This is a genomic window from Planifilum fulgidum (assembly GCF_900113175.1).
Lineage (GTDB): Bacteria > Bacillota > Bacilli > Thermoactinomycetales > DSM-44946 > Planifilum > Planifilum fulgidum.
Genome location: NZ_FOOK01000025.1, coordinates 1 through 50,748, shown reverse-complemented (window position 1 = coordinate 50,748; position 50,748 = coordinate 1). Strand labels below are relative to the sequence as shown.

Genomic DNA, 50,748 nt, shown 5'->3' with positions numbered 1-50,748 from the left:
GAAGGTGTTGCGTCGCCGTTATCATCGGAGTGAGCGGTTGTACATTGTGCTGGACAACTTTTCCCCTCACCACCATAAGAAAGTCAAGACTTGGGCCCGTGAAAACAACGTGGAGTTGATCTATACGCCGACATATGCATCTTGGTTAAACCGGATTGAATGTCATTTTGGCCCGCTTCGCAAGTTCGTTTTCGAAGGAAGCAATTATTCATCTCATGATGAATTGGCTAAAGCCATCCAAGCATACATCCGTTGGCGCAACAAAAACAAACATCACGAAGCCATCTTAAAAGAACAAAACAAGATCAAGGTTGCCTGAAGGGGCACTAAATCCGCGGCATCCGGCAATGCTTCCGGCCATGCCGCTTCCGTCAACAATGCTGCTTCCGGCAACGGCGGACAGCTGCCGAAGACCGCCACGCCCTATCCGATGATGTTGCTTTTGGGCGGGCTGGTCATGGCGGCCGGTTTGGCGCTGTTGAGGGTTCGTCCTTCCCGGAGCTGATCCGTTTCCGGGATCGGCGGACCGGAGCCTTGGCAGGACTTCCGTTGGCTGTATCCCGGGAAAAGCGGGCAAAGGATCCGTTTGCGCTGTTTCCCGGCGACGCCGCGGGGGACCTCCCGAAACCCCATCGATGAAGCGGACCTTCGCTTGCCCGACGGATGGATTTGCCCGACCGTTTTCCGGGTGAGGCAGATCCCATCCGTCTCTTCATCCCATTTTCCGCGGATGGTTTCGAGGGCAGCCCATAAAGCGAGGAGGTAATCGAGCGGTTGAAACAGAAATCGCTGTTGGCTGCCTTTGCTCTGTTTTTCGGCACCGCCTTTATGGCCATTCCGACGGCTTTTGCCAATCCGGCGGAGTCGGAGGAACCGGCTGAGGAAGCCGGAGTGGAAGTGGACGTGGATTTGGGCTTGGCAGAGTTGGATATCAGGATCAACACCCCGTCCGACGGGGAGGACGAAGACTCGGACAATTCGGGGGGCGGGCTGAATCCGGACCCCATTGAAGATCCCGGTAACATTGATAATCCTGATGAAGGGGGTTCCGGCGGTCCCGGTGACGGCTCCGGCGATCCCGGTGACGGTCCCGGCGATCCCGGTGACGGTCCCGGCGATCCCGGTGACGGTCCCGGCGGTCCCGGTGACGGTCCCGGCGGTCCCGGTGACGGTCCCGGCGATCCCGGTGACGGTCCCGGCGGTCCCGGTGACGGTCCCGGCGATCCCGGTGACGGTCCCGGCGGTCCCGGTGACGGTCCCGGCGGTCCCGGTGACGGTCCCGGCGATCCCGGTGACGGTCCCGGCGATCCCGGTGACGGTCCCGGCGATCCCGGTGACGGTCCCGGCCATCCTCCTACTCCCGGACCGGAAGATCCTGAGGAGCCGGGGAATTCCGACGAGCAACCCGTGCAAGAGCCCGAACTTCCGGAATCTCCGGCCAAGGGGGGTTCCGAGTTGCCCAAGTCCGGACAGTCTGATCAGTCCGATTCCGAGGATGAAGGCGGAGAATTGCCGAAAACCGCCACTACCTATCCGCTGATGTCTTTGGTGGGCAGTCTGATCATGGCGGCGGGCATGGCCTTGTTGAAACTCCGCCCGTCCCGGGGTTGAAGACCCCCTCGGGGATTTCCCGTATCTAGTCGTTCTCGTCAGAATACAGTGACTGATTTCGATGCCCTCGGATGATCCGCGGAGCCCGTTGAGCACCCCATGCGGGTGCTCTTTTGTTTTCAACCGATGGGATTGCCGCTTTATCTTCCTGAAAGAAAAAGGTTTCGCCGTTGTTCGGATCATCGCCGAGCTTACGGGCGGAGCCTGTGAAACCTGTGGGGCAGAGGGGTTGAGCCGCCCCGTTTGTGCTATACTGTCATAGGAAGGCAGCGGGAGAAGACGCGCGTTTTCGCATGACATCGCGGAAGGAGGGACAGGTCCGTGTCGATTTCGAAGGAACAGGTGCAACATGTCGCCCGGTTGGCGCGGTTGTCGCTCAACCAGGAAGAAGTGGAACGCTTTACGGTTCAGCTGAATGATATTCTCCGCTTTGTGGAGAAATTGAACGAGCTGGACACGGAAGACGTGGAGCCGACCAGCCACGTCTTGCCGATGGCCAATGTGCTCCGGGAGGATGAGGTGCGGCCCTCTTGGCCGCGGGACAAGGTGCTGGTCAATGCGCCGGAGCAGAAGGACGGCTTGTTCCGGGTGCCTCCGGTATTTGAGGAATAAAAGGGGGGATACGATGTCGCTGCTCAAAAAGTCGCTCAAGGAGATACATAAGCGCCTGGCGGAAGGGGACTGCTCCGCCAGGGAACTGGTGGACCTTTCCCTGAGACGGATCGACGAAGTGGAAGACCGCGTGGGCGCCTTTATCACGGTGGACCGGGAAGGGGCGCGCGCCCGGGCGGAGGAGCTGGACAAACAGCTGGCGGAGGGCGGAGAGCGGGGACTTCTGGCCGCCATTCCGGCAGGCATCAAGGATAATATCTGCACCGAGGGATTGCTCACCACCTGCGCCAGCAAAATCCTGGCCAACTACATCCCGATTTACGACGCGACGGTCATGAAAAAACTGCGGGCCGCCCAGGCGATTCCCGTCGGAAAGACGAACATGGACGAGTTTGCCATGGGTTCCTCCACGGAAAACTCGGGATTTCATCTGACGCGCAACCCCTGGGATCTGGAACGGGTGCCGGGGGGATCCAGCGGAGGTTCCGCCGCCGCGGTGGCCGCGGGAGAAGTTTTCTTTGCCCTGGGATCGGACACGGGGGGCTCGATCCGGCAGCCGGCCGCCTTCTGCGGCGTGGTCGGCCTGAAGCCCACCTACGGGCGCGTTTCCCGCTTCGGTCTCGTCGCCTTTGCCTCTTCGCTGGATCAGATCGGACCGCTGACGAAGAGTGTGGAGGACGCCGCCTACGTGTTGCAGGTGATTTCCGGGCATGATCCCATGGATTCCACCTCCGCCGACGTGGAGGTTCCGGATTACCTGTCAGCCCTGACCGGGGAAGTGAAGGGGCTGAAAGTGGCCGTTCCCCGGGAATTGATGGGGGATGGAATCGAACCCGGCGTCCGGGAGAGGGTGCTTGAGGCGCTTCGGGTGCTGGAGGGGATGGGAGCGGTATGTGAAGAGGTTTCCCTGCCCCACATCCGCTATGCGGTGGAGACATACTACCTGCTGGCCCCCGCGGAGGCTTCCTCCAACCTGGCCCGTTACGACGGAATCCGGTACGGAGTCCGCGCGCCCGCGGACAACCTGACGGAGTTGTATTACAACACCCGCAGCGTCGGTTTCGGGCCGGAGGTGAAGCGGAGGATCATGCTGGGCACCTACGCCCTCAGCTCCGGCTATTACGACGCCTATTACCTGAAGGCCCAGAAGGTGCGGACCCTCATCAAGCGCGATTTCGACCAGATCTTTGAAAAGTACGACGTGGTGATCGGACCGACCACCCCGACCACCGCCTTCCGCATCGGTGAAAAGGTGGATGATCCGCTGACCATGTATCTGAACGACATCTGCACCATTCCGGTCAACCTGGCCGGGTTGCCCGCGATCAGCGTTCCCTGCGGCTTGAGCGGGGGGCTGCCCGTCGGTCTGCAGGTGATCGGCCGCCCCTTTGACGAGGAGACGGTTCTGCGGGTGGCCCATGCCTATGAGCAACAGGCCGGGCCCCTTCCCGAACCCCCGTTGGGAGGTGAGCGTTCGTGACCGCCTATGAAACGGTAATCGGATTGGAAGTGCACGTGGAACTCTCCACGAAAAGCAAAATCTTTTGCGGCTGTTCGACGGAGTTCGGCGCGCCGCCCAACACGCACACCTGTCCCATCTGTCTGGGGCATCCCGGCGTTTTGCCGGTGTTGAACCGGCAGGCGGTGGAATACGCCATGAAAGCGGCCATGGCTTTGAATTGCCGCATCGCCGAATACAGCAAATTTGACCGGAAAAATTACTTCTATCCGGATTTGCCCAAGGCGTATCAGATTTCCCAGTACGATCAGCCGATCGGAACCGGCGGCTGGATCGAAATCGACGTGGACGGGAAGCGGAAGAGAATCGGCATCACCCGCGTCCATCTGGAGGAGGATGCGGGGAAGCTGATCCACTCCGAAAACGGGGACGGTTCCCTGGTGGATTACAACCGGGTCGGCGTGCCCCTGATCGAGATTGTTTCCGAACCGGACCTCCGTTCCCCGGCGGAGGCCCGGGCTTATCTGGAAAAATTGAAGGCGATCATGCAGTACTGCGAAGTCTCCGATGTGAAAATGGAGGAAGGTTCTCTCCGCTGCGACGCCAACATCAGCCTGCGGCCCGTCGGAAGCAGTTCCTTCGGGACGAAGACGGAGCTGAAGAATCTCAACTCTTTCCGCAATGTGGAGCGGGCCTTGGAGTACGAGGAGCGGCGCCAGCGGGAAGTGCTCGATTCGGGGGGAAAGGTGGAACAGGCCACCCTGCGCTGGCTGGAGGACGAGGGCCGGACCAAGCAGATGCGCAGCAAGGAGGAGGCCCACGATTACCGCTATTTCCCGGAGCCGGATCTGGTTCGCCTGCACATCGACGAGGAGTGGAAAGAGCGGGTTAGGTCCTCCATTCCCGAACTTCCCGACGCCCGCCGGGATCGTTACATGCGGGAATACGGCCTTTCCGCCTACGATGCGGGATTGCTCACGGCCGTCAAGGCGATCGCCGACTTTTTTGACGGAGCGGTGCAGGCGGGCGCGGATCCGAAGGGAGCCGCCAACTGGATTACCGGCGAGCTCCTCGGTTACCTGAACGCCACCGGCAAGGAGCTCAAGGAGACCCGGATCACCCCCGCGGGCCTGGCGGGGATGCTCGGCCTGATCCAGAAGGGAACGATCAGCACCAAGATCGCCAAAAACGTGTTTAAGGAACTGGTGGAGAAGGGCGGCGATCCGGAAAGAATCGTGAAGGAAAAGGGCTGGGTGCAGATCAGCGACGAAGGGGAACTGGCAAAGATCGTCGCCCGGGTGATCGAAGAAAATCCTCAGTCGGTCACCGATTTCAAAAACGGAAAGGATCGCGCCCTCGGTTATCTCGTCGGCCAGGTGATGAAGGCCACCCGGGGAAAAGCCAATCCGCAGATCGTCAACCGGCTGATCCGGGAACAGATCGGGCAGTGAAACAGTTCCCCAATCTTCCCTCCCGCAACCCGCTTTACGCCACCTCCGACCGCATGCTCCCGCGGAGGTGGCCGTTTTTTTGGCTTCGCTTCCTTTTTTCATCGGGGGACAAACATGGTATGATAAATATCCGGGCATTTCTTTTTCTTTCGGGATCGAAAAGGCTGCCCAGGAGAAGGGCCGCTTCGTTCCGCCTTTCGGCGAGGGGCGGACGGTGCACCCGCCTCCCTCGCGTTGATGTGGGATGTCTGCCGCCGGTTCTTGCCGGACGGCGTTTGTCATGTTCAATTCGGTCAAATGGGGTGTAAGGTTTGCTGATCTTTTACCGCATTCTGATTATCCTCATGCTTGTTTGGGGAACCCTGTATCTCGCCGCGGAACCGGCTTATTCGGTCCACTTGTACTTGATCGCGCTCTATCTGTTTGTCACCTATTTCGAGCTGAGCGGAAACCCCTTCCATCGATGGGTGTACCATTTGCTCATCCTTCTTCTGTTGGCCAACGCGGGAATGCAGTTTTTTTTCATGGGGGAGCCCAACGTCCTCAGCGGTTTCGTCAGTCTCTTCTTCGCCTTTTTTGCCTGGCAGGCGGTTCGGCGGCTCTCGCGCTAGCGGAGGGAATGTCACAAAATCTTCCCAGGAAGAATTTTGTTCAGGTGATATAATGGGGAGAACAGCAGAGAACGAGGTGAGACGATGAGGAAACGGGGTGCGCTGGTCATAGCTCACGGTTCCAGCAAATCCGAATGGGTGGCGATGGTGGACGACGCCGTCGAACGGGTGGATGTGGAAATGCCGGTCGCTGTCGGTTTTTTGGAAATGGTGGAGGGACGGGCGATTCCCGACGCCATCCGATCTCTGGAGGCACAGGGAGTGGAGGAGATTGTGGCCGTTCCGCTCTTCGTTTCCTCCGGCAGCGCCCATATCGCTGAAATCGCCCGGATGCTGGGCGTGGAGCCGCCCTGGCCCGTCGAAGTGGATGTGACGCCCATCGAGTTTGATGCCCGGGTGCGGTTTTGCCGCCCGATGGACGACCACCCGTTTATCGCCCGGATTTTGACGGAACGGGCGAGGGAACTCAGCGCCGATCCGCAGGACGAATGGGTTTTGTTGGTCGGGCACGGCAATGAAACCCCCGTTTTGCGGAAAGAATGGGAACGGGCGATGGACCGCCTGGCTGTTCAGATTCAGCGGGAGGCGGGATTTGCCGGGGTTTCCAGCGCCACCTTTCACCCGGACAACCTGCGCGGGCGGGCGGAGGATCTCGCCCGGAAATACCGGTTGCTGGTGGTTCCCCTGTTTCTGAGCGAAGGCTATTTCACCCGGAAGGTGATTCCCTCCCGGCTGGAGGGGATTCCCTACGTCTATTCCGGGCGGACATATCTGCCCCATCCTCTCGTGTCCGAATGGATCACCTCTACCGTGCGGGAGGCACTGGAGGAGCAGCCGGTGATGTGAACCGGGCGGATAGATGCGAGCGGGCGGAGACCTCTGCGCACGGGCCCCCTTGCACCGGGAGCGGCCGGCGGGAGGACTCCGCCTGATTTTATGGGAAAAACCTGCGGCGGGTCGCCGCACGCAGGGAAAGATTCTGCCCGCCCGGGTTTTCTCTCAGATCGCGCACCAGATAGTGCATCAGGAAAAATCCTGCGATTCCCGGCAGACTGAGGAGAATCCACGGCCAGGCAGTTTCCCCCCAGCGCTCCATCCAAACGGCTCCCATATAGCTTCCCAGGGAGCCTCCCAGGGCGAAAGAGAGCTCAAAGACGCCGTAATGGGCTGCCGTGTCTCTGGATCGGCTGAATTCCGCCACGGCGATGTCCATCCCCGGCAGGGCGAAGGTTTCTCCGATAGTGAAGAGCAGCACACAGAGGATTACCCAAGGGGCCGATGCCTGAAGGGGAACCGCAGCCAGACCCGCGGCCGTGATCGCAAAGCCGATCCGGATCCGTTCGAGGGAGACGGTTTGCTCCAGCCGGCGGCGGACAAGAAACATGAAGAGGAGGGCGAAGAGCCCGTTGGTCAGGATGATCAGGCCGCTCCACCGGCTGTCCCGGGTGAGATGGAACATCTGAAGGGGAAATGCCACCGTCAGTTGGGCATACATCATCCAATACAGGCTCATGGTGAGCGAAAACCGAAGAAAGCGCCGATTGGAAAACACGTTGCGGATCGTTTGGCGGAGGCGCCCCGAAGGGGAACCGCCGGGAAGATGGGTTCCCAACATCAGGAATGATGCCGCGAGTGCCAAGCTCAACAGGGCCCCGATGATCAGGGGGCTTTTTTCATTGAACAGAGAGACGGCTCCGCCGCCCAGCCCCGCTCCCAGCACCGCACCGCCGTTCAGGGCCAGGTTCAGACCGGTGAAGGCCCTTTTTCTCAGGGCTTTAGGCAAGTGTCCCAGCGCCGCCCGGAGGGAGGGATCAAACAGGGCGCTCCCCAGCCCGACGAAAAAGGCGGCCAGCACCAGAAGCGGAAAGATCCCGGACAGGGCGAAGAGGGAATAGCCGGCGCCGATGAAACCGCACCCCAGGGCCATGGCAGTCCGGTATCCGATTCGGTCCGTCACCGCTCCCGAAAAGGCGGGCAGGGCGTAATTGACGATCAGGGCGGTGCTGAGGATCGTGCCTGTCTGCCAAGCGGGAAGCCGGAGGATTTGGGACAAATAGACCGCGAGGAACGCGGTGACGGAAAATTTGGCGGCACCAAGGACCAGGGCGGACCAGAGCAGCAGGCTGATGCTGCTTCGGAACAGGTGGAAAGGACCCACGATTCGCCTCCTTGTAACCGTCAATTTTATTTTGATGGTTAATCATCGACTGATCACATTTTACTGCAGATCCCTCCCAGGCGCAACCATCTATTTTATTTTAGTGGTTTACAACCTGCGGCGGCGTTTGGGGGGCGGAGGCGGAAGCGTCGCGCGCGGCAACGTCGCCGGAGACGAGGGGATGCCCGAGCCGACTGTGTTATAATATTCCTGCCGATGAAGCCTCTTCGAATGTGGGTGGAAACCATGAATTCCCGGGAAGGAGCCCGGAAACCCGCGCAAAAAAATCAGCAGGCCCCGGGCCGGCTCGAAGTTCTCCGCGCTTTTCTGAATACCTGGCGAATCCCCAACGACACGAGGGTGGCGACGGATCATCTTCGGGAAGACGAAGATGTCCGCTCGTTCCGGGATGCCCATTTCGGCCCCGATATCGCCGCGGAACCGAAAGAGGAAGTGGTGCGTCTCCGGGAAGACTTGCGCAACCATCTGGGAAAGGGCGATGCGACGTTTCTCAACCGGTGGCTGGAAAAATATCCTGTGACGGCTTGCATCCGGAACGGACGGGTGCATTACAGGGGGGGCGGGAGCCTCTGCGGAGAATTGCTGGCTTTGGCCGTGGAGGCCGTGTCCGAGGGCAAGTGGGAGCGGTTCAAGGCTTGTCCGGACTGTCGTTGGGTTTTTTATGACAACACCCGAAACAAAAGCAAGGTTTGGTGCAGCATGAATGCCGACGGACCCGAAGGCAGGGCATGCGGCACGATCGCCAAGGTGAACCGCTGGCGCCAAAGGCAAAAACAGCGGCGGTGAGCCGCGGGGCTTCGGAGCTTCGGAAACGTTTTCATCACCTCTTCCGGGCCCGGTCCACGGCGTCCAGCGACGAGGTGAACTTGAAGGGAAGCCTCGCTGCCGAGCAAGCGGGGCCTTTTTCGCCAAAAGAGGGAGTCGGATATGGAAAAACAGCCTGTGCAGACGGGACAGAAAGTTGAACTGACGATCACCGGTTACAGCCACTCCGGTGAAGGGGTGGGGAAATACGAAGGTTTTACCCTGTTTGTTCCCTTTGCCGTCCTCGGGGAACGGGTTTTGGCGCAAGTGGAGGCGGTGAAGAAAAACCATGGCCGCGCCCGGATGGTGGAAGTGATTCGGCCGTCTCCGGAGCGCTCCGCGCCTCCCTGCGGCGTTTTCGGCAAGTGCGGGGGATGTCAGCTGCAGCATGTGTCCTACGCCGAGCAGTTGCGGATGAAAGAAAGGCAGGTGCGCGACAGCTTTTTCCGGATCGGACGGATGGAGGAAGTGATGATCCATCCCGTGATCGGGATGGATCATCCCTGGGGTTATCGAAACAAAGCCCAGGTTCCCTTCGGGATGGAGGGCGGAAAGGTGGTCGCCGGTTTTTACGCCCCCAAGTCGCACCGGATTGTGGATACGGACGCCTGCCTGATCCAGCATCCGCTGAACGACCGGGTGATCCGTAAAGTGAAACAACTGGCGCGGCGCCTGAACACCCCCATCTATGACGAGCGGAATCACTGCGGGATTTTGCGCCACGTGATGGTGCGGACGGGCTTTCATACCGGGGAGTGCATGGTGGTGTTGGTGACGAACGGGGAGAATCTCCCCCGCCGGCAACAATGGGTGGAGGAATTGCGCAGGGAGATTCCCGGGCTGAAATCCGTCGTCCAAAATGTGAACCCAAGACGGACCAATGTGATCCTGGGTCCGGAGAATCGGTTGCTGTGGGGACGAAAAGTCATCTATGACCGGATCGGGGACGTGGTGTTCGCCATCTCCCCGAACTCCTTTTTTCAGGTCAATCCGGTCCAGACCAAGGTTTTGTACGATCAGGTGGCGAAATACGCCGCCCTGACCGGCGTCGAAACCGTGATCGATGCCTATTGCGGCATCGGAACCATCGCCCTTTATCTCGCCCGTCGCGCCAAGCGCGTCTACGGCGTGGACGTCGTCGGCGCGGCGATCCGGGACGCCAAACAAAACGCCGCCCTCAACGGCATGGGCCACGTCACCTTTGAAGAGGGGGCGGCCGAAGAGGTGATGCCCCGCTGGCACCGCGAGGGGATCAGACCGGACGTCATCGTGCTCGATCCGCCGCGGAAGGGATGCGATCCCGCGCTTTTGGAGACCGCGGCCTCCATGAAGCCCGGAAGAATCGTCTATGTGTCCTGCAATCCCGCCACCCTCGCCCGCGATGCGAAATATCTGTCCGAGCTGGGGTACAGGGTCCGGGAAGTGCAGCCGGTGGACATGTTCCCTCAGACGGGGCACGTGGAGTGCTGTGCGCTGTTGGAGCCGAAGTAGCCTGTCCGCCGATGGGGGGCGCCCCGTTGTCGCCCGCTTCCCCGCTTTCGGAGCCGGAAGGGGCTTCCTGCACCATGGCTGGGAATGCGGCCGCCTGGTGTTAGAGCGGTCATTGCTGTCCGCGATTGGCGCTGTCCAGCCGGACTTGTCAGCCACCGGCTTTCCTCCGGCCGTGTTTGCGGCTGATGATTTTGAGGATATCATGGGATTGAAATAAATCATCACAAAGATGTTTTATGGATAACCCCGAGGAGGGATTCCATGGCGAGGCCGAAGAACCCCCGCAAGAGGGAGGTTCAACGGATGATCATCGCGGTCCCCAAGGAAATGCACGAGGCCCTTCGGCGGATCGCGGAGAAAAAAACAAACGAAACCAACGGCGTCATCAACTACACCATTTCCATGGTCGGCAGAGAGGCTTTTGAACAAATCATCGAAAAGGAGCTCGGCAAGGGAGCCCTTGACGAGATCCGCAAAGAGCTGGTCCAAAAAGGGGAGATGTCCGATCCCCTCGCGGAGGGGGAGATTTCCAAAAACGATTGAAGCCCCGGGCAGGACATTTTTCCGTGTGAATCAGATTGATCGCCGCCCGCGACCTTTCGGGTCGCATTTTTTGGTTTTCCCGCTCGGGCAGGAAGGGTGATTTTTTCCCTCCGCTCAAACAACTTTTCCGAGCGCTTTGGCGAAGTTCACCTGAACGGGCCGACCGCTTTTCCTCAGCCGCTGTCTGTTGATCCGGTTCTTGAACGGAAAAATTCTCCCTTCGCTTCCGATTCTTTCTGCGAATCAGCATTACGACCGCCGTCTTGTCGATGTGGATCGCAATTTCTGTCCGCTTTCCGGAGGCGTTCGGCACATGGTGATCGGCCGCCCCTGTTTTCGTTGGATGGTCGTGCGTTCATGCTTCATCCCATTCCGCCTCCTGCCCTTTACACAGCCGGGCGAAGCCGGTCCATTTGTTATATATGAATATCGTTTTTAATTTGATCATTATATTTCTGTGATATATACTTAAACGGAACAAATACCGGGACAATCGGGAGGGAGGAAAATGGCACGGCCAAAAGCGAGGCACAAGAACGTCAAGCAGCTCTTCACATTGCCTCCGCTCATGAAGGCGCGGCTGGATGCGCAGGCGGCCTATGAGACCGAATCTCAAGATGAGGAGGTGCCCAGTGCCGTGATCATCCGGGCAGGTCTTGCAATGTACTTCCGCGAGCACCCCTTGCCCGACGGTTATTTCAAGAAGTACATCGAAAGCATCGAGGATGAAGAAGAGAGGAGAAAGCTCCTCGAACTCCTTGAAAAACAGGCCGGCAACGACATCTACAAACCCTGAGACCCTTTTTCTTCCCCGCCTTCCACAGAACCAAACAAACGGCCCGTCGGGGAGACTGACGGATCGCATCCGAATTCTGAGAGAAAGGAAAGTCGTCGGAAACGGTGGCTTACAAATTGGGAAGGGCCAATCAGTCCCCGTCAAATTGCGAGCGGGGATACGCGAACCGTCTGCGGGTGCTGAAGAAATGGCGGACTTCTTCGAGGTGCCGGTGGATTTTCTGCTCGGCCGGGAATCCTCCGCCTATGACAAGACTCCGGCGGAACCTGAAGGAGCCTCTTGAAAACAGTCCTTTTCAGCATGATGAGGTGGTGCTTGGCGGACAGGACGCAGGAAGCATCGACGGGTGGTCGATTATGAGAAAAAAGCGACGGAACCCGGGATGATGCGGCGAATTGAAGGGGATTCCCGCGGGACGCTTTTTTACTGATTCGTCGCAGCTGACGGCCCCTTTCTGATCGTCTGGAGGAAGCCGTTTCGGGAATTGCAGGATGTCCGTGGGAAAATCGGGATTCACAATCTTTCGTGAGTGATGTAATTTCCATGTTCACCCGATCGCGTCGCCGCGATGGCTGATCCTGAATAAAGCCGCCATGTCCCTTTCTCTTCGGAAGAAGCGGAAAAATCGGTCAGGCGGCAAAAGGCAGGGATCATCCCGGCCTTGTATATACTTGCAAACGGCATCCATAGATGATTTTTGTGGTCCAACGGGAAACGGCAAGCTAATAACCGGTTCAACGTCAATGATCAAAGGGTTGGTCCTGTGTGTCGCAAGCGATCCCGATGATTCGACCCCAAACGCAGGAGATAACCCGGCATTTTCGCCCTTCTCCGTATTGTGTGCGCTCTTCCCCCGGCGATGCACCGCCTGCGTTGACCGTTCCGCTTCGGGCGAACCCCCCGTGCCCTTTCCCCCGGGTGCGGGAAGATGTGAGCGCATTTTGGGATGGACTTCCAAAAATCCTCCTCCCCCGGGAAAACCCGGTAGGGAAAAGTGGTATAATAAGTCCGTGAAACGGATCGTCCGGGAACGCCGTTTTGCCGAAGTAGGGCGAAGTTCACGCTTTTTCAGGTCAAAGGGGAGATGGTAATGGCTCAAGTTGCGCGGCCAAGGGCTTCCCTCGCGGAAGACGGGTGGCCGGTCCACACCTTGGATTCCGCCGGAAAATGCGACATCCTGCTGGTATCGGAAAATTTCGGCACCGGTCACACCCGGGCGGCGGAGGCCATCCTGCGGGGGATACGGTCGGCCAACGCGGGTGTGGATGTTCGTCTGGTCGAGATCGGCCGGGTGCTTCGCCCCCGGATGAACCGTTTGTTGGTGGACTCCTACCTGGGGATTATACGGAAAACGCCCTTTATCTGGCGGGCCTTTTACGGTTGGCACCGGGAAAAGTCGTTTCCCCGTTCGCTGCAATCCTTTATCCGCTATGCCCTGTACACCCGGTTGGCGGAACTGATCACCCTTCATCGGCCGCGGCTGGTCGTTTCGACCCATCCCTTCGCCGCCTTCGGAGTGGCCCGGCTGAAAGAACAGGGGTGGGGATTCAAGCTGTGCACGGTCATCACGGATTTCTCCGCCCACGGATCCTGGGCGCATCCTCAAACGGACCGTTATTTGGTGCCGGCAGACCATGTGCGGAACCAATTGATCCGTCTCGGGGCGGATCCCGAACGGATCATCGTCACGGGCATTCCCACCGACCCGGTCTTCTGGGAAGAAGAAGATCAGGCCGAGGTTCGCCGGCGTCTGGGGCTGCGCCAGCTTCCCACAGTGCTGATCATGGGCGGCGGATTGGGGCTGGGCGGCATGGAACAATGGGTGAAGACGATGGTCAAGTGGCGGAATCACATGCAGATTTTGGTGGTCACCGGACGAAACCGTCAGCTGTACCGATCGCTTGTTTCGGATCCGATGCTCGATCACCCGAACATCCGGATCACCGGCTACATCCAGTCCCTGTCCGAATGGATGGAAGCGGCGGATCTGATTCTGACCAAGCCGGGAGCGATGACCTGCACCGAAGCGATTGCCAAGGTGAAGCCGCTCCTCCTGTACGGGACGATCCCCGGGCACGAGGAGAAAAACGGTCAGTTCCTGACGAGAAACGGCTTGGCGCTGCGGCTCGAGGGGGAGGATCACCTGGATGAGATTTTGGATCGGTTTTTGAGCAACCCCGAATGTTTTTCCCCGATCCGCCAGGCCATGCTCGAGTGGCGGAGGAAAATCCATCCGTCCCGCAGCGTGGAAGCGGTGCTTCAGATGATCGGCGAATCCCCTTCCAGACTTTCGGCTTCGGGCATCCACGTCGGCAGGCGTTGATGCGGATGCTGTCGGTTGCCAAATCAGGAAGCGCTGGTATATAATCCATTAGGTACTCAAATATGATTGAAAAAGGAGTTTGTGCCTTTGAGCAGGGATTTTCCTGACAACCTGGCAGCCCGGATGATTCAGGCTCTGATCCTGTCCATCATCATTTCCCCGTGGTTGCCTCCGGTTGTTCTGTTGATCATCGCTCTTCTCACTCCCTTTTTCGTCAAGAGGCCCTGGCCGATCCGGGGTTTTCCGGAGGGAATCTTCATCGGGTTCCTTCTTTTGAGCGCGATCAGTTGGTGTTTCAATCCTTCCTGGATTTACGGCATTCCCGTCGGTTTGATCCCGATGGCGGTGTTTTTGGCCTATTATCTGCTCGCGGTGTGGATCAAACGGGGATTGGACTGGTCGTGGTACGAAATTCAACGGCTGTACCTTTTGTTCTGGGTGGCCGGTTTGTATATCGCTGTCGTCGTCCTTCTGCAGGGGATTGGATGGATTTCCCAGGAGGCATCCTGGTGGGGGCGGCTGTTGGGGTATTCCGCCATTTACCAAAATGACCTGACGCGCAGTGTGGGAACGTCGACCAATTCCAATTTGGCGGCCGCATTGTTGATCTGTCTGGCTCTGATCAGCACCTACGCCTTTTCGGTTCTGAAGAAGCGTTGGCAGAAGGTTGCCGCCTTAGCCGCCTTTTTTTTATTTTGTGTTGCCATCTGGATGACCGGTTCCCGGGGAGCCTGGGTGGGATTGACCGTCGGGCTTTTGGTCCAGGTATGGATGACCGGCAACCGCCGCAGGACGGTTCTGCTGTTCGCCTTTCTCGTTCTTTTGGGATACGTGATTTACACCAACCAGACGCTGATTCCCCGGGAAGAGACGCTCTTTGCGACGATCACCGTGCGGATCTTTGTCTGGCAGAACGCTTTTCGCATCTTTCAGGATCACTGGCTGCTCGGGGTGCTTCCCCTTCATTTTAGTCAGGTCTTTGCCGAATTGACGGGCAAACATATTTATCACGCCCACAACATCTTTCTGGGCGTTGCGACGGAATTCGGCGTGGTGGGGCTTGTCCTCTTTTTGCTGATGATCGGATTGACCGTCTACCGGGCCCGGAAATGGCGCAAGATGGCCATCCGGCTCGAGGAAAAACGCCTGTCCGGCATGATGCTGTCGCTGATCTTCGCTTTTCTCGGCCATGGAATGTACGATTACACGATCATCGCCCCGCAGGTGGGAAGTCTGTTCTTCCTGAGCGTGATCCTGATCCATTGGCAGTATGAACGGCGGTGCCGAATGCCCGCCCCATCCCCGCGCGTGACGGAGGACCAGCGGAAATCGTCCGCATCTTGAGGCGGCAATCCATCGAAACCTTACGGGGGGATCGAAAGAGATGAATCCATTCTACGCGTATCTGTACCGGTTGCGCCTGATCCGTCGCTGGGGGCTGATGCAGAACGCCGTTCCGGAGAATGTGGCGGAGCATTCCTTTCATGTGGCTTTGTTGACCCATGCCCTGTGCACGATCGCCGTCCGGGTGTTCGGGAAGGAGGTGCCGGTGGAACGGGCGGTCCTGCTGGCCCTCTACCACGATGCGACGGAGGTGATCACCGGGGACATTCCCAGTCCGGTGAAGCATCACAACCGGACCATCCTGCAGGGGTTCCGGGAATTGGAATCTCTGGCCGCGGAGCGTTTGTGCGAGATGGTGCCCGGGGAGCTTCGGGAATCGTACCGCCCTTTCTTTCGGGATCCGGATCCGGAACTGCTTCGCTGGGTGAAGGGGGCGGATCTGCTGGATGCCTACCTGAAATGTGTGATTGAGATCGCGGCGGGCAACCGGGAATTTCTCGTGGCGAAAAGGGAGATCGAGGAGAGGATCCGCAGGCTGAAGATGCCGGAGGTCGATTATTTCCTGGAACATTTCGGCCCCAGTTTCGAAAAAAGTTTGGACGAGCTGGCGGAAAGCGAAGAATCAAACCCGGGTATAAACGCCATCGAAACCGGTCATGATGGACAGTGAGTCTACGAATCTATCACGGGAGGATCCGTCATGACCAAACGCTGGTTGATTTCCGCTCTCGGTTTGGCCTTGGCCGTCGGTTTGACGGTCGGAGGCGGGCGGGATCTGCCCCGGGCGGAGGCCGAAGGAAGCGGATGGGCGACGATCAAGGTGGAGAAGGGGGACACGGTGTACAGCATCGCCCGCCGGTTCGGGACCGATGTGGAAACCGTCTCCCGCATGAACCGGCTAAAGGATCCCTCCTTGATCCGGGTGGGGCAAGTTCTCCGCGTTCCCGACCGGAAGCGGGAGGCGGAAAGCGGGAGGAAAGGGGAGGCCCGGCCCGCCCTGCTGCCGGCGGATTACGGACGGGATCTGGGAGAATTCACCCTGACCGCCTACACCGCCGGTCCGGAGTCCACCGGCAAATCGCCGGGACATCCGGCCTACGGGATCACCTCCAGCGGCGCCCCCGCCGTGGAAGGAGTGACGATTGCCGTCGATCCTTCCGTGATCCCCATCGGTTCCCGGGTGTACATCGAGGGATTGGGTTATTTTGTCGCGCAGGATACCGGAAGCGCCATCAAGGGAAAGCGAATCGACGTGTTTATGAACGATCTGGAGGAAGCGCTGCAGTTCGGCGTGAAGAAGGGCGTTCGCGTGGCGATCGTCGAATGAAAAGGCCCGCCTTCAAAAGGCGGGCTTTGATCATTTTTCCGATTTCGCGGCGTTTTTCGGTTTGTTGACCGTGCCGAAGGGAAGCTCCGGCGGCGCGCAAACGGAGCAAAGCTCGGCGGCCAATCCCCCGTGTCATGACATTGTGTCAGGTGCCGCAAGGGACCACGATGGCATCATCGTCACGCGCTTCCGCTTCAAAATCGAGCCGGTCCCTGTGTTTGCCCGCGAAAACCGGCCCCTGTTCAATAAGAAAGAAAACGATCCCAGCCGGGGGCCTTTCCAGGCCGTCTCCGACATCGATTTTCTACTGCGGATGTTCTCCGTCCACCGGGCGGTGCGGAAGGTGCGATTCTGCCTGGCCGCCCGATGAATGTCCACCACATAGGGTTTTCCCCCGTGATCCTTTAATTTGGTCCTCCCCTTTCGGGTACAGTACCGACAGACGAAGGCGGCATACAGACAGGCCCGGGCGCAGTGCCGGGAAAAAGGGTCCGGGTGTTTCATGCATTCCCGGGCGCATTTCCTTAAGATGCGGGCGCAGCGGAGGGCCGTCTCTTCGGAAATGCAGCCGGATCGAGACAGGGTCCGGGCGACCGAGGAGCAGGCATCGGCACATTCCCGGAGCAAGTGAAGCTGTTTTCTGCGAAGGGCGGCATCGGGTGAGGCAACCAACACGGCGGATGCCTGATCGCAAAGATCTTGACAGTGCCGTAAAGCGGCGATCATGTTCATTCCTCCCGGGCAAGTGGTATCATTCTTATCCCTATGCCCGGAGCCTCGTCCCGGAGCCTTCCCCCGCGGGGGACTTTTCTTTTGCATCCGTCGAAAGGATGATAAAATGAAAAGGATGATGCGGGAGGTCCATCTTCCCCGACGGCTTCGATCGGTGGTGTGGTTCATGGAAACCCTTCGGATCAAGCCGCGTCCGCCCTTTTCCTTCGAACGGACGGTCCGGCGGCTTTTTCATCTGCAAAAATCGGGGTATTTTGTGAGGAAGGGCATCCTTTACCGGACCCTTCGCGCGAAGGGGCGACCCTTCGTGGTGGAGATCGGCTGGCAGGCGCCCTTCCTGCAGTTTCGCATTCACCAGGCGGTGACGCCGGAGGAGCGGCGGGAGCTTAAGGAACAACTCCGCCGCATGTTTTCCGCCGATGTGGATTTGATCCCCTTTTACCGCCGGGCGGAGCAGGATGAGCTGCTCGCCCCGGTGGTCCGGAAGCGTAAAGGGCTCCGCCCGGTGCTGGATCCCACCCTGTACGAGTGCCTCATCAAGACGATCATCAGTCAGCAGCTCAATCTCGCCTTCGCCGGCACCCTGATCGACCGCCTGATGCAGTTGGCCGGGGAACGGGTGGAATTTGACGGGGAGTCCGTATGCGTCTTTCCGACGCCGGATCGGGTGGCCGCCCTTTCCTATGAGGATTTGACCCGGCTAAAGTTCAGCCGCCGGAAAGCGGAGTATGTCATCGACATTTCCCGGATGGTGGCGGAAGGTGCGCTGGATCTGGAAGGACTCCGCCGTCGAAGCGACGAAGAGGTGATGGAAACCCTGCTTCCCTTAAGGGGAATCGGCCGGTGGACGGTGGAATGCCTGCTCCTTTTCGGGATGGGTCGCCCGGATTTGCTGCCCGCCGCCGACATCGGACTGCGCAGGGCGGTGCAGAAGGTTTACGGTTTGGCTAAGCGGCCGGGGGAAGAAGAGGTCCGGAGGATCGGGGAGGCCTGGGCGCCCTGGCGCAGTTACGCCACCTTTTATCTGTGGGATGCGATAACGGGAGGTTAGGAGCAAAAATGGCGCGAAGACAGCGGAGAAGAGAGAAGAAGTTCGTGGACCCGATGGTCGCCTGGAGGCGGGACGTCCGGAGAATCGGGATGTGGACGGTCATTTCGGTGGCCGCCGCCGGAGGGGTTGCCTGGGTTGTCCATCTGCTGGGTTGATCAAGCGAAAAACGCCGGGCTGAGCGCCTCAACCCGGCGTTTTTCCGTTTCCTTCGGAGTTTCCGTTTTGGAGGATTCGGCGCGGATAGGAGATTTCGATCCCGTGTTTCCGGAACGCGATCACGATCGCCCGGCGCAATTCCCGTTCGATCATCCAGTATTGTTCCGGGTGACTCAGGGCCATCAGCGTGTATTGGACGCCCGATTCCCCGAGATCCGTCACGCCGTAGATGGTGGGTTTCTCCAGGAGGTGGGGGGCGTATCGTCTGCCGATTTCCTCACACACTTCGCCCAAAATCCGTTCCACCTGTTCCAGATCCGATTCATAGGGGACGGTCACCGATACCAGGGGGCGCATCTGCACCCGGTTGTAGTTGGCCACGTGGTGGATTTCGCCGTTGGACAGATAATGAAGGCGTTGGTTCCACTCGCGGATCTTGGTGACGCGAATTCCGATTTCCTCCACGGTCCCCGAGATTTTTCCGTTTATCTGAACGTAGTCGCCCACTTCCATCTGATCTTCAAAGATGATGAAGAAGCCGGAAATCAGATCGCGAACCAGGTTCTGGGCGCCGAACCCGATGGCCAGTCCCAGGATTCCCGCGCTGGCCAGGACGGGCGTCGGGTCGATTCCGATGTTGAACAGCAGGGTGAGGGCGGCGACGAAGTAGATGGCGTACCGGGCGAAGGATTTGATCAGTTTGCTCAGTGTCAGGGCCTTTTTCCGGTCGATCCGCTTGAGCTGAAAGATCCGGTCGATCAGTTTGCCCGTGAACCGCAGCGCCACATACGTGAGGAAGAGGATCAGGATGATTCGGGCGACGGGCAGGAGCAGGGCGTCCACCGGATTGTTGATGACGGCCCACATCTTTTTTTCGGCCCCTTCCACCCAACTGAAGCCGGAAAGGTTGGCGGTGTTCGAGGATTCGTCGATGGCGGGCATCTTGGGGTTCATAAGTTCACCTCGGTTGCGGCGTAGTGAGTACGACAGTGATCATTATAGCACAGCCCCGCTGCCGGCGGGGCCCGAGCAGGCGCGGCTTCTCAAAGGGTTTCAATGGTGCAGGAACGCTGGATTTTCTTTTCCAGACGCTGTTCCGAGGACCAACCGATATACGAGCTGATCACTTCCAGGTCGTTGTCCAAATAGGCGACGGCAACAAAAGGGAAGCGTTTCTTGTGGTAGTAACGGACGTCTGCCCAGCGCACCTTGTATCCGTTCCCGAAAGGTTGCACCTGCACATACCCGTAATCGCTGAAATGGAGAAAGGAGGCGATGTCAGGGTCCTTCAGGGATGCCAGGGCGGCGGGGTGATTCCGGTCGGTGTCCGCGATTTCGTCGGTCCACCGGATCCGCCGCCGGCGGATCTCTCCGAATCGGACCCGGCCCTCCTCTTCCACCACCAGTTTCCAACGGGAGGGACGGATCGTGGGAAGGACGCTGATGCGTTTGGCCTGTTTCGCCTGCTTCTGAACCATTCGCACCAGGGAGCGGTGAATCCGCCACCGCCATGCCGTGTAGAGGATAATGAGGCCGTAGATTCCGGCAAACAAAACGCCGGGATGGACCTGCGTCCGCCACCAAAGAAGAAATCCCGCAAGGTGGGCGGTCAAGATGAAGGGATCGATGATATTGAGCACGTCCCAGGCGATCCACCGGCGGGACAGCGGGCGGAGGGCCTGGGTTCCGTATGAATTGAAGCAGTCGGACAAAACATGGACGGCGACGGCAAGAAACGTCCACATCCAGAGGGAGGATAGGGCTGCCCCCTCGTGGGTGAGGGAAAGGATGGAGGCGATCAGGAAGGTCCAGACAAAGACCATCGGAAAGGAGTGGCTGGCCCCCCGGTGCTGGCGGATATAAGCCGCGCCGCCTTTGATGCGGAACAATCCGTCAAAATCCGGAGCCTGGGAACCGAGGACCGTCCCCAAAAGCACGGCCTGCGCCGTGACCGGATGGGAAGCCACCGCGGGATCCAGGTGTGCCAGGCCGAACAGTCCGATGCCCATCGCAAAGTGAGTCCCCGTGTCCATGACAACCTCCTGACTGTTAGCCGGTTATAAACCTATTATAAGCGATAAACCTTTCCGGGAGCTTTATTCGTTCACCCTTTGACGGGCAACAGGCCGGGCCGTTTTTGGTAAACTGGATTCGGGAAAGGAGCGGGTTCAGGATGAAAACCCACGGGTCCGAAACCTTCACGGTTTTTGTCGAATACCGCATCGATCCTTCCCGGCGCGACATCTTCCTTCGCCATGCGGAAGAAATCAGGGAAGCGACGTCGCGAATCGCGCCGGTGAAGGAGCATGAGTTTCTGGAAGGGTGCGATCAGCCGGGGCTGTTTGTGGAAGTGATCCGCGTGGGGAGCAGGGATGCCGCCGAGCGGATTGTTCACCGGCGCAGGAGATCGGAGGAGGGGATTTTTATAAGGATGAAGGACTGGATCGACGGAAAAGGGATCCAAGCCTGGACCTTTGGCAGGATAAAAGGATGCGGTTGAAGAAAAAGGATAAAATCGGTCAGCGATTGTCGAAGCGGACCGGGGTTTTGGGGCAAAGGAGTGGGGAGGCTGTGGAAAAGTCCGGCGAAGAGCGGCTGGATTCCGAGGTTGTGGATGCGTTCCGCACAAAGCTGCTCTCCTGGTATGACAAAAACAAGAGGGACCTGCCCTGGCGCAGGGAAAGGGATCCGTATAAAATATGGGTGTCCGAAGTGATGTTGCAACAAACGCGGGTCGACACGGTGATCCCGTACTATGAGCGTTTCATGCAACGGTTCCCCACGCTCAAGGACTTGGCTTCCGCCTCCGAGGAGGAGGTGATCAAAGCGTGGGAAGGGCTGGGATATTATTCCCGCGTCCGCAATCTGCACGCGGCGGTTCGGGAGGTGGTCGCCTCCTACGGAGGCAAAGTGCCCGATGACCGGGAGGTGATGGGCCGCCTGAAGGGAGTGGGCCCGTACACCGTCGGCGCCGTGCTGAGCATCGCGTACAATCGGCGCGTTCCCGCGGTGGACGGAAACGTGATGAGGGTCTTTTCCCGACTTTTCGCCATCGAAGAGGATATCACCCGGGCCGCCACCCGGCGCCGGATGGAGGCGCTGGCGATGGAACTGATCCCGGAGGATCGCCCCGGGGATTTCAATCAGGCGCTGATGGAACTGGGCGCCTTGGTCTGCAGTCCTTCCTCCCCGGCCTGCGACCGTTGCCCGCTGGTTCGGGAATGCCGGGCTTACGCGCAGGGAAGGGTGAGGGATTTTCCCGTCAAGCGCAAGGGTAAGGCGCCGCAGCCGGTTTCCGTCGTATTCGGATGGGTTGTCGACGGGGACGGGCGGATGTTGCTCGCGCGGCGGCCCGACCAGGGGCTTTTGGCCGGGATGTGGGGACTGCCGACGGTGGAAAGGGGGAAGGATGATTCCCCCCGGGAAACTCTGGGGCGATATTTTCAAAAGAAGGGTTTTCCGATTGAACCGGGACCGGTTTTGGGGCAGGTGGAACATGTTTTCAGCCACCGCCGCTGGCGGGCGGTGGTGGTGAGCGGCAGGGCGGCCGACCCGACCCGCCCCCTTCCGCCGGGATGGAGGTGGGTGGCCGAGGAGGAGCTGGATTTTCTCGCCCTGCCCAAGGTGTATGAAAAGGCGCTGTCCATCATCAAGGATCCGGTTCAATTGGAACTGAGTTTGGAAACTTGAAAATGGAAGGGAAAGGGAAGGTAGTTTCCTTCTTCACCGTTTTTTCAGAAATCAAAGGGAGAGAGGAACTGTGGACGAGCGTGAACGCATGGGGAAATCCGGTGACAGGGTTTCATCGGGTGTCGTAGGGCGCGCTGGCGAAGGTTCGGCCGCAGGGGAAGCGGGGGAAACGAGGATCGGGAGGATCGGACAATCCCGCAAGGATCGGTTGGGGGAACAGGGCGCCCAATCGGTGTTTGACCGGACGGGACAGGGCCTGATCCGCCTGCTGGAGAGGATGCCGCTCATCCGCCGCCTGCCCCTGGACCGGTTGAATCCCCGCGCCGTTTCCGGCGTGACGCTGGCGTTGGTGCTGGTTCTGGCCGGTTCCCTCACCGCCTTCGCCTTCATGGGGGAGGCCAAGACCACGGAGGCCGTCCAGCCGGCGCGGCAGGAGACGGAACGTTTGCCCGAGAAGCCTCCGGAACCGGCGATGCTCATCCTTCAGGATGGGGAAAAGAAATGGGAGATGGATCTTAGGTCGATCGGATATGACGGAGAGGACATTGCCACTGTCGACCGGGAGAAACTGGAGAAATGGCTGAAGGAGATCAAGAAAGAGGTGGATGAACCGGCGAAGGACGCCCGCATGGAGCGATGGGGGGCACCCATCCAACCGGCCAAAGAGGGGCGGAGGATGGATCTGAAGGAAATCGAAGAGAACTGGTTGCCTCATCTGTCCGATTATCTCAACGAACCCCAGGAAATTCCCTTCATCGCGGAGAAACCCCGGGTGACGGAGAAGGACCTTCGCGCGGTCAACCAGAGGCGCATCGGTCGCTACACCACCTATTTTGATGCGAGCAACGTGAACCGGACGACTAATATTCGGCTGTCCGCCGCCGCGATCAACAATCTGGTGCTCAACCCGGGAGAAACCTTCTCCTTCAACCAGGTGGTCGGGCAGCGCACGCCGGATCGGGGCTACAAGCCGGCTGCGGTGATCGTTCGGGGCGAATACAGCGAGGGGATCGGGGGCGGAATCTGCCAAACCTCCTCCACCCTGTACAACAGTGTGGATGCGGCCGGTCTGCGGGTGACGGTCCGGTATTCCCACAGCAAGGAAGTGACCTATGTCCCCGCCGGCCGGGATGCCACGGTGTCCTGGGGCGGACCGGATTTCCGGTTCATGAACAGCCTGGAAAAACCCATCATGATCAAAACCTATGTGGGTGAAGGATTTATCACGGTTTCCATTTATACCACCCCGGATGCCAAAGTGGTTCAGCGGCAGGTGCCGCCGGCCCCGAAATTTCAGGCGAAACAGGTGGAAGTGGACCCCGACAAACCGACCGATGACGCATCTCCCGCAAGCGGCTCCGGCCAAGGGGGAGATTCCGGCAATTCGAGCGGTTCCGGCGGCTCCTCCGGAAATAACGGAGGAAATCAAACGGGAGGCGATCCATCCGGAAACCGTGACGGAGGACAGGGAGCCGCCGGCGGTGACAACGGGACAAACTCACCCTGAGCAAAAAGGGAAAACCGGCGCCTTCGACGAGAGGGCGCCGGTTTACGCTTAGCGGGGAATTTACACCTTTTCGATGCCGACCGCGGTGGAGAAAAAAACGGCGCCGCCCGCCAGGTCGGCTTCCCGATCGGGCGTCAGCTGGTTGATTCCCTTTCCGTCGCAGGTGGAATCTCCCCACCACAATCCGTTGCTTATGAGGACGCCGGGAAGCGTGGTTTCCGTCACCTTGGCCTTCAGGATGCAGCTTCCGCGGCGGTTGAACAACCGGACGGCCTCGCCGTCGGCAATGCCGTGCCGGGCGGCGTCGGCCGGATGAATTTCCACCCGGGGTTCGCCCTCCAGCTTTTGCAGTTTGGCAATATTGCCCAGGCTCGTGTTGAGAAACTGGTGGTTGGGCCCCGCGATCAACATGAAGGGATGCCTTGCGTCGCCGTTTCTCCGGGCGTCGAAGCCCTCTTTCAGCGGCACGTGCTTCGGGAGCGGGTCCTGCCCCTCCTCCTTCATCCGCTCGCTGTAGAGGGCGATTTTGTGTCTTTTTAAGAGGTCGGGGAAAAGGGGCTGTTTGGCGAGATTCAACTTGACGATGCCCTTTTCGGACAGTTCCTCGTAGGTCACGTCTTCCATCCAGGGGTTTTCGGGCTGGTCCGCAACCTGGCGGATGATGTCCTCCGGCGTGTCGTCGAAACAGGATTCGGTGAAGCCCATCCGCTTGGCCAGGGTTTTGAAGAGATCGAAGTTGGACATGGCCTCTCCCTGCGGCGGAATGACCGGACGGGCCAGCTGAAGGTACAGGTGCCAGTAGGATTTGTAGACATCCAGGTTTTCAAAGTGGGATGTGGCCGGCAGGACCAAGTCGGCAAACCGGGCCGTGTCGGTGATGAACAGATCGTGCACCACGGTGAACAGGTCTTCCCGGGCCAGTCCCCGAAGCACCTTTTCCTGGGCGGGAGCCACCCGGGCCGGATTGGCGTTGTAAACGAAGAGGAAACGGATGGGCGGATCGGCGTGGAGCAGGGCGTCTCCCAGGCGGATCATGTTGATCGTCCGAACGCCGGGGTCCGGCAGGAGGTCGGGGCGTTCCAGCTTCGCTTTGTCGACGGCGGAGACCCCGTTTTCCTTGAGGGCGCCTCCCCCGCGCACCTTCCACTGCCCTGTCAGGGCGGGGAGGCAGGCGATGGTGCGGACGATCATCCCGCCGTTGTCGTGGTGCTGAAGTCCGTTGCCGATCCGGATGAAGGAAGGGGTGGTCCGGCCGTATTCCCGGGCCAGGCGGACGATCCTCTCCGCCGGGACGCCGGTGATGCGGGATGCGCGTTCCGGCGGGTACTCGGCGACCCGCTTCCGGAACTCCTCCCATCCGGTGGTGTATGTTCGGATGAAGTCGTGGTCCAGCAAGCCCTCTTCGATCAACGTGTGCATCATCGCCAGGGCGAGGGCGGCATCGGTCCCGGGATACAGCTGGATGAATTCGTCGGCCCAGCGGGCGGTCCGGTTCCGGTGAACGTCGATGGCGACGATTTTGGCCCCTCTCTTGCGGGCCTGTTCAAAGAGCATCACCTGATGCATGTTGGTGCTGACGATGTTTCCGCCCCAGACGATGATGAAGCGGCTGTGGACGGTCTCTTCCGGATCGATTGCCCCCTTGAAGCCCATGGTCATTTCGAATCCACGGTTGCCCGCGACGTTGCAGATGGTGCGGTCGAGGCGGCTGGCACCCAGGCGGTGGAAGAAGCGGCGATCCATGCTGCCGTTGTTCACCAGCCCCATGTTGCCGTAGTAGCTGTAGGGCAGGATGGCTTCCGCGCCGTGGCGGCGGATGATTTCCTGCATGCGCCGGGTGATCTCATCCAGGGCTTCCTCCCAGGTGATGCGGGTGAAGGCGCCTTCGCCCTTGCGGCCGGTCCTTTTCAGGGGATGCAGCACCCTGTCGGGGTGGTATACCCGGGAGGGAAAATGGCGCGCTTTGTGACAGATGGTTCCCCGGGTGATCGGATGGTCCGGATCACCGTCGACCCGAACGATCCGTCCCTCCTTCAGGGTAACGGCGAGGCTGCAGGTGTCGGGGCAGTCCAGCGGGCAGACGGATCGGACGACGGTTTGCGGATGAGAGGAAGACATGGTTTATCGCCCCCCGTTTTTTCCCCATTGTATCATTCATCAGCGGAGCGGGAAGAAGTGCTGCCGCGGGACGGCTGTCGCGGAAGGGAACTCTTTTTCTGTTTTTTTCGTTTCTGTTAATAACATGAGCGTTTTCCCCTGGTGCGACTTTAGCGATCGGACCGTCCCCTCCGCGAAAGTTTCAGGGAAAGCCCCCCGTTATCGGAAGGTTGTCCGTTCGCCGCCTTTTTGCTTTTTCGTCTGCGTGAGGACACCGGATTTGTCGATTGTTGTTTTTTCCTTCCGCTTTTTTGGATATATAACATATTAGGTGTCCTCAGAATCGATGAAAAATTATTGGTATGGGGGCGTGGCCGATGAATTGGAGCCGAACCCACAGGTGGAAGTTGACGGAATGGCATCCCTGGGTGCTCAAGGGAGCGGCAGTCATCCATGTGGCCGCGCTCACCTTGATGGGAGTGTACCTCACCGGAACATTTCGCGGTACCCAGATGGAGCGGATGTACTACATTGCCGAGCACGAGACGGCTGTTTTCTGGTCATGGGCAAGCTGGATGTTTGCCACGCTGGCGATCACTCTCGCCTTTTACATTTGGCTGTCGGGATTTCATTCGATGTACCGTCCCGTCCTGCAGATGGCCCTCTTGATCTGGATTATCGGGGCCGCCACGGAGATTCTGCACGATCTGATTCAGATGACCATCATTCCGGCCCTTTCCGAGCTGTTCATGCAGATGCCGTCGCCGGAGCTGGCGGGCCATTTTAACGCTTGGGACCGATTGCTGATCCGCATGACGGGTGTGTTCAGCAACACGTGTTATGCGATCAGCGGTCTGATATCCACGGGCGTCATGTTTCAGAACAAGCGAGTCTCCAACGGTTTGGCCGGATGGTCCCTGTTTATCTGGGCCGTTGTGCTCCTGGGGGCCCTGTTTGTCAGCTGGGTGGAGGTTCCGCTGCGGGGATTCGTGTCGATTTCACTCCTGCTCTTTCTCCCCTGGGCGGGAATGGCGAAATGACGAAGGGGGTGTCAAGGCTTCGGATACGTTCATCGGACCCGGTTTCGGCTGACAAACCGGCATTTTAAAGCTTTGAAGTCGCACATTGTCAACAGGAGTTCGATGAGATAAACTTAAAGAATCGGGCCATCAGAGGAGTGATCGTGTCATGCTGCTTCGATCGTTTCAATTGTCCGATGTCCATGATGTTTCCCGGATTTGGCAGTTGACCGCGTCACGCGATTCGGAAAGGGAAACCCTTCAGGAACTGGCGAAACAATTGGCGCGGGATCGCGATCTGGTCCTGGTGGCCGAGGTGGACGGTCGCATCGTCGGGGCAATAGTCGGCACCATGGACGGAAGCACCGGTTTTTTCTATTGCCTGGCGGTGCATCCCGATTACCAGGGGAGGGGGATCGGAAGGCGCCTGGTCTCCACTTTGGAAGAGCGTTTCCGCCAAAAAGGAGCGAAGCGGATCTGGATCACCATTGACGAAGGGACGAGAAAGCTGCTCCCTTTTTACTTGCATTTGGGATATGCCAATATTTGCGACACCACACTGGGAAAGGAACTGATGTTTCAAAACGGGAGGATAATCAGGAAGGCCAGTCCCGGATGACGGCGGAATGGGGGGAGCCCCGTTCCCTTGGCTTTTTCCGCTTTGTAAAGAGTGGGAAAAAGGGCGGGTGTGATTCTCCTCATTTTCTAATAGTTTTTATTTTTTTGTCTTTTGGAGGGATTGACCTTTTTCCCGCCGAAACAATGATGTAGAGGGGGTGAGAAAATTGGGCAAAGCCTGGTTTGAAGAGGCTTCCCGCCCGCTTGATCCGGGTCTGGTTCATCAGCTCCGAAAGCGGCGCAAAAGGGGCGGGGACGGACGGGACGAGGCGGTTCCGGTCATCATCCGTTTCAAAAGGGAGGCGGAGGAGGAGAAGCGAAAGGATGTCCTCCGCAGGTGCCGGAAACGGTCCTGCGATTCCATCGGCGGGGAGATTCGGCTGCTGAACGGCTGCTACGGCCGGCTTCACCCCGACACGATCCGCGACTTGACCGATCATGAAGGGGTTTTCCGCATCTATTACGACCGCGAGGTGCACGCTTTTCTCGATGTGGCTTCCAAGACCACCAGATCCTTTGAAGTTCACGACCGGCTGGGGTTTACCGGGAAAGGCGTCACCATCGCCGTCATCGACACCGGGATCCATCCCCACGGGGATCTGACCAAACCGGACAACCGGATCATCGCCTTCGCCGACCTGGTGGGAAACCGGGAGGAAGCTTACGATGACCATGGGCACGGGACCCACTGCGCCGGGGATGCGGCGGGAGGAGGGTACCATTCGGAGGGATTGTACGTCGGTCCCGCCCCTGAAGCCAACCTGGTGGGCGTGAAGGTGCTGGACGCCGAAGGAGGGGGGCGTCTGTCGACGGTGATTCGGGGGGTGGAGTGGTGCGTCGAGCACAAGGAGGAGCTGGGAATCCGGATTCTCTCCCTCTCCCTCGGGGCACCGGCCTACGAATCGTACCGGGACGACCCCCTATGCCAGGCGGTGGAGAGGGCGTGGCACAGCGGGCTGGTCGTCTGCGCCGCCGCCGGCAACGAAGGTCCCGAACCGCTGATGATCAGCACGCCGGGCATCGATCCGGTCATTCTCACCGTCGGCGCGGCGGACGACCGGAACACCCCCGATCGGAGCGACGACGAGAAGGCGCCCTTTTCCAGCCGGGGGCCGACGATCGATCAGCTGGTGAAGCCGGATGTGTACGCTCCGGGGACCGACATCGTCTCCCTGTCCGCGCCCGGTTCGACTCTGGAAGAGCTGCTGCCTGAAAACCGCGTCGGCGAACATTATATCCACCTTTCCGGCACATCGATGGCCACCCCCATCTGCGCCGGGGTGGTCGCCCTGATGTTGGAGGCCAACCCCTATCTGAGCCCGAACGACGTGAAGAGCATTTTGATGAGCACGGCCCAGCCGATGGCCGGCGATCAGGCGGGATATCTCGATGCCAGAAAGGCGGTGGACATGGCCCGGGCGTATCTCGAGTTTCAGAGACCCAAGGTTTCCGGCGGCGCGACGGGATAAAGCGATCCGCGGCCGGGTGCAAAACCGGCGGGATCACTCTATTAATAAATAAGGAAAAAAGCCGGGGAACATTTTTCCCGGCTTTTTTCGTTCCTCCCGACGTTCTTGGTCGGTCCGGGCTTCCGGCAGGTTTTCGTCACTTCACTCCCTGTTCCAGCAGATTTCCCAGTTCCCGCGAGCGGGATTTGGCCCGCAGGACGGCGCTTTTGATCGCTTCATCAAATCGGCGGCGTTTCAGCTCCTCCAGGCCGGCCATCGTTGTTCCGCCCGGGGAAGTGACCTTGCGGCGCAGTTCCGCCGGTTCTTCCCGGGTCTCCATCAGCATGTGAGCCGCGCCGAGGAGGGTCTGCAGGGTGAGCTCGCGGGAGATCTCCTTCGAAAGTCCCGCCTCCACCCCGGCCCGTTCCAGGGCTTCGACCATGAAATAGATATAGGCCGGGCCGCTTCCCGACAGGGCGGTCACGGAGTCCATCGCCTCTTCGTCCACGATGACCGCGGAGCCGATGGCGGAGAACAGGTAACGCGCCGCTTCCATGTCCGCGGGTTTTGCCCACTTTCCGGCGCAGAGGGCCGTGGCGGAAAGTCCGATGGTGCAGGAGGTGTTGGGCATGGCCCGGATCACCGGAATCTCTGCGGCGATCATCTTCTCCACCGCCTCCGTGGAGATGCCGGCGGCGACGGAGATGATCCGCTGGCCCTTGTGGAAATAGTCCCTCCACTGGGTGAGGGCTTCCTGCACATCCTTCGGCTTCACCGCCAGAATCACGGTGTCCGCTTCAAGAACCGCCCTTCCCCGGTCCTCGGGAATCCGGACGCCGTAGGTCCTTTTCAGTTTGTCCAGCCGATCCCGCCGCTGACGGTTAAAGACGCTCACCCTGTCGGCATCGATCCGCCGATTTTTCAGCAGGCCGGCCAGCATCGCCTCCGCCATGGCGCCGGCTCCGATAAAACAGATGCGTTCCGCTCCCTTCATCCCGTTTCCCCTCCTGACGTAGGAATCGAGAAAACAGAAAACCCTCCTTCGCCCCAAGGACGAAAGAGGGTTCCTCTTCCGCGGTACCACCTCGTTTGGCACGAGCGTGCCCACCTCGTCGCGGCAGGAAAAATCCGGCCGCCTCCTTGATAACGGAGCGTGCTCCGTGCCGATTCATCACCGTCCGCTCGGGAGATGGGTTCCGGGCGGCATCCCGGCGGCACCTTGCAGCCTGAGAGTGCCGCTCTCTGAACGGTAAGCCGTCCGTACTGGTCTCCGTCATTGCGTTTATCCCGTATTCCGTCCGGTTGTTTAACCCATTATGCCTGAGGGACGCCGCCGTGTCAAGGGGGGAAGCGGTTGTTCATTGGAAAGATTTTGGGTATTTTATGTTTTGTCTTGTTTTAATCTGTCAACGTTTTGGCAATAAAGAGAATGTGCAAAGATGACGGAGGGAAAAGGATGATCCTGCCGGAGGAAGGAGCAGTCATACGGATCGAAAGTTACAAGCACGGGGAACGCTTGCACCGCGCGTGGAAAAAGTCGCTGGTCCTGGAAAAGGGGGAACCTCTGGTCATCGCCAATTACAATGTGGAAGTGGTGGAAGCGGACGGGAGGGAATGGGTTTTTTCAGGCCTGACCATCGGCCGGTTTCACCGCTTTGATTGGTATCACACCCTCGCCGTGTTCGGAAAGGAAGGAAATTTCCGGTTGTATACCCATATCGCCTCCCCGTACCGGTACCGGAACGGGGTGCTGTCCTACATCGACTACGATCTGGATCTCGTGGTCGAACAGGATGGGGAACGCCGTTGGGTGGACCGGGAGGAATTCGACCAAAACCGGGTTCGCTATTCCTATCCCGACGAAGTGGTGAAAAAAATCGAGGAGACGGTCGAGCGCGTCGACCGCATGGCTCGCAGGGGGGAAGAACCCTTCACTCCCGAATGGGCAAACCGCTGGTATCATCGTTTTCAATCCTACAAATCCCGTTTGATGGAGTGAAGGTGAAAGATGAGGAAGCGTCGCATTTTCAGGTGGATGCGGACGGGTCTGTTGGCCTTCGCTTTCGTGTTCGCCGTCAATCAATACGGCTTCGCCCTGTCCGTGGTCAACGGCACGTCGATGGAGCCCACCCTGGAAGACGGCGATCGGTTGTTCATCAACCGGTTTGCCTACTTGTTCAATGAACCGCAGGTGGGTGACGTGATCACCTTTGAGGATCCGGCCCAGGACGGACGCTATCTGGTCAAACGGGTGGTCGGCGTCTCCGGTGACCGGATCGAGATCCGTTCCGGCGTGTTGTACCGAAACGGCAAGGCGGTGCCGGAACCCTACATCGACACCAAAATCGAGGACGGGAACTTCGGACCGGTCACGGTCAAACCGGGCACCGTCTTTGTCCTGGGGGACAACCGCCACAAGCATGCCAGCCGCGACAGCCGTTACGAAAGCGTCGGCCTGGTTCCCATCGACCGCGTCGACGGCAAGGTCGAGTGGATTATCTGGAGACCGTCCCTGGCCGCGTTTCTGTAACGGTTTCCAAAGGCCAGGAAGCAATTTCAAATAATATAAAAAGTCAAAAAGTGTTCACAAACTCGACTGTGATCATGTCTATAAATATTGCATAATGGAGTGGGGAGATCAACCCCATATCTATTATATCAAAACACCCTGCTAATTTCGAAAGAGGGTGCGATCAAAAGATTGAGGAGGAAATGAAAATGGATTTGCTTCAAAAAACGAGGCGAATTTCCCGGATACTGCAGAAGAATGTCGGTCATCACCTCGTGGATTTTGACGAAGTGGCCCAGGCGCTTTGCGATGTGATCGGAGCCAATGTATATATTGTCAACCCCGACGGGAAGCTGTTGGGACTTGCCATCGATCATGAGATCGAAAACGAACGGATGGAGAAGTACCTGAAGGAGCGGCAATTCCCTCGGGAGTATGCCCGTTCGCTGATGGAAGTGGAAAAGCCGAGAGCCAACATCAGCGTGGAAGATCCCCTGACGGCTTATCCCGTTGAGATGAAGGACATGTTTAAGCACGGCTATACGACCCTCGTCCCGATCATCGGCGGCGGGGATCATCTGGGTACGCTCGTCTTGTCCCGCATGAATGAAAAATTTGTCGACGATGATCTGGTTTTGGCCGAATACGGAGCCACCGTTGCCGGAATGGAAATCCTTCGGGAACGGGCGGGACAGATCGAAGAGGAGGCGCGCAGCCGGGCGGTCGTCCAGCTGGCGATCAACTCCCTCTCCTTCAGCGAGCTGGAGGCGGCGGAACACATCTTCAACGAGCTGGACGGAAATGAGGGATTGCTGGTGGCCAGCAAAATCGCCGACCGGGTCGGCATCACCCGCTCCGTGATCGTCAACGCCCTGCGTAAACTGGAAAGCGCCGGCGTGGTGGAATCCCGTTCGCTGGGCATGAAGGGAACCTACATCCGCATCCTGAATCCCAAACTTCTCCCGGCGCTGGAAAAAGCCCGTCACTGAGGGAGAATGCGAAGACCCCTCCGGATCCTTCCGGAAGGGGTCTTTGTCTTTTTTTCGAATTTGGGCTTGTCTTTGGAAACGATCGGAATTGCCGCTCCGTTTCTGCAAATAAAAACGGTCGGCGAAGGAGGAATGGGCTGCCGTAGAGTCCCATTTTTCAATAAAATGGAAGAATGTGATTTTGTCTGTGTTTTTTCACCATCGCTTGGACCGTTATTTGGTATAATAGAAACAACTTAGTTTGGAAAACCCCTCGATTTTCAAGAGGAGAAACCGCCGCTTTCCGCCTTTGCGGAAAGCGGAAAGAATATCGCTGGAGATGAGGCTCATGGGGAATATCCGCCGGTACCTCCGCTTTGTCCGGCCGTACCGGAAGCACGTTTGGTTGACCATGGTGGTTGGCATTGTCAAGTTCGGTATTCCCCTGCTCTTGCCGTTGGTTCTCAAATACACGGTGGACGATTTGCTCTTGACCGATCTGCCCGCGGAAGAGAAGATTCACCGGCTGATCTGGGTGCTGGTCATCACCCTGTTGATTTTCACGGTCTTCCGCTTTCCGATCGAATACTACCGGCAATATTTCGCCCAGTGGACGGCCAACCGGGTGCTGTTTGACATCCGCAACCGTTTGTTTGACCATATTCAAAAGTTGTCCCTACGTTATTACAACAATCAGAAGGTCGGCCAGATCATCTCCCGGGTGATCAACGATGTGGAACAGACCAAGGAATTTGTCGTCACCGGGCTGATGAACATCTGGTTGGACCTGATCACCGTCTCCATCGCGATCGGGATCATGCTGTGGATGGATCCCCGGATGACCCTGGTCGCTCTGTCCATCTTTCCGCTCTATGGCGTTTGTGTCAAATATTTTTACCAACATCTTCGCAGACGATCCAAAGAACGGTCCCAGGCTCTTGCGGAGATGCAGGGTCACCTTCACGAGCGGGTGCAGGGGATCTCGGTGATTCGGGCCTTTAACCTGGAACGGTACGAGCAGGGATTGTTTGACCGATACAACCACCATTTTCTGGACAAGGCGCTGAAACACACCCGCTGGAACGGAGTCACCTTCGCCGTAATCAACACGATCACCGACCTCGCCCCCATTTTGGTGATCGGCTTTTCCGGTTTCCTGGTGATCCGCGGTTCGATGACGGTGGGGGAAATGACCGCCTTCTACGGTTACATGGGATTGATATACAATCCCGTGCGCCGGCTGGTCAACTCATCAACCGCTTTGACGCAGGCCCTGGCGTCCATGGACAGGGTGTTTGAGTTTCTCGACGAAAGCTACGACATCACCGACCGGCCCGGTGCCCGCCCCCTGCGGAATCCGAAAGGGGAGATTCGTTTCGAGTCGGTGGGGTTCCGCTATGCCGATGACGGAAAATGGGCGCTCCGAAACCTGGATCTGGTGGTGGATCCGGGCAAGACGACGGCGCTGGTCGGCCCCAGCGGAGGGGGCAAGTCCTCCATTGTGTCCCTCATCCCCCGCTTTTACGATGTGACGGAGGGGCGGGTGCTGGTGGACGGCGTGGACGTCAGGGACTGGACGGTGGCGAGCCTCCGAAGCCATGTCGGCCTCGTGCTGCAGGACACCATCCTGTTCAGCGGCACGGTGCTGGAAAACATCCGGATGGGACGCACCGATGCGACCATGGAGGAGATCGTCGCCGCGGCCAAGGCGGCGGGCGCCCACGATTTCATCGTGCAGCTGCCCGACGGATATGAGACCCAGATCGGGGAGCGGGGCGTCAAGCTGTCGGGAGGGCAGAAGCAGAGGCTGGCCATCGCCAGGGTCTTTTTGAAGGACCCTGCGATTCTGATTCTGGATGAGGCGACCTCCGCCCTGGACCTGAAGTCGGAGCAGCGGGTCCGGGATTCCCTGAAACGCCTGGCCAAGAACCGGACGACGATCATCGTGGCCCATCGCTTGTCCACGGTCACCGACGCCGACAGGATATACTACATTGACGGCGGCCGGGTGCTGGAAGCCGGCACCCACGAGGAACTGATGGCGATGGACGGTCATTACGCCCGCCTGTTTCGGATTCAGCATCTGGATAAGGAACCGGTGGGACGCGAAGCCTGAAGGGCGCTCCGCCGCCTGATGGAGGGAAAGGCTGTGGGAAGATATTTCCGCATCGAATACGAATGGGATATCGTATCCACCCTTAGCCAACTGAGGGAAATGGCCCGTGAGTGGGGGTTCGATGAATTGGATCAGTCCCGCATTGTCCGGTCCGTTTCCGAGCTCCTCCGGAATGTGGTTCACCACGCGGAAAAGGGATTGCTCCAGGTGGAGCGCATCGAGAGGGACGGGAAAAGGGGAATGCTCATCATCGTCCAGGACCTGGGGCCGGGGATTGCGGATGTGAGCGAGCTGATGAAGAAAGTGCAAGGGAGCCAGTCGGTGGAAAGCTCGGGGCTGAAACAGGTCCATCAATTGATGGATGAATTTTCGATTCGTACCGTGGAGGGCAGAGGCACCATGGTGGAGGCGATCAAGTGGCTCAAACCGGCGGAAACCGCCGCGGACAGCTGACGGCCGTTCCTGCTTTGCCGGGAGCGGCTTTTCAAGTCCGGGGAAGTTTTACAATTCTGTTGCCATATTATGAACCCTACTTCCCGCGCCTTGACGCAAATGTCATTGATCACCTACAATGATGGTGATATTTGGCCTGTTTTTGCCCAAAATCGACGGCGGGACGTCCCGGTGGTTTTGTCTGTTCTGCATGATATTGGCCGGTGCTGGAAAAAATGGGAGTACCGATCGGTCGCGGGGACTTCCGCGGAAAAGCAGTTCAACGCCGAACTGTCCCGTTTTTTTGTGTACAGGAGAGGGACGCCGGGATCAAGCGGTACAAGGCCCTTTCCCACCGCCGACTGCTGTTCCATCGACGGACGGAAGTCCGGTGGTACGACGGTTGGAGGTGTCCGGCTGACAGAAAGGAGGTTGATTCTGTGGAACGACCCATTCTCCGGGAAACGATGGTGAGATCGGATCTCCCCGCGGGTTCGGCGGAGAAGGCGACGTGGCGTGACTATCTCACCCTGACGAAGCCCGGGATCAACGCATCCAACCTGATGGCCGCATTCGCCGGTTTCTGGTTGGCCGGACACGGGCAGCTGGACCTGCCGCTCCTGCCCATCACCTTGCTCGGAACAGCGCTTGTGATCGCCGGTGGATGCGCCTTGAACAATGTGATCGACCGAGACATCGACCCCCTCATGTCACGGACCCAAAGCCGTCCCGTGGCAAGCGGGAGGGTTCGTCCGATGACCGCGCTGTGGGTCGGGATCGCGCTCACCGTGGCGGGGTTTGTTGTTCTGGCGGCGCTGGTCAATCCCCTTGCCGCATTTCTGGCGATGATCGGCCATTTTGTGTATGTGGGCATTTATTCGCTTTGGCTGAAACGGACAACCACCCTCAACACCGTGGTGGGCGGGATTTCCGGGGCGGTTCCGCCGATGATCGGATGGGTGGCGGTGACGGGCTCGATCGATCCGCCGGCATGGATTCTTTTCATCTTCATGTTCCTGTGGCAACCGCCGCATTTTCTCGCATTGGCCATACGGAGGATGGAAGAATACCGGGCTGCGGGGGTTCCCATGCTGCCGGTGGTCAGGGGATTTGCTGAAACCAAGCGGCAGAACCTGGTGTACGTGGCGGCGATGGTGCTCGCCTCCCTCTGGCTGGTCCACACGGGGGTTGTCGGGATCCTGTACCTCGTCGTCGCGACGGTTCTCGGTTTGGTTTACATCGGCCTTTCCCTGGAGGGATTCTTCACCAAAGACGATCATCGATGGGGCGAGAGAATGTTCTTCTATTCCTTGGTGTATCTGACAGCCATGCTGTTGGCGATGATTGTCGATCCCTTGCTTCTGTCCTGAACCTTCGGACGGCAGGGACCGGGAGCCACCCGGGTTATAAACGGTATGAGATCAGAAAGTGGGGTAGGATTGGATGAGCCGACGGAAACCGCTGTGGCGGCTGTTTTTTGCACTCATGGCGATGGTTTTCCTGGCGACGGGATGCGGCGACAAAACCATGAATATCTTTGAGCCGAAAGGAAGCGCCGGGGAGCAGCAGCTGGATCTCGTCATGCTCAGCGTGTACATCATGCTCATCGTTTTTGTGGTCGTTGTAAGCATTTACATCTTTGTTCTCTTCCGCTATCGCCAGCGCAAGGGAGACGACGCTCCCCCCAAGCAGATCGAAGGGAACACCAAGATCGAGATCGTGTGGACGGCGATCCCGATCATCCTGCTCATCATCCTGGCGATTCCGACCATTTCCACCACCTTCTCCCTGGCGAAGGAGCCGCCCAAGGATGACAGCATTCGCGTAAAGGTGACGGCCTACCAATACTGGTGGATGTTTGAATATCCCGAGCTGGGCATCCGCACCTCCCAGGAACTGCATATTCCCGTGGGGAAACAGGTCTTTCTGGAACTTGAATCCAAGGACGTGATCCACTCCTTCTGGGTTCCCAGCCTGGGGGGCAAGATGGACATGATTCCGGGGAAAACCAACACGATGACCCTGGACGCCAAAGAACCCGGGGTGTATGAGGGAAGGTGCGCGGAGCTCTGCGGCGCCGGACACGCCCTGATGAATTTCCGGGTCATCGCGGAGGAGCAGGCGGACTTCGACAAGTGGGTTGCGTCGATCAAGGATCCCAAGTCGCAGCCGGTGAACGCCCAGGCCCAGGAGGGACAAAAGATCTTCTCCCAGAACTGCATGGGTTGTCACGCCATTGAAGGGGCCGGCATGAAGGTCAAAGGGGACAAAGCCCCCGACCTGACGGGATTCGGAAACCGCACGACCATCGCGGGCTATCTGCCGAACGACAAGGAATCCCTGATCCGCTGGCTGAGGGATCCGCAATCCATCAAGCCCGGTACGAAAATGCCGAGTTACAATCATCTGGATGAACAGAAGATGAACGCCCTGGCCGAATATCTGACCAACCTGAAGTGACCGCTTGCCTTCGAAACCGTAAAAGCCCCTGATCTTGATCAATCGAGTCCGAACCGGAAACGGTTGTCCGGGATAAAGGAGGGAACGACGTGGGTACGTTCATCATTGTTGGGGTGCTCGTCCTGTTTCTGGCGGCCATTTTCACCGGGGGCTACAACAAGGAATTTTTGCACCGGGTGCAGGGCAGCCGGATTTGGGATTGGGTCACCACCGTTGATCATAAGAAGATCGGGATCCTGTACTTCGGGACGGGAGTATTTTACTTCCTCATCGCCGGATTGCAGGCCCTCCTGATCCGGCTGCAGCTGGCCGTTCCCCAAAACGATTTGTTTACGGGGGACACCTTCAACGAGCTGTTCACCCTGCACGGCACCAACATGATCTTCTTCGTTGCGATGCCGATGCTCTTCGGGCTGATGAACGTGGCGGTCCCGCTGCAGATCGGAGCCCGGGACGTGGCCTTCCCCTTCATGAACGCCCTCAGCTTCTGGCTGTTCTTTGCGGGAGCGCTGCTGTTCAACCTGAGCGTGTTCTTCGGCGGGGCGCCCGACGCGGGATGGACGGGTTACACTTCGCTGGCGCTCAATGAATACAGCCCGGGTCCCGGCCTGGATTACTATGATCTGGGGATTCAGATCTCCGGGATCGGGACGATGCTGACCGCCGTCAACTTCCTGGTGACGATCATCAACATGCGCGCGCCGGGCATGACCTTCCTGAAGATGCCCATGTTCACCTGGGCGACCCTCGTCACCTCGGGACTGATCCTGTTTGCGATGCCGCCGCTCGCCGTCGACCTTTTGCTGCTGATGTTCGACCGGATTTTCGACGCCAACTTCTTTGACGTGGCGCAGGGCGGAAACCACCTGATCTGGCAGCACCTGTTCTGGATTTTCGGTCACCCGGAAGTGTATATCGTGATCCTGCCCGCTTTCGGGATCATGTCCGACGTGATCAGCACCTTCTCCAAAAAGCCCCTGTTCGGGTATCATTCGATGGTGTTCGCCACGGTGCTGATCGGTTTCCTCGGCTTCATGGTGTGGGTGCACCACATGTTCACCGTGGGTCTCGGCCCGGTCGTCAACAGCATTTTCGGGGTTGCGACCATGACGATCGCGGTGCCCACGGGGATCAAGGTGTTCAACTGGCTCTCCACCATGTGGGGAGGGAAAATCCGTTTCACCACGCCGATGATGTGGTGTCTCGGGTTTATCATCACCTTCGTGCTCGGCGGATTCACCGGAGTGATGCTGGCGGTTCCCCCGGCGGACTTCCAGTACCATGACTCTTACTTCGTCGTCGCCCACTTCCACTACGTGCTGATCGGAGGAACCGTATTCGGCATCTTTGCCGGCTTGTACTACTGGTGGCCGAAGTTTTTCGGCCGGATGCTGAACGAACGGTTGGGCAAGCTGCATTTCTGGCTGTTCTTCATCGGTTTCCACATGACCTTCATGCCCCAGCACTTCCTGGGCTTTTGGGGCATGCCCCGGCGGGTGTTCACCTATCTGCCTGGCTTGGGGCTGGAAACCCCCAACCTGATCAGCACCATCGGCGCCTTTATCATGGCTTCGGGCGTGTTGGTCCTTCTGTACAATGTCGTTTACAGTTCCATCCGCGGAGAAAAGGCGAGTGCCGACCCCTGGGACGGCCGCACCCTGGAGTGGACCATTCCTTCGCCGGTGCCGGAGTACAATTTCGCCCAACTGCCCTTGGTGAAGGAGCTCGACGCCTTCTATCACGCCAAGCTGGCCGGCAAGAAGGGATTGGAGCCTGCGGAGCCGCTGGGTAAAATCCATATGCCTTCGCCGACCTATCTGCCATTGATCATGGCCCTCGGCTTCTTTGTCTCCGGTTTTGGGTGGATCCTCCGCTCGTATTGGATCGGAGCGCTGGGGTTGATCATCGTGTTTGTCACCATGTACGTGCGCTCGTTCCAGAAAGACACGGGATATTATATCGAGCCCGAAGAGCTGAAGAGCGCGGATAAGGGGGCACAGGCATGAGTTCGCACAATGATTTGAGCATGGCTCCGAAAATGCCGGACCACCTGGAGACGTCGACCCTGGAAGGGAAAAACAAGATTCTCGGCGTGTGGTTTTTCATCGGGGCCGAAACGGTGCTGTTCGCCTCCCTCTTCGGCACGTACCTGGCCCTGAAGAACCAGCACATGGACGGCCCCTCCTCCCAGGAATTGTTCAACCTGTGGATGGTGGCGCTGATGACGGTCATCCTGCTCACAAGCAGCCTGACCAGTGTGCTGGGCGTCGTCAACATGCACCGCAGCGATCTTCGCCGAACCCTGTTTTGGTTCGGCGTGACGGTGCTGCTGGGCGCCGCCTTCCTGGGAATGGAGATTTACGAGTTCTACGAATACACCCATCTCGGACATCACTTCACCGGCAGTGCCTTCGCTTCCGCCTTCTACACGCTGGTGGGAACCCACGGGTCCCACGTTCTCTTCGGGATCCTCTGGATCACCGGCTTGATCATCCAGGTTCGGAAGCAGGGAATCAATGCGGTGACCGCTCCCAAATTGTACGTGGCCAGCCTGTATTGGCACTTCATCGACGTTATCTGGGTGTTCATCTTCACCGTCGTCTATCTTCTCGGAAAGGTGGGGTAAACCGTGGCGACCGATTCCAAAACCACTGCACAGGACGCGTCGAAGAATCCTCCGGAGCGTTCCCGCAAACACCTGATCGCCTTTGCCGTCATGATGATTTTGACGGCCGTCGCCTTTGCGGCAGTGGCCACGGGAGCCCTGCCCGTCGCCGGACTGGTCACGCTTCTCTTGGTCATGGCGGCGATTCAAGTGGTTATCCAGTTCTTTACCTTCATGCACCTGGATCAAAAGGGCCACTTTTTCCCCATCTTCTTCACCGGAGCGGGACTCCTGTTTGCGGTGGTCGTAGTTCTGGGTGTCTGGCTGCTTCTGTGAGGAGGATGTCCGAGCGATCTGCACGGAATGCCCCGGAGAAGGAAGTTTCTTCGGGGTGTTCCTTTATTATGGAAGGTTTTTCGGCAGCGTGCGTCGAAAGGGGGGAAGTGGCATGAAAAAGGCGCTGTGGGGGTTTTTGGGGATTTGCTTGTTGGTCGGATGTACCGGTCAGGACGATTCTCCCGTCCGCCCCTCCGGAGAAGGCGTCCGGGGACCGTCGCAGGAAAGCCTCGCCGCCCTGTCGGAAGTGGCCGAAAAGGTGGAAGTGGATCCGCCCGATTTTGTGGATGAAGGACTTCCCAAGGCCCGCGAGACCTACAAGTTGGCGTACGCCCACCGGGACGTGCTCAAATACATGCCCTGCTTCTGCGGCTGTGGAGACAACGGGCATGGGCACAACCTGCATTGCTTTATCCAGGATGTGAAGCCGAACGGCGAAGTGGTCTGGGACCGGATGGGCCACACCTGAGGGATCTGCATCGACATCGCGCGTGACGCGATCGCCATGCACCGTGAAGGCAAGTCCCTTCGGGAAATCCGCCGATTTATTGATGAGCATTACGGGTCCCGGGGAACGCCGACCCCGACGCCGAAGCCTCCCAAATCCTCCGAGGAGTGATCTCCATGCAACAGCGGAAATCCTGGTTTCGCTTTACGACGCCGTCGCTGGTGTTGATTCCCGTGGCGGTGGGCATCAACTATGTCGGCAAACTTTTTGCCGGCACACTGAAACTTCCGTTGTGGCTGGATTCGATCGGTACCGTGCTGGCCGGGATGCTGGCGGGACCCGTCATCGGCGCCCTTGCGGGGGCCATCAACAATGTGATTTACGGTTTGACCGTCGATCCGATTTCCTTTGTGTACGGTTTGACGAGCCTTTTCATCGGGCTGGTGGCCGGAATCATGGCCTTCAGGGGCTGGATCGACGGATGGGGCAAGGCCCTTTTTGTCGGCTTGGCCGTCGGTCTCACGGCGACGGCGGTCTCCACTCCCCTCAACGTGTGGTTCTGGGGGGGACAGACCGGCAACCTCTGGGGTGACGCCCTCTTTGCGGCGGTTTTGGCCCGGACGGACTCCGTCTGGCTTGCCTCCTTCCTGGACGAAGTGGTGGTGGACGTGCCCGACAAGCTTTTGACCGTCCTCGCCGCCTACGCCCTTTTCCGGGGACTTCCGAAAAACATCAGGCAGCTCTACACCGGAAGCCGCGATTTGGAATCCTTGGACTGAAACCGGGGAAATGCGATGAAAACCTTCAGTCTGTACGTGGAGAAAGATTCCCTGATCCATCGGATCGACCCGATCAACAAAATCCTCTATGTCCTCACCGCTGTTTCCGTTCCCTTGATTCTGCCGTCGATGGCGGTTTCTTTTCTTTGGATGCTGACCAGCCTCGCCCTGTTGGCCGCGGCAAAAGTGATCCGGCAGTCGCTTCCCGTATTCGCCTTTGTTTCTCTGGTGCTCGGCACGGTGGTCTTGATCCAGGGGTGGTTTTATCCGGGGAACCAGACGCCGCTGTTCGGCCGGGAGCCCTTCGTTTTTTACGTTGAAGGCCTGATGAACGCGCTTCGGATCGTGGTCCGGGTGATCACCATTGTGGCGGCCTTTCTGCTGTTGGTGCTGACCACCAGGCCCGCCGACCTCGTGGAAGAGTTGGTTCGCCGGGGCTTGTCCCCCCGTTTGGGGTACGTGCTCGCTTCCATTTTTCAGATCCTCCCGCAGATGATCAAAACCACCCGGACCATCATGGATGCCCAGCGCTCCAGGGGGCTGGAGACGGAAGGGAACCTGTGGGTGCGGGTGAAAGCGTTCCTGCCCCTGATCGGTCCCGTCGTGATGAGCTCGCTGATCCACGCCAAGGAAAGGGCATTGGCCCTGGAAGTGAGAGGAATCCACTTCGAAGGGAAAAGGACGTGGCTGAGGGAGAAAAGGAAATATCCCCACAGCCGCGCCATCGGAGCGTGTCTGCTTCTGGTGCTGGCCCTTTCCGTCGTCTGGAGGATTTTGGGATGAAGAAGGTGATCGTGGAACATCTGAAATACCGCTATCCGCAAGCGGAAACGTTGGCCCTGGACGATCTGTCCTTCGAAGTGGACGAAGGGGAGATGATCGGCATCATCGGACGGAACGGGGCCGGAAAGTCCACCCTTTGCCAGGCCCTGGTCGGCCTGGTTCCCCATTTTTACCGCGGCGCCTATGGGGGCAGAGTGACCGTCGCGGGCCTGGAAGTCTTGAAAAGCAGCGTGGGCCGGCTTTCCGCCAAGGTGGGAATCGTCTTTCAGAATCCCTTTACGCAGGTGACGGGAGCCAAGTGGACCGTCTACGAAGAGGTGGCCTTCGGCCTGGAAAACATGGGCGTCCCCCGGAAGGAGATGATCGAGCGGGTCGATTTCGCCCTTCATCTCCTGGGGTTGGAGGATGTAAAGGACCGCAATCCCTTCGAATTGTCCGGCGGTCAGGCGCAGCGGATGGCCATCGCCGGCGTCATCGCCCTGAAACCGGAAATCATCGTATTGGATGAACCCACTTCCCAGTTGGATCCGCAGGGGACCGAAGAGGTTTTTCGCGCCATTCATCGCCTGAGCGAAGAAGGGATGACCGTCATTCTGGTGGAGCACAAAATGGAGAAGATCGCCCGCTATTGCAACCGGGTGCTGCTCCTCGACGAAGGGAAGCTGATCCAGTTTGACACTCCGGCGGCGGTTTTTTCCCGGGAGGATCTGATGCGGTTCGGCGTCGCACCGCCGGTTTACACCCGCGTTTGCCGGGAGTTGGACGCCAGGAGGGAAGGAAGCTCCCACTTTCCCGTGACGTTGGAGGAGGCCTGCGAGGTGTTGAAGGGAAGATGATCCGGATTGCCGTGAAGGACCTGTCCTTTTCCTACCGGCCGGGAGAAGAGGTCCTCAAGGGGATCACGCTGGAATTTGACGGGCGGTCGACGGCCATCGTCGGGCAAAACGGCTCCGGCAAGACGACATTCGCAAAACTGCTGAAAGGACTGCTGAAGCCCACGAGGGGAGAGATTTCTATCCTCGGCCGCCCGGCGAACCAAATGACGGCGGCGGCGCTCGCGCCGTATATCGGCCTGGTTTTTCAAAATCCCAACGACCAGATTTTCAAGTCGACGGTCCTGGATGAGGTGATGTTCGGACCGCTGAACATCGGCGAAGATTTGGAAAGGGCGAAGGAGAAAGCCCGTCAGGCTTTGGAGATGGTGGGCCTCGGGGACAGGGCCGCCGAAAATCCTCAGGATTTGGGCTTGTCGGAGAAGAAACGGGTCTGCATCGCCTCCATCGTCGCCATGGAACCGGAAATTCTCATCCTGGACGAGCCGACGATCGCCCAGGATCATGCGGGTGTCGCCATCGTCCGGCGGGTGATCGGGGAGCTGAAAGAGCGGGGAAAACTGGTGATGGCCATCCTGCATGATATGGATTTCGTCGCGGGGAACTTTGAACGGGTGATTGTCTTTCACCGGGGGACCGTGCTTGCGGACGGTAATCCGAGGGAGATTTTTTCCCGGAGGGAACTGCTGGAGCGGACAGGACTCGAGGCGCCCCACATTACCCGGCTGGGGTGGAGCCTTGGACGCAGGGAAACGTATCTCACCGAAGCGGAGTTTATCCAAGCGATGCGGATGGAGAGAGGCAAGGGACGTTGAAGGCGGGAGGGCGCCGCACGGCTCACCGCCGGGTCCCGCCGCTGGATGCTTCAACCTCTCCGCCAGCGGAGATCGGTGCGTTCGCCGATGCGAAAGTGGAGGGGAGGTGACGGGAATTGAGGCATTTTTTGTATTTGCTTTTGGCCATCGTCAGCGAAGTGATCGCCACCAGTTCCCTCAAGGCGTCGCAGGGTTTCAGCCGGTTGTGGCCGAGTTTGTTGGTCGTGGTCGGATACGGGGCCGCCTTTTACTGGTTTTCCCTCAGCCTGAAACAGATTCCCCTCGGCATCGCCTACGCCATTTGGTCCGGGTTGGGCACCGTCGGGGTCGTTTTGATCGGCCTGTTTTTATGGGGCGAAACGCTCAATGCCCTGCGGGTTTTCGGGATTGCGTTGATCCTGATCGGCACGGTGATTCTCAATTTGTCCAAAGCGGAGGGGTAAGGGATTCGCCATCCGCGCCGCAGGGGTCGGTTTTCCCCGGTTTTGAATTTTCTTTCCGCCATCCGGATTCCCCTGTTATACTGGAAAATGGAGACAAGTTTTCTCCATGAAACATACGTTGTCTTAAGGAGGATATCATGGCGCGGATCGAATCGCTTCTCACCACCCGCCTGTTCCTTTGCCCCAGACAGGTGGACGGTCGGCTGTATTTCCTCAGCAATTTGAGCGGTCGCCTCAGCTTGTACGCAATGGACGAAGGGGGGAGCGTACCCGAGCCGCTTCTGCCCGCCGGCATCGCCCTGCAGAACCCGGTATTGATCGGGGGAGAACCCTACGCTGTTTTTCCGGAACTGGGAAAAATTCTGGTGATGATCGACCGGGACGGTGACGAGAATTACCAGCCCATGCTCATTCCCCTGGAGGGGGGATTTCCGGAACCGGCCTTCGGCGATGCCTTCAACGGATGGCGCGTCCATATGCCGAAGAGCGATTCGGAACGAAACATCGTCTACCTAAGCGCCGAATCCCGTTCGGAGTCCCTCCACGTGGCCTGGCGCGGCCGGCTGGAAGCGGGAACTCTGGAGAAGCTGGGCGAAAGCAAATGGAATGCCTTCATTGCCGGGGTGAACGCCGACCACACGAAGGCCGTCCTGCTGGACAGCTACACGCTGGGAGATCACGTCCTCTATCTGTGGAAGGAAGGGGAAGGGCTTTCCCTGCTTTACGGAAAACCGCTGGAGGAACGCGCCGAGGGGGAAAAGGTTCCGCCGAACGCCATCCATGCCTGCCATTTCACGCCGGGGGACCGGGGTCTGCTCTTCCTCACCGCCCTGCACGAGGATACCTACGGGCTCGGATATCTGGACCTGAGGGATCCCCGGGAGGTGAAACCCGTCGAAGTGGTGGGCGCGGTGCACAGGGGAAAGGGAGAGATGGAATCCCTGGAGCACCTGAAGGATGATCGCTACCTGGTGGGCTTCAACATCGACGGAGTCTCCTGGATGTATGAGGGAACCTTTGACGAAGAGGCCCTGCGGATGCAACTCCGCACCGTCGTTGTCGGAAAGGCGCCCCTGGATCAGGGGGTGTTGGACTCGATTCACTACGACCGGGAAAGGGACCGGTACGTTTTGTCCTTCTCCTCGGCGACATCGCCCACCCAGATTTACACGGTCCAGGGGGAGAAGCGCGATCAGGTGGTCCGACACACCCGGGAGCGGCCGCTGGGGCTGGACGAAAAACTCCTGTCTCCGGGGGAGGATGCATCCTTCGAATCCTTTGACGGATTGCGCATTTCCGCCCGCCTTTACCTGCCCGCCGAAGAACTGGGTTATGAAGGGCCCCGCCCCCTGGTGTACTACATCCACGGAGGACCCCAGAGCCAGGAACGGCCGGATTTCACCTGGTTCTCCATGCCGTTGATCCAGTTTCTCACCCTGAAGGGCTTCGCCGTCTTTGTTCCCAATGTGCGGGGGAGCACCGGCTACGGACTGAATTACACCAAACAGGTGGACCGGGATTGGGGCGGCAGGGATCGCCTTGACCATGTCCACGCCATGAAGAAGCTGTCCCGGGACCCGCGCATCGACACCTCCCGGTCGGGGGTGGTGGGCCGTTCCTACGGCGGTTACATGACCCTGATGCTGGCGTCGCGCCATCCGGAGCTGTGGTCGGCGGCGGTGGACATGTTCGGCCCCTATGATTTGGTCAATTTCATGAACCGGATTCCGGAAACCTGGAAGCCCTACTTCGCCATTGCCGTCGGCGATCCGGACAAGGACCGGGATTTCCTGGTCGAACGGTCTCCCCGCACTTATATTGAGAACATTGCCTGTCCGCTCCTGGTGATCCAGGGGAAAAACGATCCCCGGGTGGTGGAGGCCGAGTCCCGGGATCTGGTGGCGCACCTGAAGAAGCTGGGCAAAGACGTGGAATATCTGCTGTTTGAAAATGAGGGGCACGACGTGCTGAAGCTGGAAAACCGGATCCGCTGCTACAATGCCATCACCGATTTCTTCGTGAAGCATCTGAAACCGTGATTTTCTCCTTTTGACCGAAAGAGAGACGTGGCCCGGCCGAAAATCTCCGGCCGGCGCGGTTGGTGACGCCCTCCCGCGGGGAGGGTTTTCTTTTAATAAAGCGGGTTTTCCGGAGAGGTCAAGGGCGTAACATCTTTTCTGAGACAAACAAGCGGATGACAGGTGATGTCAAGCCAGATGCGGGCGGCAGCGGTCACGTCTTCCGACGATTCAGGCGGCTCCTCGAAAGATCCGTTTTGCCTGCGGGAGGGCTTGCCGGTCATCCGGTTTCCGCGGAAAGCATGCGGAAAGCGAAGCGGGCGGGAAGGTGATTTATCCCCCGGGGGCAATCGGCCCGTGGAAAGGACAAACGCGCTTTTCCGCGGCTGCGGGATATTGTTTTCGCCAGCCGCCAATTCAAGGGAAAAGGCCGGACGCATCCTTCAAGCCGTGACTTTGTTCCTCCGCGGGAATGGCCGAACGCGGCGGAGGAGATTCGATCCGGTTGCGGCTCGGAGGCGGTCTGTGGAAGGGAGTCCTCCGGGGATGGGGGGATGATCACAGCCGGGGGATCACCACCCGCACGACGCGGAGCGGCAATCGGTCTGGTCGGTGCGGCCGTCATCGGCAGGGGGCCGGAAAATGAATGCCGCCTTTTTCGGGAAAAGCATGGGCGATAGGAAAGGGGTCGAATCCGCCAAACGAGGAAGGGTGAAACGATGGATCCGACACGATGTCTGCGGAGCGTCCAAAGGGCCGCCTCCGGCCTGCGCATCCGGTCTTTCCGCCCGATCCGCGCCGGATGGGACTTTTTTGTGCTGGAGGTGAACGGGGAGTGGATGTTCCGCTTTCCCCGCCGCCCGGAAGGGATTGTCCAATTGAAAAGGGAAGCCGCTTTCCTGGAGAAGGCCTCCCCCAACCTGCCGGTTTCCGTTCCCCGTTATGAATGGATCTGCTGGGATCCGCCGCTCCCCTTCGGCGGCTACCGGAAAGTGACGGGCCTTTCCCTGTCGGATGCCCGCAGCATTCCTCCCGATGTTTCCGCCGATCTGGGCCGCTTTCTTTCGGCCCTTCACTCGCTGCCGCCGGGAGAGGTGTTTCCATCCGATTCCGTGGAGCAGCCCGATTGGGTCGCCGTCTGGCAAAGGCGGGTCCGAAGGTGGGAGGGGCGGTTGCTGAAGGAATTGGACCCTTTTCTGGAAGCCGCGGTGCGGCTCTGGTGCCGACGGTTGCTGGAAATGCTGGATTCCCCTTCGCTCCGGCTGACTCCCATACACGGGGATCTGAGCGCCGATCACGTGCTGATTCGAAACGGTCGCCTGTCCGGAGTGATCGATTGGGGAGATGCGTGTTTGGGTGACCCGGCCCTCGACTTTGCCGCCCTGTGGCATGAGCTGGGGGAAACCTTCGCCCGGGAGGTCGCCAAGCACGGAACCGGAGGCCGGGAGGGGACCTTCTGGCTCCGGGCGGACCTGTACCGCAGGCTGGCTCCGCTTCACGGTTTGCTTCACGCCCTTGAGCGGGGGGATCGCCGGCTGTGGGAGGCCAACATGCGGTGGTTGAAAGAGGTTGCCGTGCAGGCGGGCGAAACAGGCGAACCAAAGGGGGATACGCCGCCTCCGGGCATGGGGCGGTGCGGCCCTTTTCCGCAAAGGGATCGGGGGCCTTTCGGGGAAGTCGGTGACGAAGGGTCGTGACGGAAAAAGTTCGGGGTATATTGCGGGAATTTGTGAAAAGCGGAAGCGCCGCGGGAGGAAACGCGGCGCTTCCGCCTCTGCGGTTTCAGTTTTCATCGCCCTCAAAGGCGGTATGCCATCCACACGTTGGGCTCGAGATAAACCCCTTCATCCTTTTCCAGATCCATCGTAACCGGCGTCAGGGCGCCGGGAACCACATATTCCCCGCTTTCCGGAAAGCGCATGCCGGTCCATTTCTCCCACTCCGCGACCGTTCCCCGCACCTCCATGGAATTGAAGGCCACCTTCAGGATTTGGGCGCCGAGCTTCCAGTGCACGCGAAGCCAGGGATCGAAGGGGGAGCCGTCCTCCAGCCGCCAGCGGATATACCGCTCCATCGGCGTGAGGGGGTACAGGCTCTTGCGGTTGGGGCGCACCGGTGCGATCAGACGGGAGAATCCGTGCCGCTGGGCCAGCTGCTTCATCACGGATACCGCCCGGCTGCTGAGCCCCTTTCCCCGGTGATTTTTGGCCACGATCACCGAAAGAGCGCACAGGGTGTCGGGGGATCGGCGCTCCCCGAATCCCCGGACAAGGGCCCCGTCGTAGCCGGAGGGAAGGTCCTCCACGGTTCCGTCCCAGGCCAGCGGCAGGGCGTGCCCGCTGGCCAGGACGTTTTCCCGTTCATCGCACAGGACGAATTGCAGGGAAGGAAACGCTTCGAGCACCCGGCCCCAATATTCGGCGTTGTGCCGGTCGCCCTCGATGACGTAGTCCGGAAAGGATCCCTCATGCACCTTTTCAAGATCCTGAAACAAGTCCGGCCGATGTTCGAGGGTATGGACATTTAGCGCATCCATCCGCTTTCATCCTTTTTTCAGGCCGATTCGGCCGTCTCTTCCGCTTTTTTGGAGTTGCTGCGCTTCACGATGCTTCCGACGATCCACTGAAGGATGAAAGCGGCCAAAAACGCGTCCAATGCCGGAATCCGGGTCAGCTGAAACAACCCGAATCCTCCCTCGCTCGCCGGGGAGGTGGCGAGCCCCACCAGCGTGGCGGCCACCCAGACGACGATGGAATGCCAATAGAGACGGGGGATCCTCTTGTCCCGGACAAAGGCCATGGTAAAGCGTTGCCGGTTCAGAAGATAATACTCCGCGATGAAGACCCCTCCGATCGGCGAGACGAAGGCCGACAGGATGGTCAGGAAGGTGATGAAGCTGTCGTAGATGTTGAACACCGCCAGGGCCGTTCCGATCAACCCGGCCACGATGACCAGGGTCGGCCTCGACCATTTGGGCAGGGCGACGGAGAGGGCGAGTCCCGTCGAGTACAATCCGTTGTCATTGGTCGTCCAGGTGCCCAACACAAACAGAATGGCCGCCAAACCGCCCCATCCGATGCCGAACATCACCTGGATGAACTCGGCGTTGGAGGTGTATTTGGCGATGATGACGGCGATCACCAGCATCAGGCTGTTGCCGATGAGAAACCCGACAACGGCGGCCAGGATGGAGTCCTTTTTGGAGCGGGCCCACCGGCCGATATCCGGTGCGGCGATGGCTCCGACGAGGAACAGGGAGGTGACCAGGGAGATGCCCAGACCGAGGGGAATCGTGTCCGCAACCGGTTCAACATGGACGGCTTCCCAAAAGGACTGGGAAGGAATCACGACGATAAGGATGCCGACGAGAATTCCGAACATGATCGGGACGGCGATGACGCTGAGCCATTCGATCGCCTTGTAGCCGATGACGGCGGTGGACATCATCAGCAAACCGCCGATCAGGGCCGCGACCGGCATGGAGACTTCGACCCCGGCCAGTTCTTTGACGATCATTTGTCCGCTGACCGCGAAAAAGCCCGTCTGGACTCCGAACCAACCCATTCCGGTGATTCCGATGATCAGGGAGGCGATGCGCGCGCCGTATTCTCCAAAGACGAACCGGGTGAGCATCGCGGTGGACATCCCGGTTTCGCTGCCCACATAGCAGGTGAGGGCTCCGACCACGGCCAGGATGAGGGATCCGACAAAGGTGGCGATCATGGCGTTTTCAAAGGACATGCCCAATCCGATCTGCGTGCCGAGAAGGATTCCCGCCAAATCGATGCCTCCCCCGATCCAGATCAGCGACAGGGAGAGCCAGTGGCGGCGGGCACTGGCGGGAACCGATTCCCGTGCATAATCTCCGGAGAGGGGATAATGGTACTGCTGCGATCCCACGATTGGCACCCCGCTTTTTTCGGTTTTGACGCGTCTAAGTGCGATGAGCACCAACATTTACATTTTTTTATATTACTATACCACGATAAAATTCACAGGGCAATTTAAAGTCGGAATAAATATTATATTAAATGAATTGATTTCTTTTTTCCAAGGATGAAAAAAGATTGGGCTGCGCGGAAAAAAACTCCCCCCTTGCGGTGAAGTGCACCCCTTAAAGTAGACACAGGAAAACACCCCTGTGAAAATTACTTTAAGGGGTGATTTTCGTGGCAAGAAAAGGACAGAAATTCAAGACATATAGCTTTGAACTGAAAAAGAAGGCAGTGGAAATGAGGCTTCAGGGCATTCCCAAGGCAAAGATTGCTGAAGAGCTGGGGATTCAAGATGTGGGGCGATTAAAGATCTGGATGCGGAAATACCGGGAACAGGGC

General features: G+C 58.9%; 51 protein-coding genes. 43 read left to right on the top strand and 8 right to left on the bottom strand.

What is annotated here, in order from left to right; all coding sequences use genetic code 11:
• The 8 genes from BM063_RS13030 to BM063_RS12990 form a co-directional block, all read left to right on the top strand.
• The coding region (locus BM063_RS13030) for a transposase (RefSeq protein WP_218154409.1) at positions 1–319 on the top strand (319 nt) is incomplete at its 5' end.
• 111 nt (positions 320–430) lie between these two features.
• Positions 431–505, top strand: a complete 75-nt coding sequence (locus BM063_RS18345; RefSeq protein WP_425439166.1) for a hypothetical protein — start codon at positions 431–433, stop codon at positions 503–505.
• Between the two features lie 950 nt (positions 506–1,455).
• Positions 1,456–1,611, top strand: coding sequence for an LPXTG cell wall anchor domain-containing protein (locus tag BM063_RS17710; protein ID WP_177199156.1), 156 nt, complete (start codon positions 1,456–1,458; stop codon positions 1,609–1,611).
• A 321-nt stretch (positions 1,612–1,932) separates the two neighbouring features.
• Complete coding sequence (gene gatC, locus BM063_RS13015; RefSeq protein WP_092039744.1) at positions 1,933–2,223, top strand: Asp-tRNA(Asn)/Glu-tRNA(Gln) amidotransferase subunit GatC; 291 nt, start codon at positions 1,933–1,935, stop codon at positions 2,221–2,223.
• A 13-nt stretch (positions 2,224–2,236) separates the two neighbouring features.
• The gene (gene gatA, locus BM063_RS13010) at positions 2,237–3,703 is read left to right on the top strand and encodes an Asp-tRNA(Asn)/Glu-tRNA(Gln) amidotransferase subunit GatA (RefSeq protein WP_092039742.1); all 1,467 of its coding nucleotides are present in this window, start codon (positions 2,237–2,239) and stop codon (positions 3,701–3,703) included.
• A complete protein-coding gene (gene gatB, locus BM063_RS13005; RefSeq protein WP_092039740.1) occupies positions 3,700–5,133 on the top strand; it encodes an Asp-tRNA(Asn)/Glu-tRNA(Gln) amidotransferase subunit GatB in 1,434 nt (477 codons plus the stop codon). Before gatA ends, gatB begins: the two co-directional genes overlap by 4 nt.
• Positions 5,134–5,444: 311 nt before the next feature.
• Complete coding sequence (locus tag BM063_RS12995) at positions 5,445–5,744, top strand: hypothetical protein (protein ID WP_092039736.1); 300 nt, start codon at positions 5,445–5,447, stop codon at positions 5,742–5,744.
• An 84-nt stretch (positions 5,745–5,828) separates the two neighbouring features.
• A complete protein-coding gene (locus BM063_RS12990) occupies positions 5,829–6,590 on the top strand; it encodes a sirohydrochlorin chelatase (RefSeq protein WP_092039734.1) in 762 nt (253 codons plus the stop codon).
• An 88-nt stretch (positions 6,591–6,678) separates the two neighbouring features.
• On the opposite strand, the gene BM063_RS12985 is transcribed toward BM063_RS12990, so the two are convergent.
• Positions 6,679–7,902, bottom strand: coding sequence for an MFS transporter (locus BM063_RS12985; protein WP_177199155.1), 1,224 nt, complete (start codon positions 7,900–7,902; stop codon positions 6,679–6,681).
• 246 nt (positions 7,903–8,148) lie between these two features.
• Between BM063_RS12985 and BM063_RS12980 the strand changes: the two genes are divergently transcribed.
• The 8 genes from BM063_RS12980 (at position 8,149) to BM063_RS12945 (ending at position 16,551) form a co-directional block, all read left to right on the top strand.
• On the top strand, positions 8,149–8,709 hold the full coding sequence (locus BM063_RS12980) for a CGNR zinc finger domain-containing protein (protein ID WP_177199154.1): 561 nt from the start codon (positions 8,149–8,151) through the stop codon (positions 8,707–8,709).
• Positions 8,710–8,850: 141 nt separating this feature from the next.
• The gene (gene rlmD / locus BM063_RS12975; RefSeq protein WP_092039727.1) at positions 8,851–10,218 is read left to right on the top strand and encodes a 23S rRNA (uracil(1939)-C(5))-methyltransferase RlmD; all 1,368 of its coding nucleotides are present in this window, start codon (positions 8,851–8,853) and stop codon (positions 10,216–10,218) included.
• A 261-nt stretch (positions 10,219–10,479) separates the two neighbouring features.
• Entirely contained in the window at positions 10,480–10,761 is a 282-nt protein-coding gene (locus BM063_RS12970; protein ID WP_092039724.1) for a hypothetical protein, read from the top strand.
• A gap of 508 nt (positions 10,762–11,269) precedes the next feature.
• Positions 11,270–11,557: a hypothetical protein gene (locus tag BM063_RS12965; protein WP_092039720.1), complete on the top strand. Its 288-nt coding sequence runs from the start codon at positions 11,270–11,272 to the stop codon at positions 11,555–11,557.
• A gap of 1,090 nt (positions 11,558–12,647) precedes the next feature.
• Positions 12,648–13,880 carry an MGDG synthase family glycosyltransferase gene (locus BM063_RS12960; RefSeq protein WP_177199153.1) on the top strand — a complete coding sequence of 411 codons (1,233 nt, stop codon included), beginning with the start codon at positions 12,648–12,650 and terminating at the stop codon, positions 13,878–13,880.
• Between the two features lie 87 nt (positions 13,881–13,967).
• Positions 13,968–15,224: an O-antigen ligase family protein gene (locus BM063_RS12955; protein ID WP_092039715.1), complete on the top strand. Its 1,257-nt coding sequence runs from the start codon at positions 13,968–13,970 to the stop codon at positions 15,222–15,224.
• Positions 15,225–15,264: 40 nt separating this feature from the next.
• Positions 15,265–15,894, top strand: coding sequence for a 5'-deoxynucleotidase (gene yfbR, locus BM063_RS12950; protein ID WP_092039713.1), 630 nt, complete (start codon positions 15,265–15,267; stop codon positions 15,892–15,894).
• A gap of 30 nt (positions 15,895–15,924) precedes the next feature.
• On the top strand, positions 15,925–16,551 hold the full coding sequence (locus tag BM063_RS12945) for a 3D domain-containing protein (protein ID WP_092039711.1): 627 nt from the start codon (positions 15,925–15,927) through the stop codon (positions 16,549–16,551).
• A gap of 132 nt (positions 16,552–16,683) precedes the next feature.
• On the opposite strand, the gene BM063_RS18430 is transcribed toward BM063_RS12945, so the two are convergent.
• Positions 16,684–17,277, bottom strand: coding sequence for a four-helix bundle copper-binding protein (locus BM063_RS18430; RefSeq protein ID WP_092039709.1), 594 nt, complete (start codon positions 17,275–17,277; stop codon positions 16,684–16,686).
• A gap of 112 nt (positions 17,278–17,389) precedes the next feature.
• Between BM063_RS18430 and BM063_RS12935 the strand changes: the two genes are divergently transcribed.
• Both BM063_RS12935 and BM063_RS17705 read left to right on the top strand, forming a co-directional pair.
• The gene (locus tag BM063_RS12935; RefSeq protein ID WP_177199152.1) at positions 17,390–18,334 is read left to right on the top strand and encodes a DNA-3-methyladenine glycosylase family protein; all 945 of its coding nucleotides are present in this window, start codon (positions 17,390–17,392) and stop codon (positions 18,332–18,334) included.
• An 8-nt stretch (positions 18,335–18,342) separates the two neighbouring features.
• A complete protein-coding gene (locus tag BM063_RS17705; RefSeq protein ID WP_177199151.1) occupies positions 18,343–18,489 on the top strand; it encodes a hypothetical protein in 147 nt (48 codons plus the stop codon).
• 28 nt (positions 18,490–18,517) lie between these two features.
• Here the strand turns inward: BM063_RS17705 and BM063_RS12930 are convergent, their stop codons facing one another.
• Together BM063_RS12930 and BM063_RS12925 are read right to left on the bottom strand one after the other, a co-directional pair.
• The gene (locus BM063_RS12930; RefSeq protein WP_092039704.1) at positions 18,518–19,444 is read right to left on the bottom strand and encodes a mechanosensitive ion channel family protein; all 927 of its coding nucleotides are present in this window, start codon (positions 19,442–19,444) and stop codon (positions 18,518–18,520) included.
• Positions 19,445–19,533: 89 nt separating this feature from the next.
• On the bottom strand, positions 19,534–20,523 hold the full coding sequence (locus BM063_RS12925) for a metal-dependent hydrolase (RefSeq protein WP_092039701.1): 990 nt from the start codon (positions 20,521–20,523) through the stop codon (positions 19,534–19,536).
• Between the two features lie 140 nt (positions 20,524–20,663).
• Between BM063_RS12925 and BM063_RS12920 the strand changes: the two genes are divergently transcribed.
• The 3 genes from BM063_RS12920 to BM063_RS12910 all read left to right on the top strand — a co-directional run bounded on the left by BM063_RS12920 (position 20,664) and on the right by BM063_RS12910 (position 23,687).
• Complete coding sequence (locus BM063_RS12920; RefSeq protein WP_092039698.1) at positions 20,664–20,990, top strand: hypothetical protein; 327 nt, start codon at positions 20,664–20,666, stop codon at positions 20,988–20,990.
• Positions 20,981–22,180, top strand: coding sequence for an A/G-specific adenine glycosylase (gene mutY, locus BM063_RS12915; protein ID WP_092039696.1), 1,200 nt, complete (start codon positions 20,981–20,983; stop codon positions 22,178–22,180). Before BM063_RS12920 ends, mutY begins: the two co-directional genes overlap by 10 nt.
• Before the next feature lie 70 nt (positions 22,181–22,250).
• The gene (locus tag BM063_RS12910) at positions 22,251–23,687 is read left to right on the top strand and encodes a VanW family protein (RefSeq protein ID WP_245752267.1); all 1,437 of its coding nucleotides are present in this window, start codon (positions 22,251–22,253) and stop codon (positions 23,685–23,687) included.
• A 60-nt stretch (positions 23,688–23,747) separates the two neighbouring features.
• Here BM063_RS12910 and BM063_RS12905 read toward each other — a convergent pair whose 3' ends face one another.
• Entirely contained in the window at positions 23,748–25,805 is a 2,058-nt protein-coding gene (locus tag BM063_RS12905) for a molybdopterin-containing oxidoreductase family protein (RefSeq protein ID WP_092039693.1), read from the bottom strand.
• 356 nt (positions 25,806–26,161) lie between these two features.
• On the opposite strand from BM063_RS12905, the gene BM063_RS12900 reads away from it, so the two are divergent.
• From BM063_RS12900 to BM063_RS12890, 3 genes are all read left to right on the top strand, one after another.
• Positions 26,162–26,824, top strand: a complete 663-nt coding sequence (locus BM063_RS12900; RefSeq protein ID WP_092039691.1) for a hypothetical protein — start codon at positions 26,162–26,164, stop codon at positions 26,822–26,824.
• Positions 26,825–26,972: 148 nt separating this feature from the next.
• A complete protein-coding gene (locus BM063_RS12895) occupies positions 26,973–27,422 on the top strand; it encodes a GNAT family N-acetyltransferase (protein ID WP_092039689.1) in 450 nt (149 codons plus the stop codon).
• A gap of 166 nt (positions 27,423–27,588) precedes the next feature.
• Positions 27,589–28,890, top strand: coding sequence for a S8 family peptidase (locus tag BM063_RS12890; protein ID WP_425439164.1), 1,302 nt, complete (start codon positions 27,589–27,591; stop codon positions 28,888–28,890).
• A gap of 136 nt (positions 28,891–29,026) precedes the next feature.
• On the opposite strand, the gene proC is transcribed toward BM063_RS12890, so the two are convergent.
• Positions 29,027–29,863 carry a pyrroline-5-carboxylate reductase gene (gene proC, locus BM063_RS12885; protein WP_092039685.1) on the bottom strand — a complete coding sequence of 279 codons (837 nt, stop codon included), beginning with the start codon at positions 29,861–29,863 and terminating at the stop codon, positions 29,027–29,029.
• A 462-nt stretch (positions 29,864–30,325) separates the two neighbouring features.
• Between proC and BM063_RS12880 the strand changes: the two genes are divergently transcribed.
• The 18 genes from BM063_RS12880 to BM063_RS12785 all read left to right on the top strand — a co-directional run bounded on the left by BM063_RS12880 (position 30,326) and on the right by BM063_RS12785 (position 48,111).
• Positions 30,326–30,868, top strand: coding sequence for a DUF402 domain-containing protein (locus BM063_RS12880; protein ID WP_177199150.1), 543 nt, complete (start codon positions 30,326–30,328; stop codon positions 30,866–30,868).
• A 9-nt stretch (positions 30,869–30,877) separates the two neighbouring features.
• Positions 30,878–31,399: a signal peptidase I gene (lepB, locus tag BM063_RS12875; RefSeq protein ID WP_092039681.1), complete on the top strand. Its 522-nt coding sequence runs from the start codon at positions 30,878–30,880 to the stop codon at positions 31,397–31,399.
• 188 nt (positions 31,400–31,587) lie between these two features.
• Positions 31,588–32,367, top strand: a complete 780-nt coding sequence (codY, locus tag BM063_RS12870; RefSeq protein WP_092039679.1) for a GTP-sensing pleiotropic transcriptional regulator CodY — start codon at positions 31,588–31,590, stop codon at positions 32,365–32,367.
• A gap of 328 nt (positions 32,368–32,695) precedes the next feature.
• Positions 32,696–34,462 (top strand): ABC transporter ATP-binding protein, encoded by a 1,767-nt coding sequence (locus tag BM063_RS12865; RefSeq protein WP_092039677.1) that lies wholly within the window; start codon positions 32,696–32,698, stop codon positions 34,460–34,462.
• Positions 34,463–34,495: 33 nt separating this feature from the next.
• The gene (locus BM063_RS12860; protein ID WP_177199149.1) at positions 34,496–34,915 is read left to right on the top strand and encodes an ATP-binding protein; all 420 of its coding nucleotides are present in this window, start codon (positions 34,496–34,498) and stop codon (positions 34,913–34,915) included.
• A gap of 419 nt (positions 34,916–35,334) precedes the next feature.
• Entirely contained in the window at positions 35,335–36,264 is a 930-nt protein-coding gene (cyoE, locus tag BM063_RS12855; RefSeq protein ID WP_245752266.1) for a heme o synthase, read from the top strand.
• A 73-nt stretch (positions 36,265–36,337) separates the two neighbouring features.
• Entirely contained in the window at positions 36,338–37,354 is a 1,017-nt protein-coding gene (gene coxB, locus BM063_RS12850) for a cytochrome c oxidase subunit II (RefSeq protein ID WP_092039673.1), read from the top strand.
• A 167-nt stretch (positions 37,355–37,521) separates the two neighbouring features.
• Complete coding sequence (gene ctaD, locus BM063_RS12845) at positions 37,522–39,360, top strand: cytochrome c oxidase subunit I (protein ID WP_425439165.1); 1,839 nt, start codon at positions 37,522–37,524, stop codon at positions 39,358–39,360.
• Positions 39,357–39,980 carry a cytochrome (ubi)quinol oxidase subunit III gene (locus BM063_RS12840; protein ID WP_092039669.1) on the top strand — a complete coding sequence of 208 codons (624 nt, stop codon included), beginning with the start codon at positions 39,357–39,359 and terminating at the stop codon, positions 39,978–39,980. Before ctaD ends, BM063_RS12840 begins: the two co-directional genes overlap by 4 nt.
• A gap of 3 nt (positions 39,981–39,983) precedes the next feature.
• Complete coding sequence (locus tag BM063_RS12835; protein ID WP_092039668.1) at positions 39,984–40,295, top strand: cytochrome C oxidase subunit IV family protein; 312 nt, start codon at positions 39,984–39,986, stop codon at positions 40,293–40,295.
• Positions 40,296–40,407: 112 nt separating this feature from the next.
• Positions 40,408–40,914 (top strand): PCYCGC motif-containing (lipo)protein, encoded by a 507-nt coding sequence (locus BM063_RS12830; protein WP_281246703.1) that lies wholly within the window; start codon positions 40,408–40,410, stop codon positions 40,912–40,914.
• A 5-nt stretch (positions 40,915–40,919) separates the two neighbouring features.
• Positions 40,920–41,522, top strand: a complete 603-nt coding sequence (locus BM063_RS12820) for an ECF transporter S component family protein (RefSeq protein WP_092039662.1) — start codon at positions 40,920–40,922, stop codon at positions 41,520–41,522.
• A 15-nt stretch (positions 41,523–41,537) separates the two neighbouring features.
• Positions 41,538–42,305, top strand: a complete 768-nt coding sequence (locus BM063_RS12815) for an energy-coupling factor transporter transmembrane component T family protein (RefSeq protein ID WP_092039660.1) — start codon at positions 41,538–41,540, stop codon at positions 42,303–42,305.
• On the top strand, positions 42,302–43,141 hold the full coding sequence (locus tag BM063_RS12810) for an energy-coupling factor ABC transporter ATP-binding protein (protein WP_092039658.1): 840 nt from the start codon (positions 42,302–42,304) through the stop codon (positions 43,139–43,141). Before BM063_RS12815 ends, BM063_RS12810 begins: the two co-directional genes overlap by 4 nt.
• On the top strand, positions 43,138–43,953 hold the full coding sequence (locus tag BM063_RS12805) for an energy-coupling factor ABC transporter ATP-binding protein (RefSeq protein WP_092039656.1): 816 nt from the start codon (positions 43,138–43,140) through the stop codon (positions 43,951–43,953). The genes BM063_RS12810 and BM063_RS12805 overlap by 4 nt, the downstream gene beginning before the upstream one ends.
• Before the next feature lie 116 nt (positions 43,954–44,069).
• Entirely contained in the window at positions 44,070–44,396 is a 327-nt protein-coding gene (locus BM063_RS12800) for a DMT family transporter (protein WP_092039654.1), read from the top strand.
• A gap of 137 nt (positions 44,397–44,533) precedes the next feature.
• On the top strand, positions 44,534–46,435 hold the full coding sequence (locus tag BM063_RS12795) for a S9 family peptidase (RefSeq protein ID WP_092039652.1): 1,902 nt from the start codon (positions 44,534–44,536) through the stop codon (positions 46,433–46,435).
• Between the two features lie 698 nt (positions 46,436–47,133).
• Complete coding sequence (locus BM063_RS12785; RefSeq protein ID WP_092039648.1) at positions 47,134–48,111, top strand: phosphotransferase family protein; 978 nt, start codon at positions 47,134–47,136, stop codon at positions 48,109–48,111.
• Between the two features lie 101 nt (positions 48,112–48,212).
• Here the strand turns inward: BM063_RS12785 and BM063_RS12780 are convergent, their stop codons facing one another.
• Entirely contained in the window at positions 48,213–48,950 is a 738-nt protein-coding gene (locus tag BM063_RS12780) for a GNAT family N-acetyltransferase (protein ID WP_092039646.1), read from the bottom strand.
• 17 nt (positions 48,951–48,967) lie between these two features.
• Positions 48,968–50,314, bottom strand: a complete 1,347-nt coding sequence (locus BM063_RS12775) for a purine-cytosine permease family protein (protein WP_177199148.1) — start codon at positions 50,312–50,314, stop codon at positions 48,968–48,970.
• Between the two features lie 260 nt (positions 50,315–50,574).
• Between BM063_RS12775 and BM063_RS18180 the strand changes: the two genes are divergently transcribed.
• A partial coding sequence (locus BM063_RS18180) for a terminase gpP N-terminus-related DNA-binding protein (RefSeq protein WP_342713741.1) occupies positions 50,575–50,748 on the top strand: 174 nt, incomplete at its 3' end.

Excerpts from the sequence above, each read along its gene's own strand:
- BM063_RS12960 (WP_177199153.1), top strand. The coding sequence starts at position 12,648 with ATGGCTCAAGTTGCGCGGCCAAGGGCTTCCCTCGCGGAAGACGGGTGG.
- BM063_RS12925 (WP_092039701.1), bottom strand. The coding sequence starts at position 20,523 with ATGGACACGGGGACTCACTTTGCGATGGGCATCGGACTGTTCGGCCTG.
- BM063_RS12840 (WP_092039669.1), top strand. The coding sequence starts at position 39,357 with ATGAGTTCGCACAATGATTTGAGCATGGCTCCGAAAATGCCGGACCAC.
- BM063_RS12785 (WP_092039648.1), top strand. The coding sequence starts at position 47,134 with ATGGATCCGACACGATGTCTGCGGAGCGTCCAAAGGGCCGCCTCCGGC.
- lepB (WP_092039681.1), top strand. The coding sequence starts at position 30,878 with ATGAGGAAGCGTCGCATTTTCAGGTGGATGCGGACGGGTCTGTTGGCC.
- BM063_RS12900 (WP_092039691.1), top strand. The coding sequence starts at position 26,162 with ATGAATTGGAGCCGAACCCACAGGTGGAAGTTGACGGAATGGCATCCC.
- BM063_RS12865 (WP_092039677.1), top strand. The coding sequence starts at position 32,696 with ATGGGGAATATCCGCCGGTACCTCCGCTTTGTCCGGCCGTACCGGAAG.
- yfbR (WP_092039713.1), top strand. The coding sequence starts at position 15,265 with ATGAATCCATTCTACGCGTATCTGTACCGGTTGCGCCTGATCCGTCGC.
- BM063_RS12990 (WP_092039734.1), top strand. The coding sequence starts at position 5,829 with ATGAGGAAACGGGGTGCGCTGGTCATAGCTCACGGTTCCAGCAAATCC.
- BM063_RS12980 (WP_177199154.1), top strand. The coding sequence starts at position 8,149 with ATGAATTCCCGGGAAGGAGCCCGGAAACCCGCGCAAAAAAATCAGCAG.
- BM063_RS12795 (WP_092039652.1), top strand. The coding sequence starts at position 44,534 with ATGGCGCGGATCGAATCGCTTCTCACCACCCGCCTGTTCCTTTGCCCC.
- BM063_RS12965 (WP_092039720.1), top strand. The coding sequence starts at position 11,270 with ATGGCACGGCCAAAAGCGAGGCACAAGAACGTCAAGCAGCTCTTCACA.
- coxB (WP_092039673.1), top strand. The coding sequence starts at position 36,338 with ATGAGCCGACGGAAACCGCTGTGGCGGCTGTTTTTTGCACTCATGGCG.
- BM063_RS12810 (WP_092039658.1), top strand. The coding sequence starts at position 42,302 with ATGAAGAAGGTGATCGTGGAACATCTGAAATACCGCTATCCGCAAGCG.
- BM063_RS12880 (WP_177199150.1), top strand. The coding sequence starts at position 30,326 with ATGATCCTGCCGGAGGAAGGAGCAGTCATACGGATCGAAAGTTACAAG.
- gatA (WP_092039742.1), top strand. The coding sequence starts at position 2,237 with ATGTCGCTGCTCAAAAAGTCGCTCAAGGAGATACATAAGCGCCTGGCG.
- BM063_RS12820 (WP_092039662.1), top strand. The coding sequence starts at position 40,920 with ATGCAACAGCGGAAATCCTGGTTTCGCTTTACGACGCCGTCGCTGGTG.
- BM063_RS12895 (WP_092039689.1), top strand. The coding sequence starts at position 26,973 with ATGCTGCTTCGATCGTTTCAATTGTCCGATGTCCATGATGTTTCCCGG.
- BM063_RS12945 (WP_092039711.1), top strand. The coding sequence starts at position 15,925 with ATGACCAAACGCTGGTTGATTTCCGCTCTCGGTTTGGCCTTGGCCGTC.
- BM063_RS12920 (WP_092039698.1), top strand. The coding sequence starts at position 20,664 with ATGAAAACCCACGGGTCCGAAACCTTCACGGTTTTTGTCGAATACCGC.
- BM063_RS12805 (WP_092039656.1), top strand. The coding sequence starts at position 43,138 with ATGATCCGGATTGCCGTGAAGGACCTGTCCTTTTCCTACCGGCCGGGA.
- BM063_RS18430 (WP_092039709.1), bottom strand. The coding sequence starts at position 17,277 with ATGATCGCCGCTTTACGGCACTGTCAAGATCTTTGCGATCAGGCATCC.
- codY (WP_092039679.1), top strand. The coding sequence starts at position 31,588 with ATGGATTTGCTTCAAAAAACGAGGCGAATTTCCCGGATACTGCAGAAG.
- BM063_RS17705 (WP_177199151.1), top strand. The coding sequence starts at position 18,343 with ATGGCGCGAAGACAGCGGAGAAGAGAGAAGAAGTTCGTGGACCCGATG.
- proC (WP_092039685.1), bottom strand. The coding sequence starts at position 29,863 with ATGAAGGGAGCGGAACGCATCTGTTTTATCGGAGCCGGCGCCATGGCG.
- BM063_RS12930 (WP_092039704.1), bottom strand. The coding sequence starts at position 19,444 with ATGAACCCCAAGATGCCCGCCATCGACGAATCCTCGAACACCGCCAAC.
- BM063_RS12780 (WP_092039646.1), bottom strand. The coding sequence starts at position 48,950 with ATGGATGCGCTAAATGTCCATACCCTCGAACATCGGCCGGACTTGTTT.
- BM063_RS12905 (WP_092039693.1), bottom strand. The coding sequence starts at position 25,805 with ATGTCTTCCTCTCATCCGCAAACCGTCGTCCGATCCGTCTGCCCGCTG.
- rlmD (WP_092039727.1), top strand. The coding sequence starts at position 8,851 with ATGGAAAAACAGCCTGTGCAGACGGGACAGAAAGTTGAACTGACGATC.
- BM063_RS12815 (WP_092039660.1), top strand. The coding sequence starts at position 41,538 with ATGAAAACCTTCAGTCTGTACGTGGAGAAAGATTCCCTGATCCATCGG.
- BM063_RS12935 (WP_177199152.1), top strand. The coding sequence starts at position 17,390 with ATGAAAAGGATGATGCGGGAGGTCCATCTTCCCCGACGGCTTCGATCG.
- mutY (WP_092039696.1), top strand. The coding sequence starts at position 20,981 with ATGCGGTTGAAGAAAAAGGATAAAATCGGTCAGCGATTGTCGAAGCGG.
- BM063_RS12970 (WP_092039724.1), top strand. The coding sequence starts at position 10,480 with ATGGCGAGGCCGAAGAACCCCCGCAAGAGGGAGGTTCAACGGATGATC.